The sequence below is a fragment of the endosymbiont GvMRE of Glomus versiforme genome, from assembly GCF_003546845.1.
In genome coordinates this window covers 115,343-173,013 of the sequence record NZ_NWVA01000003.1, presented here as the reverse complement: position 1 = coordinate 173,013, position 57,671 = coordinate 115,343, and the positions used below count along the sequence as shown (strand labels likewise).

Annotated in this window: 68 protein-coding genes and 4 tRNA genes (2 of these 72 running past the window's edge); 29 read left to right on the top strand and 43 right to left on the bottom strand. The window is 31.5% G+C overall.

Annotation, left to right across the window (positions count from 1 at the left end; genetic code table 4):
* Positions 1-366, top strand: partial view of a hypothetical protein gene (locus tag GvMRE_RS07850; RefSeq protein WP_147410660.1) — the end only. The gene continues 576 nt to the left of window position 1, outside the view; only the last 366 of its 942 coding nucleotides appear in the window; its start codon lies off the left edge, out of view; its stop codon occupies positions 364-366.
* A gap of 92 nt (positions 367-458) precedes the next feature.
* Here GvMRE_RS07850 and GvMRE_RS07845 read toward each other — a convergent pair whose 3' ends face one another.
* The 6 genes from GvMRE_RS07845 to GvMRE_RS07820 all read right to left on the bottom strand — a co-directional run bounded on the left by GvMRE_RS07845 (position 459) and on the right by GvMRE_RS07820 (position 3,679).
* On the bottom strand, positions 459-1,565 hold the full coding sequence (locus GvMRE_RS07845) for a hypothetical protein (protein WP_147410659.1): 1,107 nt from the start codon (positions 1,563-1,565) through the stop codon (positions 459-461).
* Positions 1,558-2,001, bottom strand: a complete 444-nt coding sequence (locus GvMRE_RS07840) for a hypothetical protein (protein ID WP_147409380.1) — start codon at positions 1,999-2,001, stop codon at positions 1,558-1,560. The genes GvMRE_RS07845 and GvMRE_RS07840 overlap by 8 nt, the downstream gene beginning before the upstream one ends.
* Positions 1,994-2,221 (bottom strand): hypothetical protein, encoded by a 228-nt coding sequence (locus tag GvMRE_RS07835; RefSeq protein ID WP_147409674.1) that lies wholly within the window; start codon positions 2,219-2,221, stop codon positions 1,994-1,996. The genes GvMRE_RS07840 and GvMRE_RS07835 overlap by 8 nt, the downstream gene beginning before the upstream one ends.
* Positions 2,222-2,226: 5 nt before the next feature.
* The gene (locus GvMRE_RS07830) at positions 2,227-2,670 is read right to left on the bottom strand and encodes a hypothetical protein (protein ID WP_147409675.1); all 444 of its coding nucleotides are present in this window, start codon (positions 2,668-2,670) and stop codon (positions 2,227-2,229) included.
* Between the two features lie 268 nt (positions 2,671-2,938).
* Positions 2,939-3,457: a DNA methyltransferase gene (locus GvMRE_RS07825; RefSeq protein ID WP_172575323.1), complete on the bottom strand. Its 519-nt coding sequence runs from the start codon at positions 3,455-3,457 to the stop codon at positions 2,939-2,941.
* 33 nt (positions 3,458-3,490) lie between these two features.
* Positions 3,491-3,679 (bottom strand): hypothetical protein, encoded by a 189-nt coding sequence (locus GvMRE_RS07820; RefSeq protein ID WP_147410657.1) that lies wholly within the window; start codon positions 3,677-3,679, stop codon positions 3,491-3,493.
* Between the two features lie 94 nt (positions 3,680-3,773).
* Between GvMRE_RS07820 and GvMRE_RS07815 the strand changes: the two genes are divergently transcribed.
* The 4 genes from GvMRE_RS07815 to GvMRE_RS07800 all read left to right on the top strand — a co-directional run bounded on the left by GvMRE_RS07815 (position 3,774) and on the right by GvMRE_RS07800 (position 8,738).
* Complete coding sequence (locus GvMRE_RS07815) at positions 3,774-5,429, top strand: leucine-rich repeat domain-containing protein (RefSeq protein WP_147410656.1); 1,656 nt, start codon at positions 3,774-3,776, stop codon at positions 5,427-5,429.
* A 90-nt stretch (positions 5,430-5,519) separates the two neighbouring features.
* Positions 5,520-6,797 (top strand): protein kinase domain-containing protein, encoded by a 1,278-nt coding sequence (locus GvMRE_RS07810; protein ID WP_147410655.1) that lies wholly within the window; start codon positions 5,520-5,522, stop codon positions 6,795-6,797.
* Complete coding sequence (locus GvMRE_RS07805) at positions 6,797-8,056, top strand: coiled-coil domain-containing protein (RefSeq protein ID WP_147410654.1); 1,260 nt, start codon at positions 6,797-6,799, stop codon at positions 8,054-8,056. Before GvMRE_RS07810 ends, GvMRE_RS07805 begins: the two co-directional genes overlap by 1 nt.
* Positions 8,049-8,738: a hypothetical protein gene (locus GvMRE_RS07800; protein ID WP_147410653.1), complete on the top strand. Its 690-nt coding sequence runs from the start codon at positions 8,049-8,051 to the stop codon at positions 8,736-8,738. Before GvMRE_RS07805 ends, GvMRE_RS07800 begins: the two co-directional genes overlap by 8 nt.
* Before the next feature lie 25 nt (positions 8,739-8,763).
* On the opposite strand, the gene GvMRE_RS07795 is transcribed toward GvMRE_RS07800, so the two are convergent.
* The 5 genes from GvMRE_RS07795 to GvMRE_RS07780 all read right to left on the bottom strand — a co-directional run bounded on the left by GvMRE_RS07795 (position 8,764) and on the right by GvMRE_RS07780 (position 16,706).
* Complete coding sequence (locus GvMRE_RS07795; RefSeq protein WP_147410652.1) at positions 8,764-9,117, bottom strand: hypothetical protein; 354 nt, start codon at positions 9,115-9,117, stop codon at positions 8,764-8,766.
* Positions 9,118-9,119: 2 nt separating this feature from the next.
* Positions 9,120-11,930, bottom strand: coding sequence for a hypothetical protein (locus tag GvMRE_RS07790; protein WP_147410651.1), 2,811 nt, complete (start codon positions 11,928-11,930; stop codon positions 9,120-9,122).
* A 180-nt stretch (positions 11,931-12,110) separates the two neighbouring features.
* Entirely contained in the window at positions 12,111-15,398 is a 3,288-nt protein-coding gene (locus GvMRE_RS07785; RefSeq protein WP_147410650.1) for a coiled-coil domain-containing protein, read from the bottom strand.
* Between the two features lie 598 nt (positions 15,399-15,996).
* Entirely contained in the window at positions 15,997-16,170 is a 174-nt protein-coding gene (locus tag GvMRE_RS13740) for a hypothetical protein (protein ID WP_172575322.1), read from the bottom strand.
* Positions 16,171-16,307: 137 nt separating this feature from the next.
* Positions 16,308-16,706, bottom strand: a complete 399-nt coding sequence (locus tag GvMRE_RS07780; protein ID WP_147410649.1) for a hypothetical protein — start codon at positions 16,704-16,706, stop codon at positions 16,308-16,310.
* 160 nt (positions 16,707-16,866) lie between these two features.
* On the opposite strand from GvMRE_RS07780, the gene GvMRE_RS13735 reads away from it, so the two are divergent.
* Entirely contained in the window at positions 16,867-17,043 is a 177-nt protein-coding gene (locus GvMRE_RS13735) for a hypothetical protein (RefSeq protein WP_172575321.1), read from the top strand.
* A 37-nt stretch (positions 17,044-17,080) separates the two neighbouring features.
* Here GvMRE_RS13735 and GvMRE_RS07775 read toward each other — a convergent pair whose 3' ends face one another.
* The 7 genes from GvMRE_RS07775 to GvMRE_RS07745 are packed head-to-tail and all read right to left on the bottom strand — an operon-like array spanning position 17,081 to position 20,054.
* A complete protein-coding gene (locus GvMRE_RS07775; protein ID WP_147410649.1) occupies positions 17,081-17,479 on the bottom strand; it encodes a hypothetical protein in 399 nt (132 codons plus the stop codon).
* Positions 17,445-17,822, bottom strand: coding sequence for a hypothetical protein (locus GvMRE_RS07770; protein WP_147410648.1), 378 nt, complete (start codon positions 17,820-17,822; stop codon positions 17,445-17,447). Before GvMRE_RS07770 ends, GvMRE_RS07775 begins: the two co-directional genes overlap by 35 nt.
* Before the next feature lie 12 nt (positions 17,823-17,834).
* Positions 17,835-18,110, bottom strand: a complete 276-nt coding sequence (locus tag GvMRE_RS07765) for a hypothetical protein (protein WP_147410647.1) — start codon at positions 18,108-18,110, stop codon at positions 17,835-17,837.
* A gap of 6 nt (positions 18,111-18,116) precedes the next feature.
* The gene (locus GvMRE_RS07760) at positions 18,117-18,515 is read right to left on the bottom strand and encodes a hypothetical protein (protein WP_147410646.1); all 399 of its coding nucleotides are present in this window, start codon (positions 18,513-18,515) and stop codon (positions 18,117-18,119) included.
* A gap of 3 nt (positions 18,516-18,518) precedes the next feature.
* Positions 18,519-18,770 (bottom strand): hypothetical protein, encoded by a 252-nt coding sequence (locus GvMRE_RS07755; protein ID WP_147410645.1) that lies wholly within the window; start codon positions 18,768-18,770, stop codon positions 18,519-18,521.
* Between the two features lie 47 nt (positions 18,771-18,817).
* Entirely contained in the window at positions 18,818-19,405 is a 588-nt protein-coding gene (locus tag GvMRE_RS07750; RefSeq protein ID WP_147410644.1) for a hypothetical protein, read from the bottom strand.
* A gap of 1 nt (position 19,406) precedes the next feature.
* The gene (locus GvMRE_RS07745) at positions 19,407-20,054 is read right to left on the bottom strand and encodes a hypothetical protein (protein WP_147410643.1); all 648 of its coding nucleotides are present in this window, start codon (positions 20,052-20,054) and stop codon (positions 19,407-19,409) included.
* 227 nt (positions 20,055-20,281) lie between these two features.
* On the opposite strand from GvMRE_RS07745, the gene GvMRE_RS07740 reads away from it, so the two are divergent.
* The 3 genes from GvMRE_RS07740 (at position 20,282) to GvMRE_RS07730 (ending at position 21,638) form a co-directional block, all read left to right on the top strand.
* Positions 20,282-20,593, top strand: a complete 312-nt coding sequence (locus GvMRE_RS07740) for a hypothetical protein (protein ID WP_147410642.1) — start codon at positions 20,282-20,284, stop codon at positions 20,591-20,593.
* Entirely contained in the window at positions 20,593-20,973 is a 381-nt protein-coding gene (locus GvMRE_RS07735) for a hypothetical protein (protein WP_147410641.1), read from the top strand. Before GvMRE_RS07740 ends, GvMRE_RS07735 begins: the two co-directional genes overlap by 1 nt.
* Positions 20,974-21,095: 122 nt before the next feature.
* Positions 21,096-21,638, top strand: a complete 543-nt coding sequence (locus GvMRE_RS07730; RefSeq protein WP_147410640.1) for a hypothetical protein — start codon at positions 21,096-21,098, stop codon at positions 21,636-21,638.
* A gap of 1 nt (position 21,639) precedes the next feature.
* Here the strand turns inward: GvMRE_RS07730 and GvMRE_RS07725 are convergent, their stop codons facing one another.
* Positions 21,640-22,038 carry a transcription antitermination factor NusB gene (locus GvMRE_RS07725; protein WP_147410639.1) on the bottom strand — a complete coding sequence of 133 codons (399 nt, stop codon included), beginning with the start codon at positions 22,036-22,038 and terminating at the stop codon, positions 21,640-21,642.
* A gap of 161 nt (positions 22,039-22,199) precedes the next feature.
* Here GvMRE_RS07725 and GvMRE_RS07720 point away from each other — a divergent pair.
* Together GvMRE_RS07720 and rplT are read left to right on the top strand one after the other, a co-directional pair.
* Positions 22,200-22,290 (top strand) — tRNA-Ser (locus GvMRE_RS07720).
* Between the two features lie 142 nt (positions 22,291-22,432).
* Positions 22,433-22,780, top strand: a complete 348-nt coding sequence (gene rplT, locus GvMRE_RS07715; protein ID WP_147410638.1) for a 50S ribosomal protein L20 — start codon at positions 22,433-22,435, stop codon at positions 22,778-22,780.
* A gap of 180 nt (positions 22,781-22,960) precedes the next feature.
* Here rplT and GvMRE_RS07710 read toward each other — a convergent pair whose 3' ends face one another.
* The 6 genes from GvMRE_RS07710 to GvMRE_RS13725 form a co-directional block, all read right to left on the bottom strand.
* Positions 22,961-23,941, bottom strand: a complete 981-nt coding sequence (locus tag GvMRE_RS07710) for a hypothetical protein (protein WP_147410637.1) — start codon at positions 23,939-23,941, stop codon at positions 22,961-22,963.
* Between the two features lie 5 nt (positions 23,942-23,946).
* A complete protein-coding gene (locus GvMRE_RS13730) occupies positions 23,947-24,105 on the bottom strand; it encodes a hypothetical protein (RefSeq protein ID WP_172575320.1) in 159 nt (52 codons plus the stop codon).
* Between the two features lies 1 nt (position 24,106).
* On the bottom strand, positions 24,107-24,433 hold the full coding sequence (locus GvMRE_RS07705) for a hypothetical protein (RefSeq protein ID WP_147410636.1): 327 nt from the start codon (positions 24,431-24,433) through the stop codon (positions 24,107-24,109).
* Positions 24,394-25,101, bottom strand: coding sequence for a hypothetical protein (locus GvMRE_RS07700; protein WP_147410635.1), 708 nt, complete (start codon positions 25,099-25,101; stop codon positions 24,394-24,396). The genes GvMRE_RS07705 and GvMRE_RS07700 overlap by 40 nt, the downstream gene beginning before the upstream one ends.
* A gap of 1 nt (position 25,102) precedes the next feature.
* On the bottom strand, positions 25,103-25,606 hold the full coding sequence (locus GvMRE_RS07695; RefSeq protein ID WP_147409729.1) for a hypothetical protein: 504 nt from the start codon (positions 25,604-25,606) through the stop codon (positions 25,103-25,105).
* A gap of 148 nt (positions 25,607-25,754) precedes the next feature.
* Positions 25,755-25,919, bottom strand: coding sequence for a hypothetical protein (locus GvMRE_RS13725; protein WP_172575319.1), 165 nt, complete (start codon positions 25,917-25,919; stop codon positions 25,755-25,757).
* A 442-nt stretch (positions 25,920-26,361) separates the two neighbouring features.
* Between GvMRE_RS13725 and GvMRE_RS07690 the strand changes: the two genes are divergently transcribed.
* The gene (locus GvMRE_RS07690; RefSeq protein ID WP_147410634.1) at positions 26,362-26,862 is read left to right on the top strand and encodes an inorganic diphosphatase; all 501 of its coding nucleotides are present in this window, start codon (positions 26,362-26,364) and stop codon (positions 26,860-26,862) included.
* Positions 26,863-26,916: 54 nt separating this feature from the next.
* Here GvMRE_RS07690 and GvMRE_RS07685 read toward each other — a convergent pair.
* Both GvMRE_RS07685 and rdgB read right to left on the bottom strand, forming a co-directional pair.
* Positions 26,917-26,990, bottom strand: a tRNA-Pro gene (locus GvMRE_RS07685).
* Positions 26,991-26,997: 7 nt separating this feature from the next.
* Positions 26,998-27,600 (bottom strand): RdgB/HAM1 family non-canonical purine NTP pyrophosphatase, encoded by a 603-nt coding sequence (gene rdgB / locus GvMRE_RS07680; RefSeq protein WP_147410633.1) that lies wholly within the window; start codon positions 27,598-27,600, stop codon positions 26,998-27,000.
* A 66-nt stretch (positions 27,601-27,666) separates the two neighbouring features.
* Between rdgB and GvMRE_RS07675 the strand changes: the two genes are divergently transcribed.
* Positions 27,667-28,434 (top strand): hypothetical protein, encoded by a 768-nt coding sequence (locus GvMRE_RS07675; RefSeq protein ID WP_147410632.1) that lies wholly within the window; start codon positions 27,667-27,669, stop codon positions 28,432-28,434.
* 55 nt (positions 28,435-28,489) lie between these two features.
* Here the strand turns inward: GvMRE_RS07675 and GvMRE_RS07670 are convergent, their stop codons facing one another.
* From GvMRE_RS07670 to GvMRE_RS07660, 4 genes are read right to left on the bottom strand one after another with little or no spacing between them, the layout of a single operon-like run.
* Entirely contained in the window at positions 28,490-28,723 is a 234-nt protein-coding gene (locus tag GvMRE_RS07670; RefSeq protein WP_147410631.1) for a 50S ribosomal protein L31, read from the bottom strand.
* A 4-nt stretch (positions 28,724-28,727) separates the two neighbouring features.
* Positions 28,728-31,184 carry a GumC domain-containing protein gene (locus tag GvMRE_RS07665; RefSeq protein WP_147410630.1) on the bottom strand — a complete coding sequence of 819 codons (2,457 nt, stop codon included), beginning with the start codon at positions 31,182-31,184 and terminating at the stop codon, positions 28,728-28,730.
* A gap of 1 nt (position 31,185) precedes the next feature.
* Complete coding sequence (locus GvMRE_RS13720) at positions 31,186-31,338, bottom strand: hypothetical protein (protein ID WP_172575318.1); 153 nt, start codon at positions 31,336-31,338, stop codon at positions 31,186-31,188.
* Between the two features lie 43 nt (positions 31,339-31,381).
* Entirely contained in the window at positions 31,382-31,846 is a 465-nt protein-coding gene (locus GvMRE_RS07660; RefSeq protein WP_147410629.1) for an iron-sulfur cluster assembly scaffold protein, read from the bottom strand.
* Between the two features lie 64 nt (positions 31,847-31,910).
* Between GvMRE_RS07660 and GvMRE_RS07655 the strand changes: the two genes are divergently transcribed.
* A complete protein-coding gene (locus GvMRE_RS07655) occupies positions 31,911-32,504 on the top strand; it encodes a hypothetical protein (protein ID WP_147410628.1) in 594 nt (197 codons plus the stop codon).
* A gap of 103 nt (positions 32,505-32,607) precedes the next feature.
* On the opposite strand, the gene mutM is transcribed toward GvMRE_RS07655, so the two are convergent.
* The gene (gene mutM / locus GvMRE_RS07650; protein WP_147410627.1) at positions 32,608-33,576 is read right to left on the bottom strand and encodes a bifunctional DNA-formamidopyrimidine glycosylase/DNA-(apurinic or apyrimidinic site) lyase; all 969 of its coding nucleotides are present in this window, start codon (positions 33,574-33,576) and stop codon (positions 32,608-32,610) included.
* A gap of 99 nt (positions 33,577-33,675) precedes the next feature.
* Positions 33,676-33,752 (bottom strand) — tRNA-Ile (locus GvMRE_RS07645).
* A gap of 158 nt (positions 33,753-33,910) precedes the next feature.
* Here GvMRE_RS07645 and GvMRE_RS07640 point away from each other — a divergent pair.
* From GvMRE_RS07640 to GvMRE_RS07630, 3 genes are read left to right on the top strand one after another with little or no spacing between them, the layout of a single operon-like run.
* Positions 33,911-34,942, top strand: a complete 1,032-nt coding sequence (locus GvMRE_RS07640) for a recombinase RecA (protein ID WP_147410626.1) — start codon at positions 33,911-33,913, stop codon at positions 34,940-34,942.
* Positions 34,943-34,974: 32 nt separating this feature from the next.
* Positions 34,975-36,525: an ATP-binding cassette domain-containing protein gene (locus GvMRE_RS07635; RefSeq protein WP_147410625.1), complete on the top strand. Its 1,551-nt coding sequence runs from the start codon at positions 34,975-34,977 to the stop codon at positions 36,523-36,525.
* A 13-nt stretch (positions 36,526-36,538) separates the two neighbouring features.
* Positions 36,539-36,751 carry a bL35 family ribosomal protein gene (locus GvMRE_RS07630; RefSeq protein ID WP_147410624.1) on the top strand — a complete coding sequence of 71 codons (213 nt, stop codon included), beginning with the start codon at positions 36,539-36,541 and terminating at the stop codon, positions 36,749-36,751.
* A 38-nt stretch (positions 36,752-36,789) separates the two neighbouring features.
* Here the strand turns inward: GvMRE_RS07630 and GvMRE_RS07625 are convergent, their stop codons facing one another.
* The 3 genes from GvMRE_RS07625 to GvMRE_RS07615 form a co-directional block, all read right to left on the bottom strand.
* Entirely contained in the window at positions 36,790-37,032 is a 243-nt protein-coding gene (locus GvMRE_RS07625) for a hypothetical protein (RefSeq protein WP_147410623.1), read from the bottom strand.
* Between the two features lie 539 nt (positions 37,033-37,571).
* Positions 37,572-37,868, bottom strand: coding sequence for a hypothetical protein (locus GvMRE_RS07620; protein WP_147410622.1), 297 nt, complete (start codon positions 37,866-37,868; stop codon positions 37,572-37,574).
* A 66-nt stretch (positions 37,869-37,934) separates the two neighbouring features.
* Positions 37,935-39,452: a M17 family metallopeptidase gene (locus tag GvMRE_RS07615; protein WP_216361632.1), complete on the bottom strand. Its 1,518-nt coding sequence runs from the start codon at positions 39,450-39,452 to the stop codon at positions 37,935-37,937.
* A 113-nt stretch (positions 39,453-39,565) separates the two neighbouring features.
* On the opposite strand from GvMRE_RS07615, the gene GvMRE_RS07610 reads away from it, so the two are divergent.
* The gene (locus GvMRE_RS07610) at positions 39,566-40,657 is read left to right on the top strand and encodes a helix-hairpin-helix domain-containing protein (protein ID WP_147410621.1); all 1,092 of its coding nucleotides are present in this window, start codon (positions 39,566-39,568) and stop codon (positions 40,655-40,657) included.
* A 58-nt stretch (positions 40,658-40,715) separates the two neighbouring features.
* On the opposite strand, the gene GvMRE_RS07605 is transcribed toward GvMRE_RS07610, so the two are convergent.
* From GvMRE_RS07605 to trpS, 3 genes are all read right to left on the bottom strand, one after another.
* On the bottom strand, positions 40,716-41,165 hold the full coding sequence (locus tag GvMRE_RS07605) for a hypothetical protein (RefSeq protein WP_147410620.1): 450 nt from the start codon (positions 41,163-41,165) through the stop codon (positions 40,716-40,718).
* A gap of 361 nt (positions 41,166-41,526) precedes the next feature.
* Positions 41,527-41,655 carry a hypothetical protein gene (locus GvMRE_RS14395; protein WP_281267963.1) on the bottom strand — a complete coding sequence of 43 codons (129 nt, stop codon included), beginning with the start codon at positions 41,653-41,655 and terminating at the stop codon, positions 41,527-41,529.
* Positions 41,656-41,711: 56 nt separating this feature from the next.
* A complete protein-coding gene (gene trpS, locus GvMRE_RS07600; protein ID WP_147410619.1) occupies positions 41,712-42,725 on the bottom strand; it encodes a tryptophan--tRNA ligase in 1,014 nt (337 codons plus the stop codon).
* Positions 42,726-42,890: 165 nt separating this feature from the next.
* On the opposite strand from trpS, the gene GvMRE_RS07595 reads away from it, so the two are divergent.
* From GvMRE_RS07595 to GvMRE_RS07580, 4 genes are all read left to right on the top strand, one after another.
* Positions 42,891-43,961: a phenylalanine--tRNA ligase subunit beta-related protein gene (locus GvMRE_RS07595; RefSeq protein ID WP_147410618.1), complete on the top strand. Its 1,071-nt coding sequence runs from the start codon at positions 42,891-42,893 to the stop codon at positions 43,959-43,961.
* 120 nt (positions 43,962-44,081) lie between these two features.
* The gene (gene asnS / locus GvMRE_RS07590) at positions 44,082-45,797 is read left to right on the top strand and encodes an asparagine--tRNA ligase (RefSeq protein ID WP_147410617.1); all 1,716 of its coding nucleotides are present in this window, start codon (positions 44,082-44,084) and stop codon (positions 45,795-45,797) included.
* A gap of 261 nt (positions 45,798-46,058) precedes the next feature.
* Complete coding sequence (locus tag GvMRE_RS07585) at positions 46,059-46,763, top strand: hypothetical protein (RefSeq protein ID WP_147410616.1); 705 nt, start codon at positions 46,059-46,061, stop codon at positions 46,761-46,763.
* Positions 46,764-47,042: 279 nt separating this feature from the next.
* Positions 47,043-47,243 (top strand): hypothetical protein, encoded by a 201-nt coding sequence (locus GvMRE_RS07580; RefSeq protein WP_147410615.1) that lies wholly within the window; start codon positions 47,043-47,045, stop codon positions 47,241-47,243.
* A gap of 42 nt (positions 47,244-47,285) precedes the next feature.
* Here the strand turns inward: GvMRE_RS07580 and GvMRE_RS07575 are convergent, their stop codons facing one another.
* Entirely contained in the window at positions 47,286-48,488 is a 1,203-nt protein-coding gene (locus GvMRE_RS07575) for a helix-hairpin-helix domain-containing protein (RefSeq protein WP_147410614.1), read from the bottom strand.
* 140 nt (positions 48,489-48,628) lie between these two features.
* Positions 48,629-51,208 carry a class I tRNA ligase family protein gene (locus GvMRE_RS07570; RefSeq protein ID WP_147410613.1) on the bottom strand — a complete coding sequence of 860 codons (2,580 nt, stop codon included), beginning with the start codon at positions 51,206-51,208 and terminating at the stop codon, positions 48,629-48,631.
* 149 nt (positions 51,209-51,357) lie between these two features.
* Between GvMRE_RS07570 and GvMRE_RS07565 the strand changes: the two genes are divergently transcribed.
* The 6 genes from GvMRE_RS07565 (at position 51,358) to GvMRE_RS07540 (ending at position 56,666) form a co-directional block, all read left to right on the top strand.
* Positions 51,358-51,433, top strand: a tRNA-Asn gene (locus GvMRE_RS07565).
* Between the two features lie 15 nt (positions 51,434-51,448).
* Complete coding sequence (locus tag GvMRE_RS07560) at positions 51,449-52,123, top strand: hypothetical protein (RefSeq protein WP_147410612.1); 675 nt, start codon at positions 51,449-51,451, stop codon at positions 52,121-52,123.
* 55 nt (positions 52,124-52,178) lie between these two features.
* Positions 52,179-53,051, top strand: a complete 873-nt coding sequence (locus tag GvMRE_RS07555; RefSeq protein WP_147410611.1) for a hypothetical protein — start codon at positions 52,179-52,181, stop codon at positions 53,049-53,051.
* 171 nt (positions 53,052-53,222) lie between these two features.
* On the top strand, positions 53,223-53,657 hold the full coding sequence (locus tag GvMRE_RS07550) for a DNA methyltransferase (protein ID WP_147410610.1): 435 nt from the start codon (positions 53,223-53,225) through the stop codon (positions 53,655-53,657).
* A 43-nt stretch (positions 53,658-53,700) separates the two neighbouring features.
* Positions 53,701-56,166, top strand: coding sequence for an N-6 DNA methylase (locus GvMRE_RS07545; RefSeq protein WP_147410609.1), 2,466 nt, complete (start codon positions 53,701-53,703; stop codon positions 56,164-56,166).
* Between the two features lie 131 nt (positions 56,167-56,297).
* Positions 56,298-56,666, top strand: a complete 369-nt coding sequence (locus tag GvMRE_RS07540; RefSeq protein WP_147410608.1) for a hypothetical protein — start codon at positions 56,298-56,300, stop codon at positions 56,664-56,666.
* A gap of 171 nt (positions 56,667-56,837) precedes the next feature.
* On the opposite strand, the gene GvMRE_RS07535 is transcribed toward GvMRE_RS07540, so the two are convergent.
* Positions 56,838-57,134, bottom strand: a complete 297-nt coding sequence (locus GvMRE_RS07535) for a hypothetical protein (RefSeq protein WP_147410607.1) — start codon at positions 57,132-57,134, stop codon at positions 56,838-56,840.
* Between the two features lie 61 nt (positions 57,135-57,195).
* Here GvMRE_RS07535 and GvMRE_RS07530 point away from each other — a divergent pair, with 61 nt between their 5' ends.
* Positions 57,196-57,543, top strand: a complete 348-nt coding sequence (locus GvMRE_RS07530) for a DEAD/DEAH box helicase family protein (RefSeq protein WP_172575317.1) — start codon at positions 57,196-57,198, stop codon at positions 57,541-57,543.
* Between the two features lie 29 nt (positions 57,544-57,572).
* Here GvMRE_RS07530 and GvMRE_RS13715 read toward each other — a convergent pair whose 3' ends face one another.
* Positions 57,573-57,671: the 3' portion of a phosphotransferase-like protein gene (locus GvMRE_RS13715; RefSeq protein ID WP_172575316.1), read on the bottom strand. The gene runs 522 nt beyond the window's last position; only the last 99 of its 621 coding nucleotides appear in the window; its start codon lies off the right edge, out of view; its stop codon occupies positions 57,573-57,575.

Sequence of the window (57,671 nt, the reverse complement as noted above, 5' to 3'; positions counted from 1 at the left end):
GTTTTTTTTAATTTCTTTCCTAACGAGAAAGGAATAATAGAAGTAGATGAAGATGATCGAATCATAGACTTTCCCCAAAAACTCCAAGCCTACAAACAAAAAATAGCTAAGGAAAAAGCCCGTGAACTCTTGAAAGAAGAACTCCAAGAAAAAGACCAACAAATTCAAGAATTAAAAATCCAACTAGAACAAACACAAAAAGAAAATAAAGAACTCAAACAACAATTAACCATTACTCAAACTGAAAATCAAAGCCTCCTCAATCTCTACAATAATCTTTGAGAACAGATAAATAATTCAGAAATTATCCAAGAAGCAAAAATCCTCCAACCCACTTACGGCACTCCTGGACCATCTAAAAAATAACAATTCCTTTACAATTTCACTCAATTTTCCTTGCTCCTAATAATTCCACTCACCAACTTAATTTTTCCTTATAATTTTGCTTGTTTTTCCCTTTAGGTTTTATTCACCTTCCCCTGAACTCCCTTAATCAATCCAAGAAATCAATCTCTCCCCCGATAATCTCTAAATCTCAACATTCCTTCTTTAAGCAGTTTCACTCATTTCTTAACAATCTCTTCTTTTTTCCTTAACCTACAATTCTTTAACTTACTTTTAGCTACTTCCTCTCAATCAAAGCAAAAGTTAATAAGAGTGCTATCAGTCTGCTTAGTGTTTTTGGTGAAATGCAGCAAAGCATATTTCTTGTGGACTTTCCTTTCTCCTAATTCACAAAAAAAGAAGTCTTGGATGGAGTAAACTATCCGATACTTTTTCATTTGGTCTTCATCAATCATAAAATCATCTCAATTAACTGTGCTAGGGTTGATTTTCTCTTCTAAGGCTCGGGAGTGAGCATCATATTCACCTTCAATTAAGTTGAGATATAACAATCATTCTACTCCTTGCTCGTCTTTGGCAATCTCTAATACTCCGGAGTTATCATTCTTGCTCTTTTTCTCTTCTGCCAACTTCCGTAACTTATGAATATTCTTAAAAACATCTAAAAACCAAGCACTAAATAAATAAGGATTAGCCAGAAAAGTGATTTTAGTTTGAAGTGGCAAGGCTTTGCCATCCTTGCCCTTCCTGCCCTTCAAACTATCAATTAAGTCCTTAAACATTCACTGTTCAGTTCGACCCCCGACATAGAGGAATTCTTGGTCAATCGGAATAGCTTCTTCAAAGACGATTTCTTGGTAAACAGTTCGGGCAATGGCTCCTCGGGCTCTTTGGTAAGAAAAGAGGTCGTAAAAATCTATTCTTTTAGTTCCTTGGTAGAATAGTCCTCGTTCTTTGATTTCGAAGTGATTACGGTTGAGATTAGGATACTCTTCACAAAACTTGGCTACTAAGTCTTCAAAAAAAGGTTTGGTGGAAAGGAGACTGTCATGTCAACGACGACGAATTCAAGCAAAACGGGAAGTGTTGTTAGGTTTGATTATTTCCTCTAAAAAGAACCAGCCCTTAGTGTCAGACTTTCCTCTTTTACGGCTTGTAAAGTAGATGTGAAAGAGTGGAGAGAGTTTGTAAATTCCTTTCCAGTTAATTAACTTACTCATATTCCCTCCCTAATCAGTAAACTAACCAAGCATCTAGTTCATGGATACTAATTCTCTGGTTCTTTCAACTTCACCCTTTACCTCGGCCTTTCTTAAACTCTAAGCCTGCTATGGTTTTGGTTCCACTAAGTAGTTTGGTTTTTAAGGCTTTCACCTGATTAACTGGCACACTCTTCACCTTCTCCACCGGCAATACTTCTAGGGTTCCCAGCAACTTTAATAAACTGGTCATGTCCTTGCCTTTGGTGTTAATAAAATTCGTGTGTTCGTAAAGCAAAACAGTGGGCTGATAGGTTTTGACTAAAGAAACAATAAAATCATAGTGTTTTTGCCACTCTTTTCCTTGATAGTGATTAAACTTCTCTTGTTTGCCATTCTTAAAATAAATTCCTGTGGTTCCTGTCCCTGAGGGGTCAATACTTAATATTCTATTCATTTTCTTTACCTCCTAAATATTTTTCCCGTATACATAAGGGCCAACAAGGCCAGCGGGGGAAGGATTTGCTGACGCTGAAGTCAGGATTTATCCTTACCCCGCTGGGTAAGTGATATCTCACAGACAACCAGCCAGTCAGCATCTCCGTCCCGCTAGTGCCTTGGGTGGGTTTATTTTTTTTTAATTTACAAAGTAAATTATTTTTTCTTGGATAGTTCATAATGCTTACTTTTTGCCTTGGGGATAGAAGTCTAAAACTTGTTTGTTGGTGATTCATTTTCGATACTTGAAAACTAAATTCTGGCCTAAGATGGCTAATTTAGTGATTTGGTTTCATTTCTCTTGGGTGAGGTTTTCTTTTCGGGCTTGGAGAGTTTCTTTAGTGTTTCCTCCTCCGAGTTTGAGGACATAATAAGTTTGACCTTTGTTTTTGCCTTCTTTATATTTCTTTTCTGAGATTTCAGTGATGGAGCCAAAGAGGGAGTAGGTGGTGTAGTTTTGGGGTTCTTCAGAGGTGAAGTAGTAAGAGACTATTTTCTTTAAGATTTCTCCGTAAAGGTTGGTTTGGATTTCGGTTTTGGGAGAGCCAAGTTTAGTCAGTAAATATTTCTCAGTTGCTTCTTTGTTGGCTAGTTGTTGGTTTTCAAGTTGGGTTCAAAAGTTATTCATAATAAGGGTTTTAGCCTACTAAATAGACTAGCAAGTTAAGGATTATTTTAATATATCACTAACACACGAAAGCATATGAAAGTGATATATTAGTGGTATATAAAAAACTAAGAAAATGCTAAAATATTATATATAGATTGAACGGAAAAACTAATCATGGTTAATTCTAGATAAATTGTGATTATTTAGTTGAAAAGGATTGTAAGTATATTTTATGGTATACCAAAAAAATCTATATATAGTTTGTGGGGAAGTTATATATAGAAAACTAAATAAACTCCAAGCAATTTAAACAAACTTTATTTGAAGTCTGGAAAGTGGGCTTTTTAATTTTAGAGATAAACTCTTCCATCTCTCCATAAGTTAAATCACAGCCTATAAATTCCCGGTTAGTTTCCTGACAAGCCTCTAAAACAATGAAACTGCCAGCACAAGGGTCAATAATTAAATCACCCTCATTAGTAGTGGCTTCAATCAAAGCCTTAATTAACTCTTTGGGCTTTTGATGAGGGTGGTTTCTCTGACTAGTGGACAAACTGTTTTCAGTTCAGACATTACCAAAGCTTCGGTTCTTAAATAATTTGCTATTAGTAGGCTGCTTTTGGAGTAAAAAAGCAAATTCAGTTTGATTCCGAAAATAAGCACCAAAGCCAAAATAAGGTTTGGCTCAGATAAGCAAATCAACTATTTTTAACTGAGATGCTTGGAGTAATCAATTTGGCACTCGGTCAGTGCCGAGAATAGTTTTGTTTACTCACAGCAGACAAAAGCCGCTGGTCTTCAACACTCGCTCAATTTCTTTTAAGATGTGGCTAATTTGTTAGTCAGATTGGAAGTGTAGAGGGTAATTTAACTTTAAAACAGTACTAACTTTCTCGTATTGAGGGTCAAGAAAAACCAAACTAGCACTACTTTCCGGCAAAGAAGTTAATAACTCTAAGGCTTCTCCTTGCTGGGGAGTGTTAAATTGGTATCTACTCTCTCTCTCTCTCTCTCTGGAATTGGACATATTGATTTTATTTTTAGGGAAAATTAAGTTTAGTAATTTGGAAACAAGGAAGTTTTTTGGTGGTATACTAAAATAATTATATTATGGATAATTTATGAAAAGAACAAATAGACGATACAGAGAAGGGAGAGAGAGAGAGAGAGAGAGAGTTGAAAAAGAAACAATAAATCTTCAACAATGATTAGATCAGCAATATCAGGCTAAAGAAGATAAGGGAAGAATTAAAGAAATAATCATTGGCGAGCGTGATAGATTTAAATCCAATTTAACACTAACTAAAGAACAAGCTAAAGAACTAGAAGGAGGAAACCTAAATTTAAGCGAATACCCTAACTTAGAAAAATTATGAATTTGAGGAAATTACCTAAAGACTCCTTTAACTAAATTAGAATTAGGAAAAAAACCTAAACTTACTCTTTTACAATGTTCCCTTAACCAACTATCTACTTTAGATTTAAATAACTGTCTTAATTTAAAGGAAGTTCATTGCTGAAAAAATGAATTAACTGAATTAAAAGTAGATAAGTTAAAAAAACTTGCTGAATTAAGTTGTAGTGATAACCAATTAAAAAGCATAAGTTATCCAACAAATCCAGAAAAATTAACTTATTTAAGTATAGAAAATAATAATCTAGATGAACATGACATATCAACTTTTAGCAAGTTTACTAATTTACAAGAATTGTTTATTGGTAATGACGATGGAAAAAAAATTGAAGAAAACAAATATAACCGTTTCCTTGGTAACCTAGAAACCTTGGAAGGTTTAACTGAGTTAGAAAAGCTTCACATTAGTAATACTAATATCAGTGGAAGCATTAAATGCTTACCAAAAAGCATCAAAATGATCTATTGCTCTAGCCGAGAAATACCTAAAAGCCAAGTGCAGAAGATTGAAGAGAAGTTAAAGGCAAACAAGATTTTCTCTATTGTTAGTGAGGGTATGTATAAAAGAATTTGAACTGATATTCATGATAATTTTGCTAAAAAAGATTTAAATGACAAAATTTATCAACGATATTGAGAAGAAGCAGACCTAACTTATCAAGAAGCTAAAAAATGAATTAAAGTTGGATTTGAACCAAAAGATTATAAAGAAGTTAAACTCTGAAAAAACCATAATTTCACCTCCCAAGAAGTTAAATCTTGACTAGATATTGGTTTAGATAAAAATGATGCTGTATTTGCTGCTTATTTTAGATACAAAGGATATCAGCCCAGTTCAGAATTGAAACAAGAGTTAGAACAATTAAAAAAAGATGGCATACCTGCTCAAGAATATTTAGATTGAAGGTATCCTGAAGAGATAAGAAATGAAGTCAAATACTTGAATATTTCCGAACAATATCTTGGTGGTCTTTTAAAATTAGAAGAATTTGTCAATCTAAAAGTACTAAATTGTTCCAAAAACAAACTTACTTCCCTCCAACTTAATTGTCCGCAGTTAAAGGATCTTAATGTGAGTGATAATGAACATTTAGCTGGTTCTTTAAAGCCTTTTAAAGAGATGAAAAGGTTAAAACGATTAGACATCAGCAATACTAATATTAGTTTTAACATGTGAGAATATTTGTGATTTTCAACTAAAACTGCGTTTCGTTGCACTACAAAACTCGAAGAAATTATTAACCAATTAAATTCGCTTACTAATTACAGTAGTCAAGCAATAAACTATTGGAAACATTATTGAGAAGGATCATATTTTTTTGCAAAAGTTAACTTAATGAAACTTTTAATTAAAAACAGCTAACTCGAAGTTGAAACAATTGGAAAAATAAAAAACTTTAATCATTCATGCTTATTAACTCCTGAACAAAAAGAAGTGTTAATTGGAAAGTTAATGCTTGATAAAGAACTAAGAGAAGCATGCAAAGAGTTTGGACTGTGTAGTAAGTGTCATCAACCTAATATCGGAAAAGACTGATGTAAGTCTTGCACAAGAGGTAATCCTGAAGTTGATCAATTCATTCAAAAGCAACAAACACTAAAGTGAATACCTTATAAAAATTTTATCAATACCAAACACTTAGCAGACGGTGGATTTAGCACTGTGTACAAAGCCAAATTGAATGGTGAAAAGGTAGTTCTAAAAAAGTTGAATGGCTCTCAAAATACGACAAAGGATTTTCTGCAAGAAGTTGCTTGTCATAAGTTATTATTTAAAAAAGGAACTGAATTTATTGTGGAATGCTGTGGAATCTCAGAATATCCAGATACTAAAGAATATATCATGGTAATGAAGTATATTTCGGGTGGCAATCTGCGACAATATTTGCAAGATAATTATAATAAGCCAAACTTTGAGGAAAAAATTAATTTTTTACTGTGGAGCATAGCATCTGGACTGAATACAATTCACCAACAAAAATTAATTCATAAAGATTTTCACTCAGGAAATATTATTATGCTAGATAATTTTAGTTATATTACTGATTTAGGTTTATGTAAACCAGCAAACGAAGCAAGCAAAGAAAATAAAATATTCGGAGTGATGCCTTATGTTGCTCCAGAAATATTGCTAGAAAAGCCTTATACCCAAGCTAGTGATATTTATTCTTTTGGGATAATTGCTTATGAAGTGTTATCAGGATTACCTCCTTATTATGATAGAGAGCATGATATTCATCTAGCAGTAGAAGTATGTAAAGGTCTACGACCCCAGTTTCAAATCAAAATACCTCAATTGTTAGAAGATTTAATTAAAAGATGCTGAGATGTTGATCCTGCCCAAAGACCAACTGCCCAAGAAATAAAAAGAACTTTACAAAAGTGAGAGGAAGAAATCAGCAAAAAAGAGAGTACTGAATTCACTCAACAACTCCAAGAAGCCGAAGAACACAATAAAACCTTACCTGATGAAATCAAGTATCCTGATACAACAAAGAAAAAGAACCCAGGAGCAGTTTATACTAGTAGACTTTTACCAACAGGAGAAATTAGCAGACTATTGCAAAAGTTCCAGAGTAGTGAGCAGTATAAAGTTTCAAAAGAATTTGATATCAATAACCTTAATTTAGATGAACTTAACTTCCAAGAGCAAGAACAAACTTCTCAAGAAGCAAAAATCATCCAACCCACTTACGGAACCCCTGGTTCCAGCAAAGGAGGCAATCACTAATGAACACCCCTAATTATGGAGAGAGAGAGAGAGAGAGCAAATCTAAAAAACACTTAATTTGAGTAATTATTGCCTTAGTTTTCTTAGCAATTATTGGTGGTTTAGTATATTTTCTTACCAGACCTAAGGAAACTAAGCAAAATAACTCTCTTGCCACCACTAAAACTACTGCTAACCAGCCAAATACTCAATTCTTCCAAAATCAACTAACCAAAATTAAAAAAGCCAAACAAGAGTTAAATCAAGCTATTCTTCAACACGAAAATATCTTAAAAGAAAGACAAAAAGAAGCCACTAGTCTTAAACAAACTGAATCTGAAATCCAAGACATTCAAAGATTAGAAAACTTTCTCACCAACTTAAAAACTAAAAAGCAAAAAATAGAAAGCATTTTACCTAAACTAGAAGAGCAAATAAATAATCTTGCCCAAGAAATTGAATTAAAGGAAGAAATCATCCAACAAATCAGAAAAGAAATCAAAGAACTCAATCAAGAATTAGAAATACCTGAAGAGCCCAAGAAAGTTCCAACTAATCCGCAAAAAACTAACCCTAACCCAATTTCACCTAAAACAGCAAATAACCCTGCTAATCCAAACAACAAAGACGACAAAAACAATTCTCCTGCTCAAATCTTCCAAAATCTTCGGCAACAAAGCCAAGAATTGACTACTTTACTAGACGAAATAATTGAGAATTATGAAAAGAAATTAAAAGATTTTGATGCTGCTGAAAAGCAAGCTAAAGAAGCTGGTGCTGAAGATTTTTGACAAGAAACTATGGGCAAATTTATAGAATTCTTGAAGTTTCATCTAGATATGTCGAAAAGACAAAAAGAAAACTTATTAGAACACTATGCTTCAGAGAAAAACTACAACGAATTTCTTAAACAGGGTTCAGAGAGTCAACAAACTCATGTTTCTATGTTCGAAGATACTTTAAATCATGTTCTAGATGAAAGCAGGATAAGATTGAAAGAACTTATTCGCGACCATTATCTTGGTAATTTTATTAAGATGGGTAATGAAATGCTTGACGGTTTAAAAGAAGCGAAAAAGAACGGTTTAGAAGTTGACCAAGCAGAAGTAAATAAATTAGAAAAGCAACTTAAAGAAATCCAAGAGGTATGAGAAAACATTCGTGATAAATTAGAAGACTTTGAAAACAAAAACATAGTTGAAAAAGTTCAACTTGTTAAAGAAGCATGGAAAACTGCTCTAGAATTAGAACAAAAGACGCAAGGAGGCAACCATGAATAAAGCCTGCGTTAACTGCCAAAAACAATCCTCAATTTGGCACTATATCTACGACCCTGATACTAAAAAAATAGAAGTCACTTTAGCCGACACAGAACCCCAAGGGAACCAACTAGTCTTTTGCAGTAAAGATTGCTATGAAGAAAAATTCTTTCCTGAAAAGAAAAAAGAGCAACATAAACTCTCTCACTATGCCGTTTGTGATAAGAAATCCTTAGTTTACCACTACATTTGAGACAAACGCACCAAAGTCTTAGAAGAAAGCACTAGTAACGCTACTAATCCTGAGCATCAATGAGTATTTTGCACCGAAAAACATTTTAAACAGTGAGAAAGCCAAAGAAAACAAGAAGCCGAAAAAGAATTAAACTTAACTTGAAATAAACTAAACTCAGAAAAAGGAAATTTAGAAGTTCCTAATTTTCCTACTTTAGAAGAATTGCGACAAAAGCAAGAAAAGGAAGAATTAGAAAGTTATATTAAGCAAATCTTACAAGAAATTCAGCAAGTTAAACAGAATCAAGCCAATGTTTCCTCTAAAGCAGGCAATGCTGATAACAAAGAGAATAAATCTTTCTTTGAAAAGAATAAAGTGCTTGTTATCATAGGAGGAGTAGTAATCTTGGCAGTAATAGCAGGGTTAGTTTTTTGAATAGTGAAGTTGAAAAAGGGCAAAGAGAATTAAGTCAAAGTAATTTGCTTAACTTTCTCTAATAATCATTCCCTAGTACACTATCTACAATAGAAATTATCTCTCTTATAATGTCTACAACTCTATCTTTGGATATTGATGCCATACTAGGAAGTGATGTCATAGTATTAAGAAGTCCAGGAATACGAGTGCTTCGTTGTTTAACTTTATCAAGGGCTCCTCTTAAATCCATTATTTTCCTGATGAATTCATACTTTTCATTAGTTTCTTTCCTTAACTCTGCTTTAATTTCAGTGTTTTCTTTGCTAATTTCTTTTGTTGTTTCACCTAACTTCTTCACTTTCTCTTTCAATAAAGCAAACTCTTTTCTCCTCTGTCTTAATTCCTCTTTTAATCTCTCTAATTCATTCATAATTAACTAAAAAAATTGGGGTCACTAATACTCTTAATCTTGGCTTCCAAAGCTGCTTTGCTATAAGAGCCACTACCTAAACACTTATTAATTAGAGTAGTCAACTCTTTCGCATTTCAGTAATAAAACTTGGCTCCGGTAGTCATGCTTACTTTCTCGCCACTTTCTCCGCCGCTCATTACTTTGGAATTAAAGATATTTAACCTCATTTCGGGGTGTTGGTTAAATAAACTTCGCACACTTGGTAAAGCGGAGCCACTAGGGGTGGTATGGCTGATATTATTGCAACTTGCAATCTCATCATCATCTAAATAATACTCATAAACAGCAGCGAAAGCTTTCTTATGAACTTCTCCTGCTGCCATCTTCTGTTCTCGGGCTTTGCTGGTAGTTTCACCTAGTTTTGAGGAAGCTTCTTTTTCTTCGGCAATTTTGCTTTGCATTTCTTGGTAAGCAGTCTCAGCTAAATTAGCTTCTTTTCGTAAGTGTTCGATTTGAGCATCCTTTTCTTGCTTTTCTTTCTCTAATTCTTGCTCTTTAAGCATTAAGTCTCGTTCATTCTTGCGTTTTAATTCTAAGATTTCTCTTTCTAATTGGGCTTTTCTTTCTTGGCATTCTTTTTCAATTCTTTGGCGAGATTCTTGGTCTTCTAAAGCAATTTGGGCTAATTGTTTTTGCATTTCTTCTTCAATTAATCGGGCTCGAGTTGCTAATCTTTCTTGCTCTTGTTGGTTTTCTTTTTCTAAGCGGTCAATTTCGGCTCGTTTTCTTTGTTCGGCTAATTCAGCTTCTTTTTGCTTGATAGCAAGGGCTTCTTCAGCCATTTTTTTCTTAGTTTCAATTTGTTCGGCTTGACTAGTTAAGCGTTTTTCTTCTTGCTCTTTTAACTCTTTTTGACGAGCTTCAAAGGCTTGTTGACGAGCTTTTAGTTCTTGTTCTTCTAGTTCTCTTTCTCTCTGGCGGCGTTCTTCTTCGGATTTTAATTTTTGTTGTTTAGTGTCTAAGTTTTGCTCACGACGATTGAATTCAAGGTTATCGAGTTTCTTGCGGGCTTCTTCGCGGGATTGTTTTTTCTTTTGCCTTTCGGCTTCTTCTTGGCTTAGGTTAGAAAATAAGTCATCATAACGAGAGCCTTGATTAGAAGATTGCGATTGCTGAGAAGTTTGTTCTTGCTCAGCATCAGTTTCTTTTCAAGTAGTTTGCGAGGAACTATAAGCCGGTAAGTGAGAAATGCTGGCTTGAATTTTATCCTCTACATACTTGGCTAAACTAGGGACTAATTCTTCTAAATTTACTTGCTTTTCTTCTATTTCTTGACCTATTTCACCTCTTTTGGCTAACTCTTCACAGTTTTTAGTTCATTGGGCTTGAAGCTTTTCCGCTTGGAAAGTTAGATAGTTTTCTCAGATTTCCTGTAATCAGGAGTGTCCCGATAAGAATTGTTTTCAATCTAGTTGCTCTGCATTAGGAGGATTATTTTGGCGATATTCTTGGAATTGCTCTTTTAAGTCTTCTAAAACAATAGTTTCATCGTTTAAAACTTGTTCTGGGGCTAACTCAATGTTATCTCTTAAATAAGCATAAAAAGCTGGCTCTTGAATAGCTTGATTTTGGTCAGTAGGAGCATGGATATTTATTCAGTCTTGGCATTGTTCATAAGAAAAACCATAACTAATCCATTCTTCTACTAACTTTTGGGTGAAATTAAGGCTAATATTTCGTCATCTTTCTCAATTAGTTTCTCTTTCCGGATTAATATTTCCTCAAGCAAAAGTTAAAAGGTCAAAAAAACTATATTTTTTCAGTGACTTAAAGCCATTAACTGCTAAAAGAGTGGCATGGTTTTGGTCGATGGCTTGTCAAGAGGTTCAAGTTTCCTCTTGGTTTTCAATTCCTAACATAATTCCTCTTTGGTCTTCGTGGTAAGTTATTCTTTCCCGATAAATAGGTAATTCTAGTTTAGCAGCTGATTCAGGGTTATTCTGAGCGAAATTTAACAAAGAAGGCAATAAACTAGCTCTAATTTGTTGGTTTCTTTGTCTAGTTTTTTCTTTTTCGGCTTCTTGTTGTTCTTTAAATAACTTCTTTTGTTCTTTTTCTAAAACTTGCTTCTTTAAGGCTTTATAAGGGTCTTTTGGCTTGCCAAACTGAGTATTTAAATCAGGAAGAACTTGCTGTTGATTAAAGAAGCTGAGACTTTCATATTTAAGTTTAAGTGCTTGGATATTTCTAAGTAAATTGGTTGAATGCTTATACTCTTTGCGTAAAGGAGCCAGGGTTTTAAGGATATTCTCGTTTTGAGAAGAAAGTTTAACTTTTGACTTAGCAAGATTTTGTTTTTCTTCTTCATTAAGTTTAATCTTTTCTAAGCCTATTCTTAGTAAGGTTTGCCGGTGCTCTTCAGTAGTTTTTCAGTTAGAAGCATTAAAAAGAGTTATTCCTAAATTTTCTAGTTTGCTTTGCTGCTCAGTGCTTAGGGAAAGAGCAGTAACAAAGAATCTTAAAGTGTTCTCTTTTTCTTCATGAGTTAAATCAAAGTTTTGTTGTTCAGTAAGGAATTGCTGACGGACATTCGTTAAATTTTGCTTGTCTTCCAGGGATTTTAAGCCCAAGGCTTCTAAGCCGGCATTAAGCAATTTAAGTTTTTGTTTAGCGGTTAGTTTAGAGAAAGTTTGGCGGAGTTCTAGTTCATGATTTTTAATTTTTTTATTTTGGAGAGCAATAACTAGAATCTGTTCCTCATTTAAATATAGTTTGCTTAAGATTTTACTTTCTTCGCTAGTAAGTTTAATCTCTTCAATAACTTTAAGCAAATTATCCTTTTGAGTGCTAGGAAGAATTGATTTAAACCAAGTTTTTACTCGTTCAAATTCAGTTTGGAAACCAGGAAAATGTTCTTCTAAACCTTCGGTGTTGATAGCACTAGCATCAATGGAAGCTTTATGTGCTTCGGCTAAGGTTTGTTGAACTTTTTCTTGCTGTGCTTTTAATTCTTATGCTACTTGCTCTTGTTCTTGGGCGATTTGTTCTTGTTGTTGGACGTATTCGGCTTGTTGTTTTTCTTCTTTGATGGTTTGGACGGCTTGGAATAACTCTTGACGAAGTTGAGCGGTTTGTTCTAAGGGTTTATCTTGAATTTTTTCTTCTCAGTTATAAAGTTTAGCGGGAAGTTCTTTTTCCGCAATTTGGTTTTTGGTTAGTTCTTTTTTTATTTCTAGTTGGGCGACTTTCTTTTGAGCAGTTTCTTGTTTTTGATTGATTTGGTGTTTTTTTCACTGAGTATAGCCTCAAATAGCCAGAATTATGGCATTGTATCCAACCACAGCGGGTCACTTATGTTCGGGTTTTTCTACGCAGTTATAAGTTAAGACATTACCCATGATATAGCCTATTATTAGAACGTATTTATCTCATAAATCAACATATTGCATTAAAGTGTCTTTGTGGTAATAAGCAATGGCTAAGCAGATGTTCAGGATAACTAAACCAGGTAAACCATTACGCTTATAGACAATGTATTCTAGCAAGAAGATAATCAAGTAAAGCATAAACAAAGTCATTTGGTTTTGCGTAGCCGCAGCGGCTTCTTCTAATTCTTTTACTTCTTGTTCCGCTTCGGCTTGTTCTTGAGCTTCTTCCGCTTGTTCGTCCGGAGGTGATTCTTCACTTTCTTTTTGTTCTTCAAGCACTTGCTCTTGGGCTTGACTGATTTGTTGTCATTGTTGTTCTAAGATTTCTTGTTGTAGTTGAGCGGCTTCGGCTTGTTGTTGCTCAATTTCTTCTTGGAGTTCTTGTTTAGATTGAGAGGAAGCAGAAGCTGAGCTTTGTTGTTGGACTTCTTGGATTTCTTTTTGTAGTTCCTCGATTTGTTTTTCTTTTTGGCTAGTTTGTTGCTGTTGCTGATTAAGTTGCTCTTGTTTTTGCTCTAATTGCTTTTGAAGTTTATCTACTTTCTCTTGACTTTCTGCTTGGGCTTGCTTGGTGGCTTTTCTTTGTTTAGCCGTAAAAGCTTCAGCGGCTGCTTCTTTAGCTTTCTCTAACTTTTTCTTTTCTTTGGTTAGGGCTGATTTGAGTTGAGTGACTTCTTTTTGAGAAGTTGCTTGTTGTTTTTGCTGACGAGTGAGCTGAGCTTTAGCTTTGGCTCGGACAGTGCGGAGTTCTTTTTCTTTTTGTTCGTTTAGTTGCGTAGGGTCTTGATCCTCGTTTTCAGTATCAGAGGCTTCTGATTGCTGGTCTTGTTCTAGAGGAGTAAGATTTTCATTTACTTGGGCTTGGATTTCTTTGATTTGGGAGAGAATTTGGCTTTTAGCACTTTCTACTTGTTCTTTAAGAACTTGATTGGTTTGGTCGGTTTCAGGAGCAGTTTGTTCTTGATTAGTTTGCGAAGGAATGGCAGTTTCTTCTTTTCGACGGTCAGGAGTAGTTAAAGGAGCTGATTCGTGTTCGTTTTTAATGCGAATATCTCAGCCTCATTCTCGTAATTCTTCCTCGGTGTATTCCTGGGCTCAATGAGAGTTAGGATTTAAGGGCATTCCTTCCGGTCGAGGCATTTCTTTAACTTTTCCTTCTTTAACGCCAACCTTTCATTCTCTTTCTGCCGGCTTTTCGGGGATTAATTTCTTAGTTTCTTGGAGAATATTTAACTGAGCTAATAGTTTGGTTTCTTCGGCTTTGAGTTGGAGAGATTTTTGGATTTTAGCAAAAGCTAGTTTTTCTTTACTGAAATCAGTTAATTGTTGGGCTTTAATTAAATTGTCTAAGCGTTCATTAGCTCGCTGGGCTTCTTGCTTAGCTTCTTTGGTTTCTTGCTTGTTTTTTTGCGTTTGTTCTTCTAAGTTTTTAATTCTTTTGCGTTCTTTTTGGAGGTTTTCGGTAAGTTGGTTGACATCACGAGTGGCTTTGCGAGCCATAGATAAGGCTTCTTCGGCTTGTTCTTCAATGTCAAAAATAGTGTTTTCTAAGTTATCCATGCGGCGGTTAGTTTCTTCGGCAATTTCGCCCATTTGCTCGGCTACTAAGTCTAGTTTGCGAGTTTGTTGATGGATAAGTTCAAATTGCTCTTCGACATCGTCAGTTAATTCTTGGAATTCAACGTTTAAGCGTTTTTGGTCGTGTTTAATGTTTTCCACTTCTTCTTCGTATTCTTCTAAGATTTCTTGGGTTTGGTTTATTTTAGTGTTGATTAGGTTATTGGCTCGTTCGAATTCGTCGCGAGTTTCTTCTATTTCCATTTGAATTTTAGTTTCTTGGATTTTTAATTGGTGGGTGAATTCTTCTTGAGTATTCTCTATTTCTTGGTGGACTTCTTCTAGTTTGCGGTCGGTTTTAGTTTGGTAGCGTTGGAAATCTTCTTTAAGCTCTTCTTGTTCTTCTTTTAAGTTATTTAGTTGGATTTTATTGGCTTTGATTTTATCGCGAAGTTCATTATCTATGGCTTCTCTTTCGAGCTTTTCTTCTAAGATATCCCGGGCGTTTTTGGTGATTTTTACTTCAGCGGAATCTACTCTTTCGTTAACTTCTTCGAATTGAGTTTGAACTTCGGCTTTAAATTCGGAGTGAGCTTGAGAGAGGTTGTTAATGGAGGATTCTAAGCGTTGTCCTTGGGATTTAAGGTTGCCGATTTCTTCGCCTTGGGAAGAAAGTTTGCCTTCTAATTCGGCTTTCATTCCTTTCATGCCTTCACCAAGCTTGTTAAGGTTTTCGGTTAGTTTTTTGCCTTGGGAGTTGATTTTGCTGTTAAGTCGGGATTGACCGTCCTTTATGTCTCCTATTTCAGCACCAAGTTTACTGAATGCACCACTAATCATTAAGTCTTTTGTGTGGTCGATAGCACCTTCCAATGCAGCGAGAGGAACAGCTAAAAGGCTAGCTATTTGTGGTCCACCATAACCCATAATACTTATACCTTGTAAAGCCGGAAGGCCTATTCTCCTAACCGCTTTGGCTGCTGCATCAATCATACCAAGACCAAAAGTTCCAGCTCCACTTGCTTGAATTTCTTCAAGAGACATGTCTGGATTAATTTCTGGTATAGTGATATCGATATTTTTTCCAGAAAGAAAACTTGCGGCTTTTCCTATGGAAGCATTATAAGTTTTTATCGCAGCATTAAGTGCCGTGACAGCTCCTCTCGCTACTGATTCTGTTAAACCTCGTTTTTTGTTTTTAAGTTCATCACGATTCTTGGTTGATTCTTCTCATTCAAGATCATATTCTTTGGTGTCAAAAGTGAAGTTGTTGTTTTCATTATTGTTATTTTTTTTATTTTCGTTGTTAGTCATAGTTTTTTAGTTTGTAAAGTTTGTGATTAGTGGTTAATTAGTGCTAGTTTCAAGGCAAGATTATTAAAATTATTCATTATGGTTAATGATGAAATAGATAGCGATAGAAATTTAAAGTTAAGATTAAGGATACAAGAAGCAAAGCAAACAATACAGGAGAGAGAGAGAGAGAGAGAGAGAGATTAAATAAAGCAAAGTGATATCATTATTTATGGGGTTTTATAATCGGGATTTCTTTATTTCCTCTAGTTGGTTATTTTGAAACAACGGGCTTTCTTATTTGGCTTGCTTTTGCAATTGGCACGTTTATAATCATTGGCATTTATCAAATGTATAGTGAAGAAGGAAAAAGAAAAAGTCAAATAGAACAAGAAATAGAAAAACTTAAAAGGGAAATTAAAGACTTGGAGAACTCAATAAGATAATAAGAGATGGCTTAGAAAAGGACAAGTTAAAGGATAGCAAAGCAATAAAGGAAAGGGCTAAATAAGGGCATTTATTTTTGTGAAAGGGAAAAGCGACTATTTATTTTTTTTGTCTTTATCACTTTTAAATATTTTTTTAAATAATCAGCTTATTGTCGCACCAATTATTCCAATTATCCAACTATTCAAGGAGTTCAGTTTATCTTTTTGGCAGCTTCTACCGCAGCAGTGCGGTAGTATTTCTCCGCACAAACTTTGCTACAAAACTTTTTACCGTCATTTTTGTCAGGGTTAAAGACAAATTTGTCCCCTATTATTGGCTTCAGGCATTCATCACAAAGAACCATTATTCTTTACCTCCTTCTAGAAGCAAATAATTTGTGTTATGATTCTTATGTCTGTTTGTGTGTGTGTGTGTGAATGATTTTGTAAAAGGGTTGGTTTCAATGCTTATCATATTTAATATTTTTCTTTAATTTATTTTTTAATTGTCTTTATCAAATCTACTTTGCCGATAACAATCCATGATACCTAAAATATGTGGTTCATTATCAGCGACACATCAAACTAATCGGTAAGCTTTAACTCCTCAATAAACTCTAAAAGAATAGTAAGTTCAGTAGTAATATCTGCCTTCTGAATCTACTTTTTCTCCATCTAATTTTTGTGCTAATTTTCTAATTAAGTCATCTGTGATTAACTTTTCGGTTAATTTAGGAGTCAATTTAATTCCTCTTTTCCTTAAAGCTTCTAGATATTCTTGGTTATGTTTTTCATAATAAGGACTAACTTCTAGTTTAGTAAACCATCGTTTATTAATTATCGCACTATAGGAATAAGGTCTTAAATTAGTGGGCTTTTGAGGCAATTTCTTTTTGAGCATAAGGAATATTAATTCTTAATTGGCAAGGAACATGTAAGATATTAGCATAATCTGCTAACTCTTCCAAAGCAAACTTATCAATATGAGAATATAAAATTGCTTCGGTTCTAGCAACAGTTAATCNGTTGAACTTATATTTTTCAAATGACTTTTTAGTGATATGTTTGAAGAATATCCAACAGCAAGTAAGTGGTTTAATGGTTTTTTTATAACAATTGGAGTGATTTGTGTGCTAGGTGTTATTCTTTGTATTATTTATCATCCAAAGTTTTGCCGAGAAGCAGAAGAGTTAAGAGCCAAAGAAAAGCAACTAGAACAAGAAATAGAAAGGCAATAAAGGAAAGGGCTAAATAAGGGCAGGGATATAGATTATTTTAATTGTCTTTATCAAATCTACTTTGCCGATAACAATCCATGATACCTAAAATATGTGGTTCATTATCAGCGACACATCAAACTAATCGGTAAGCTTTAACTCCTCAATAAACTCTAAAAGAATAGTAAGTTCAGTAGTAATATCTGCCTTCTGAATCTACTTTTTCTCCATCTAATTTTTGTGCTAATTTTCTAATTAAGTCATCTGTGATTAACTTTTCGGTTAATTTAGGAGTCAATTTAATTCCTCTTTTCCTTAAAGCTTCTAGATATTCTTGGTTATGTTTTTCATAATAAGGACTAACTTCTAGTTTAGTAAACCATCGTTTATTAATTATCGCACTATAGGAATAAGGTCTTAAATTAGTGGGCTTTTGAGGCAATTTCTTTTTGAGCATAAGGAATATTAATTCTTAATTGGCAAGGAACATGTAAGATATTAGCATAATCTGCTAACTCTTCCAAAGCAAACTTATCAATATGAGAATATAAAATTGCTTCGGTTCTAGCAACAGTTAATCCTAGTTGCTTAGCAATATCTTTGGTGGTTAATTCGTTATCTTGCTTGTAGCCAAGGATAGTTTTGCAGAGTTTATACTTCGCTTTCTCTACCGGAGTAGCATTAGAAGCTAAGCCGATATTAGTTCTTCTCTCGCTGCGTGCTATTCTTTTTACTACTCGCTCAAATTCTTCCTTGGGAGGAAAAACAAATCTTTTAGAGCTATTTTTATTTATTGGCATAATACATTAATTTTAAGGCGGAGGGATTATAATTGGGTTAAGTTTATCTAATAAATTGTTTAATTTGTGCCTGACAAAGTAATTTAATTTATTCTTTAATTTCACAAGAGCAACTTGGAATGCTTCTAAAATCTGTTTTTCTTGCTGAACTTTACTGGCTAAATTAGCATTAGTGATAATATTTCCACAACTGCACTTGAAGAGAATGCTTCGAAGTGCTTCGTTTTCTTGTTCAGCTTTTTCGACTTTTTCTTTAAGTGCATTGATTTTTTGTTTGACTTTATCCATATTTCTTTAATCTACCTCCTCAACAATAATAGGATGATCTCCTTCCAGGATTTCATAAATATCTTCTCTGTTGTTATCAATTTGTTTAACTAATAAAAAATTTGGAATATTATCAAGTGGAGCATCTCTTAACACTTGTTGTGCTTTTTCCCAATTTACAATTCTATACTTAATTTCATTAGTTTCCCTTACATCTTTCAAGACTTCTTCAAAACTAACTTCATGGGGAATGACAATATTTCCTCTATAAGAAACACCAGCCTCATAAATTCTAGCTAATCGGAATTCATGTTCTTTATTCATTTCTATACAATTTCGACAAATTCGTTTTACTTTCTCCTTAATTCCCTGAAACTCTTCCTTTCTCAGGCTTAATTCTTGTTTTAATTTCTGTAATTCAATCATAATCTAACTCCCACTAATAATTCACAAAATAAGCAATAGGGCCAAGGCAATTCAGAACAATCCTCGATAAAAAGGTTCTTGTTCTCGGTAATAGTTAAATGGTTTAGCGGCTTGTTCTTGGGCTTTACCACTGTATTCATTTCATTTCTGGCTAGCTTGGTTTTCTAATTCTTCAGTTTTTTTAGCAATAGGGTCTTTTACATAATAGTTTCATTGCTCAGAAGCTCATTCTTTTACTGTGTCTTTAATTCCCATAATTCTCTCCTTTGATTTGTTGTTTAATGTTTAAAAATTTTTTCATATTAATTATTGGTATTTGGGCTGGTTTGAATGGCTGGACTTGAACTAGAAGAGCCGGCTATAAAATCACTAATTATGTCAATTTTTTTGCCATAAATTACTCTTATTTCATCATGAACAACCCTTTTTGATAAATAAGAAAAAACTTTGTCTTTTCAAGAGTATGCTAATAAATAGGGACTAGAAAAATTACTGAATTGAACAACATCTTCTGAATTGACATTTAATAACTTTATTTTAATATTACGTTTTTCTTTTCTAAATAATTTCATTGATATGTCTAGATTACGCCAAAACACAATAAAATCGTTCTTAGTTTGCTGTAAATCTCAGACGAGTTCTTCATCGACAGGTCAATCACTTAAATCAATAAATAGGAGTTTTTTAAATTGTCTTAAACTAAGGCTTCTAAGTTCTTCTTGGTTGCTTACTTTAATCCATAAACAAGGAGCAAGTTCAACAAGATTATTTAATCAGTCTATTTCAGTGAGTAATTGGCTTATTTTAGTTCTTAGTGAACTTGATTTATTTCTAATCCTTTCAAATTCATTTCTTCTAGTTTGTAATTCTTGTCTTAGTTGTTCTAACATGTTATTTATTCTTGCGGCTTATTAACCAAATTCCTCCTCCCGCTACTAAAAGAATTGTTCCTAGTAATCAAGGATTAATTGGTTCTTTATTAGTAGTGGTTGCTTTTCCTGGTTCTGGTTCACTTTCCGGTTTAACTTTACCACTTTTCAAAGCTTTTTGGTATTCACCTTTTCAGAACTCTACTTTTTTATTAGTTTTAGTTAATTCTTCAGCGTGGCTTTGGTGCGTTTGCTGATAAGAAGTGATTTCTTTTTTAGCAGTGGTTAATTCTGTTTCTAACTTCTTTTTTAGACTAGTAAGATTTCAAGACTTATTAGTATCTATTCCTTGCTCTTGGGCTCATTGAGCTACTTGATTTCATTGCTGGGTTAAGAGGGAAATTTGCTTATCACTTAAATTAATTTGGGTCTGGGCAGATTTAAGGTCAGGTTTAGACTGGGCTTGCTCTAATTTAGTTTCTAATTCTTTAATCCGATTCTGGGCTTTCTGAGTTAATTCAGTGTTCTTTTGTTGGGCTAGGGCTAAGTTTTCATTAGTTTTTTTTAAATCATTGCGAGTTTGGCTCAGTTCAGTGCTTAATTTGGTTTTTTCTTGACTGATTTGTTGTAATTGTTTGGCTTGTTGGTCTAGTTCTTGCTTAACTTTCACAATTTTTCTAGCAAAGATAGCGAAGCAGAAAAAGAACAATTAAAGCGAGAGGATAAAACTGACAAATGGTGTAAATGTTACCAATCTAATAAGAATTACAGCAGCAAAAGTGATTTTCAAAGACCGAGCAAAAATAATTATTTACCCTGAATTTTAAGTGGAATTATAGTATTTATAATGATAGGTTTGTTGATATGGTATTTTACCAAAGGAAAGGAGGATAAATAATGGAAAAATGTAGTAAATGCGGAAAAGAAATGGATGATTTGGAAGTTAAGTTAGAGGGTTGTCATAAGGACGGAAAATTATTTTGTAAAAAATGTTTTGAGGAAAAAACTCCTCCTAAAAAAGATGAAGAAAACGATGATGACGCAATTTCGCCCTCGGGTGAGGATGTTGAAAAAAGAGGGAGATCAAAATCTGATTCGGATCATAGGGATAATCTTCCTAGGTCTTGACCTTGAATAATTTGCGGAATTTTAGGATTAGTGTTAATTGGAGTTATTATTTGATTAGTTAAAAGGAGAAAAAAAGAATAATGTCTGATAATTATGTAGAATGTTTAAGTTGTGGTAATAGAAAAGAGATAAAGAATATTAAAGAATTGTATTTTGGCATAGGTGCTTGCGTTGAATGCGGGAGCAAACATATCAAACTCGAAACAGAAAAATTTAGTTTAATATTGATAGAGTGTAAAAAATGCTTCAAGTTTAAGGATATTAAAATAACAAAAAATCTTATTGGTTATGACGAAAAGTTAGCCAAAGAAACAACAAGGAGAGAATGAATAGAAGAAGGAACTTTGTGCTCTTGTTCTAATTCTCCCCTCTGGTGAATACTAGGAATTGGAGCAGTAGTTATTATCGCCGCCAGTTTAATTGGTTATTTTTGGTGGAAAAAAGCAAAGAAAGATGAATAATATTGTTGACAAATTTAATTTGTTGAAGTAATTTTACTGCTACTTTATGGAATTAAGAGACATTGACAAAACTAAAAAGAAAAGCAATGTGCTAAAATTTTATTATAATAATTAAGAGTAATATGCTTCAATATTTCTATCCTCAATGATTAGGTAAAACTCGCTATCCAAAATATACCATGAACTTTTTTCTTTGGGTTCCTTTAATTATTTTTTTTATTTGCCGATTTTTTTATTTTCGAAAGTTTTATTTTTCTACCAAAAAAGATTTTGCTTTTTCCTTTATTAAGTGAACTTTATCGAGTTATATTTTCTTAACCATAGGATTTTTGTATTTTCCTTTTCATAACATTGATAAATTTCCTAGCGGGAGGAGATATTGGTTAAGAGAAATTTCTCCAAAAATTTATGATTCTATTTCCTACAATCGTGTTCCTTGGCTAACTTATGCTCTTTTTCTTTTATATTTCCTTTGTAAGTGGCAAGCTGGAAAGTATCGCAAAAAAGCAATATTACAGTCCCAAAGCGGAGAAATTAATATGGTAAATATTGAAAAAGATTTAACTAAAATAAAATTAGTTGGTACTGGTTTTTTCTGCTTGTGATTTTGGCTTCTTTACTGTAATACTTGTGTTGGTTGGTATTTTCCTTTTGGTTGACAATAATTTATTGCTTTGATTTGTATATTAAATCTAATACTTTATTAATATATTTGTATTTACCTTCCTCTAAATATCTTTTGCTAAAATCAATAATTTGGTTAATAAAAGCAGGAATAAAAATCTCTTCGGTAAAAAGTATTTCATAAGTAGCATAAATTAACACTGCCTTTTCCAGAGGAAGCAAGCGAGAAAAATTTCAGCCTTCTTTTAATTTACTTTCAATTTGGGTAATTAGATATTTTTCCTTTTCACAGCAAGATAAAAACCAAGCAATTTTGGCTTTTTGCTTTTCAGTTTGGGCTTGACTTTTGGCTGACTCTAATCAACTTAAATCACCCAGAAGGTAATATTTATAAAACAAAGCAATTTTTTGTTTATCAAGAAAAAAAGAAGCGCAAGACATCAAGACCTTATTTTATTTTTTTAAAACAAATACTAAAAATGTTGACAAAAACCACAAAGCGAAGATTCTTTTTTGAGGCGGTTCAGAAAAAATTCAGTTAGTTAATCATAAAAAAAATAACTCTTTTTCTAACTTTAAAAAATATTATAAAACATTACTATGGGGATATGCCTGAGTGTGGTTGAAAGGCACAGTTTCGAAAACTGTTGGGGACGTTGTCCCACGGGGGTTCAAATCCCTCTATCTCCGCCAGATTTTTTTTGTTCATATTTATGTTCTTTTCTGAATCTCCCAAGAAGTTATTACTAAGAAAACGAGAATTTTCGCAGTTATTTTTACCAATAATTCTGCTTCATTAAACGAACTAAGGACATAAAATTATAATTATACAATAATGACGCGAGCCAAAAACACACCAGTCACTAGAGAGAGACGAAAAAAAATCTTAAAACAAGCCAAGGGTTTTTATGGCTCTAAACACAAATTATTCAAAACAGCCAAAGAGCAATTAATGCATGCTTGGGAAGATGCTTATATAGGAAGAAAACAAAGAAAAAGGTTTTTCCATCGCATATGAATTTTGCGCTTGAATATTTTTTGTCGAGCAAGAGGATTAAAATATTCTTCTTTAATACGTTCACTCAAATTAGCAAAAATTGAATTAGATCCTAAGCAATTATCAGAAATGGCTATTCATCAACCAGAATTGCTTAATAAAATAATTGATACCTCAATAAAATAAGAACTAATTCTAGTGAATATGAGAAAAAGCACTTCTCGTAGCAATATTTAAACTTCAATAGAATTAGAGCATTTAAAGCATTTAACTGACAAAGGTCTTTTCAGTTGATTTTTGAGTTTTAGTTTCAATTGACTTTTTGATTTCATATTTATTTTTTTCTTTAGTCTAGTTACTAATTTTTTATTTTATGGCTTCTAAATAATCTTTGACTGAGTTGGTGAGTTTTTTACAATCTGCTTTATCTTTAACAGTAACTATTCAATTGAATTGTTTTTGATAACCACCTTTTTCTTTATTTATCTCTCAAATATTGTTAGTAATTTCTGTTTCTCTTATTCTTTTTAAATATGCTTTTATTTTCTTTTCCTTTATCCGTAAACAAAAAGATAAAAAAGATTTTTTTTCTTTGTGATGATAAGCAAAAAATGTGAATTTGTTTTTTACCGGTTGGCTAGCTTCTCCGATTATTGATTTGTCAAGTGAACAAATGTGACTATCAATTTCTCTAGCCATTTCCTTTGTTTGTTCATCTGCCTTATTTTCTGCTAAAAACTGTTCTAGATTTGGCTTTACATTTTCCTTTTCTCTACTCTCTCCCGCACGCTCGGGTATGTGAGAGAGTGTTTTTTTAGTTTTGATAGTGGCAGGTTTCTGCGACCCTCGCTTAGATTTGCTTCCTATCTTTTTTTCTTTTCATTCTTCTTTTGGAATTTGAATGATCAAACTTTTTGATTTCATTCCTAATAGCCCTTGTCATTTGTCTCGGTTATCTTTATTAAGCAAATCCAAGTAAACAAAATAATTTTCTTGGTCTTCGTATCTTTTAATCTCCAACAAAATAAGGTTTTCTTCTTTTCTTTTGTCAGCATTAGTTTTAAGATTATTGAAGTTATAATAGGTTGTAGTGTCAACTACACAAATAAGTAACATTCTTTTCCAAAAATTTCCTATTGCGTTTCCTTTGCTAGATCAATTATTTTTGTCTTTGGTTATTTTTTTAAACTTGTTTTCCAAATGCTCATAATTATGTTTGTCAAGATTTATTACAGTTTGTTTATAGTCAGTTATTTGCCCTATTGGTTCTCTACTAGAATTCTTGCATTTATACTCTAAAAATACCGCTCGAAGTTCATCATTGTTATCTTTTTTTTTCAGAGCCAAAGCATCTACTCTTTCTTCTCTTTTTTCATGGATGACGCGGGGTTTTCATTCATTTTCAAATGTTTGAGTTTCGAAAAAACTACTTCTAAATACTCAGTGAAAAAGTCTCTTATTTCTTCTTCTATTTCGAAATCTTTCTTTAAAAATGGCTTGATTTTATTCATCCTATCCCTTCTCTCCGCCTTTCTTTTTCCTCATCACTAACCAAATAACTAAGCCAATAATTCCTGCTAAAATAACTCCTCTGCCAATTATTCAAGGTCAATAATTCTTTTTCTCTGATTTGTTTTGAATTAATTCAGTTAATTCTTCAAAAGTTATCTTACTTTTGCCTTGACTTTGTAAATAACTCTTAATTGGTTTTAATTCTTGGTTATTACTTAAAGAATAAGTTTCTTTTTTTCCATCATTGTAAGTTATTAATAAGTCTTCTCCTTTTAATTCAACTTGTTTTATATTATTGTCTTGAAAGAATTGCCGAATTTGTTCCAATTCAGGACTGGATTCTGATTTGCTCTCTCTCTCCTTGTGTTAGGTTGATTGCTACTATTTATTCTTATAATTTCATAATTAGGCTTTTTAGTTTTTAATAGTCGAGTTAGTTCGTTTCAAAAGTTTCTTTGTGTGCCACCCATATCCACGTAACTCACTCCTTTTACTTCACCATCTTTGGTAACTATTCCTATTTCGTCATTTTTGTAGTAAATTCTCTGATATTCCATGCTTTCCATTCATTGTTGAATTAATTCTTCTAAAGTATTAACTAAAGCAGGGTTTTTATTTAATTCTTCATGGGTATCAAAACTAATATTTTGCATACTTACGCACGCAGGATTGTGTCTTAATGCTTCTACGGAAAACGGATCAAATTTCTTGTCGCAAGTTTCTTCTTTACAGGCGGTTCAAATATTACGCATTATAAGTTGGTCGTTGCCAGTTGTCATGCCATCTCTACTCCCAATGTATGTCTCTACTTCTTTAATAGTATCATGTCCTTCTTTTAATTGTTTATAAGTTTCTTGGTTTTTATTTCAACAGTTAGAACAGATTTCTTTGGATCTAACTGCTCCCCCTTGATTTTTAACTAGTCAATAATACTTAAACTTTTGATTGACTGGGAAATCTACTTGACACTCACTACACTCTTTATTTTCACTCATATTATTTCCCTTCTCCTTTCTCTAAACCAAAATTAATACACTTAGTATTAGGGCAAAAGAAAAATCTATCAGTTGCTTCTTGGCTTGCTTTTTCTCTTATTGTTTGAAAATCTTTTTGACAACTTTTACAGCATTTTCTTAAATAAGCGTTTCTTTCTATTTCTTGTAGTTCAGTTAATCTCTCGGCGGAAACTTCACTAAATAAAAGCATGAATTTTTGCTTATGTTCCTTTAAATTCTCCTTAGGTGTCAAAGCCGGCATAAAACTTACTGGAGAAACACAATTAATTTTTCTTATTGTCTTAATTATTAAAGATAAATCAGCATTAATTTCTTGGCTAGTTAGTTTTTGAAAATAACTTGACAAAGTTAATGCTAATGACAATAGCCTTTTTTGTTCTTTTAGGTTCTTTGCTTTATTAGTTGCTATAAACAATTGTCCCACTTGTTCATTATTGCTTTCAATGGTTAGCAATACTAATTCTTTGTTTATGATTTCATTCATACATTATATTTTTAATAATTTTTGATTAAAATTTCATCTGTTTATTCTTTCTATTTTAAACCCTTTACAAGTTCTTTTCAATTTTGTAATTTTTTAGTTCTTTCACTTCATAAAGAGTTCACAGAAAAGCCTCGATATCTTGGGTTAGTTATTGGTGTTCGGTTCCGTGTTCTTGACCGAAATTAAGTTTATAATTAGTCATAAGACAGTGGGCTAATTCGTGGGCGATAGCGTTGATTAACTTCTGAAAACCAAAGAGTTCGGCAAAGTTGGGAATATTACTCTTTAATCCTGCTAAACAGTAAGCAAACAAAATGTTTAAGTGAATTTCTTTGGTGTAAATGATTAAGTTTCCTGTTTCTTTTTCCCTAGTCTAGTTCTGCCGTGTCAGTTATAACTTTTGAAATCCACCGAATTTAACCACCGCGGAGTGCAAGGAGTAAATGTTGCTGTGTTTCTTAATAAGAATATCCTGATAAGCTTGGTAAACAGAATTAATCAGATGTTCGAAATAAGTTTCCATGGCTATTTGCTGGGATTTTGGCTTTTGCTGATATCTTTACCGCTACAAATTACTTCCACGCTAAAACTACCTTTCTCTTCGGGAGTTGTTTCTGCTCTTTCTGTTGTTGGGATGAACTTCCCCAGTTTTTTATTTTCGGCATTTGTTAGCCGTTTGTCCAGTTAAGGACTATCCAGTCTTCTCATCATATCTTTTCTTATACAAATTAAGTAAAACAATTAAAACTTTCAATATGAAAATGATCGTTGAAATACCAAAAGGTAGTTCTGATAAATATGAATATAATCCAATTACCAAGAAATTAGAACTAGATAGAATTTTATCAGTGGCTATGTATTATCCGGAAAAGTATGGTTTTGTTCCCGAAACATTAGCTTTAGATGGAGACGAATTAGATGTTGTTTGTTTAACTGAAAAAACTTCCTCCTCAAAGGATTATGCCAAGATTCAATATGCTGAGGTGCGAGTTATTGGAATTTTAAAAATGATTGACGACGGAGAGCAAGACGATAAATTATTAGCAGTAGATAACAATGAACCTGAATTAGACTATATTCAGAAGTTAGAAGATGTTCCTGAAGAAAGAAAGAAAAAAATTATCCATTTTTTCTCCCACTACAAAGATTTAGAAAATAAAAAAGTAGAAGTAATGGGATTTAAAGGTAAAAAAGAAGCCGAAGAAATTTTAAAAAAATGCCAAAAACTCTATAAGGAAAATAATAAAAACAAATAACAAACTTTATTGTTTCAACTCATTAAAAAAATATTCGCCTTAATTTTAATGTTATGGTCGGAACAGCAGGAATCGAACCTGCACTGCCTGAGCCCAGGTCAGGAGTCTTACCACTCGACTATGTTCCGTCTATATTTAAAATTTATATCAACGCAAAAATTTTCTTAAGCATTGAATACGAGGGCTAATTTTGTTTTTTTCGCATTCTTGAGAAGTAAGTTGAGCGTAAGTTTTCTTTAGTTGTGGAAAATAAAAAATAGGATCAAAGCCAAAATCATTTTTACCCATAAACTTTTTCGAGACCACGCCTTTTGCTGAAGAAACAAAAATTTTTTCAATCTTTTTTTGGAGATCAACATAAGCCAAAACCGAAACAAAAATACATTTGCGGTTTTTCTTCTCTTTCATGGCGGCTAAAATTAATTGGTTAAATTGCTTATTCGTTAAGTTTCCTTTGGCTCGTTTGGTATAAATTCCTGGTCAATTATGAAAAGCAGTTAAACAAAGTCCGCTGTCTTCTCCTAAACAAGGTTGCTTGGTAATTTTGGCTAATGTTCTGGCTTTAATTAAAGCATTTTCGGCAAAAGAATTACCATTTTCAACTATTTCAAATTCTTTTTTTAAGTCACGGAAAGTTTTAACCGTTCAGCCCAGAGGATGAAGGATTTCCTTAAATTCTTGTTCTTTATCTTGATTATTAGTAGCAATTCACAAAATTTTTGGACTGAGTAAATTCATAAATTAATTAATAATTTTAATCGTTTTTGTTGTGTTCTGATAGTAAATGGTGTTAAAATAATTAATATGGAAAAAATGGAAGCAAATAAAGAGTTCATTTTTGATAACTTTCAATCACTACTTAGAGAATGCAAAAGTTTAAAAAGAAAATTAGAAGAAGACAATTACAAAGAAAGAACAAAATTTTATTCTTGGACAAAAAAGAGGAAAAAATTAGAATTAACTGAAGATTATTGTTATGGTATAGAACTCGACCATTTTGATAAAAAAGAATTAAAACAGATAATCCAACTTATTTGTAATGAGATACTGAAATTAATTCGTCCTCCGTGTAAAAGGAAATATGCTCAAAGATTGATTTGTGATTTCAGTTTATCTTCAGACGATTTAACTTGAGAAAAATTAAATTCGGTTTCCAGTTCTCAATCATTACCAATAGAAGAAAAAAATCGATGTGCCACCTGTGCTAAAAAATTTAGTTGGTGAGGGTTTTTTAGTAAAGATATTGATAAGCAAGGCAATCAGTTTTGTTCACGAAGTTGTCGCGAAGAGTTTAATGATTTATTTTGCGATAGTTGTAAAAAAAAAATCTTTGATACTCCTTATTACATAGATAAAGATAAAGAAGAAGGAGTAATCTGCTTTGATTGTGTTAATACTAAATGCTTAGGATGTCGCAAATATATCCCCCGTTCTCCAGATTACTTTCAAAAACTTTTACCTGGCCTCCAAGGAGAAAAAAATAAAAGTGGCGACTCCGCCGGAAATTATCTTCCTCTTTGTAAATCTTGTCAGGCCAAGAAAATTAATCACCAAGCAGAGGAAGAAGAATAAAAGATATCAATTTATATTCTATAACTTTTTAAAATTAAAGAGATTATAACAGTGATTATTTGGCTTTTGCTGCTGCTTTTTCTTGGGCTTTTTTTTGTCTTTGGTGAAATTTTTCTGCTCTTCCTACTCTTATTTTGGCTAAACTTTCTCCTTTGTAAGCAGGATTGCATTCTGCACAAGTGGCAATTTCTTTATTTTTCTGAGAAGTAGACCAATTTTGATATTCTGTTTGGCAAGAAATACAATGATAATTTATTAAATAAAGGGGACTGTGGAGATTTTTCTTCATATTATTATTTTTTCTTCTTTTGGAAAAAAAATATTACTGCTGCGGAGCCTGCTAGCAATAAAACACCAATTCCAGCAGCAGCAATTAGTTTAGAGTTTGGTTTATTATTGTTAGTTGGAGTTGTTGACTTAATTTTTTCAATTTTATTTTGGTTAATTGTTTGAGTTGCTAATTTTTGGACAAAATTGGCTACTTGCTGGGAAGTTTCTAGCTTTTCAAGTTTATTTTCTCAATCTGAACTTAAATTAGCGAAAGTTTTGCTGGTTTTTTGTAATTGCTTTATTTCTTGTTTAACAGTTTCTTTGGCCTTTTTGAGCGGTTGCTTGCTGATTAATTTAGCAATATTTTGAATAAGAACTTCTTCATTAGTCTCTTGATTATCTTTTCAATTTTTTTGTTTATTTATGTCTTCTGAATTAGCATAATCTTTTAATTTTTCAACTACTTCTTGAATTTGTTCAGGATTAGCCTGGTCATTTTCTAGTATTTCCTGACCAGTTTTTACAATATTTTCTAATTCTGGATTATTTTTATCTGAAAAGGAAGCAGGCTTTTCGGGTTTTTCGCTGCTGGAAATTGGTTTATCATCTGGTGATTCGGGAGAAACAGAAGAAGAATCAGTAGAGGCAGAAGAAGTACTAGGATAATAACTTCCACCACCAAAAGAAGAAGATCCTGCTGAACCTCCACTTCCAATGCTAGAACTTGGTGAAGAAGGAGTTTCTGGTGAACTAGAACCAGAACTATTGCTGTTTCCATTTGAAGTAGAATTTTCACTTGTCGTTGAAGAAGATCGAGGAACATCATTTTGTTGTGATGAAGAGGGGGGGGCCTGTGAGGAAGTGTTAGTAAATGAAGCATTAGCACTGGAATAACTTCCTCCACTATTAGATTGATAACTAGAAGAAGAGAAAGAAAAAGGAGGAGTGTGTTGTTGTTGTTGTTGTTGTTGTTGCGTAATTTCCTTATTAATTAATCCGATCAAGACGTTTCGCTGTACTATAACTTCATTACGAGTAGTTTTGTCATGTAAATTAGTTTTTCACGTATAAGGAGGAATTAAGCCTTGATTTAAAACCTGTTCTATGGTTTGGTTGTTGATTTTGCTTGTCAAGGAACCAACTTTAAGAATTCAATAATCTTCAACTTCTTTAATTACCTCATTTTGTAAATCAACAATTTTCTTTTTTTTTTGAAGACTGTCATAAACAGACGAATTTTGAGCCAAATTGTCGTCCCAAGCCTTTTTTTTAGCACTACCAGAAGGAGAACTGCCAAAAGTTTTTAATACATCAATGGCATTTTGAATTTCCTCAGCAGTCTTTAATTTTCCGTTGCTAGCCTCATCGATAATTTTTTTTAATTCTTCTTTGGCTATTCTTTCTTGATTATTATGATATTGATTATTGTTTTTTCATCAATCGTTAACGCATTCCTGGGAACAAAATCTTGCATTCCTTCCTGCTTCTTTTACTGGAATTCGGCTACCAGGTCAGCATTTTTTCGGGCATTGGTGACAAGTAAGAAATTTGCTATGACAATCAAAACAAGCATATTTTTCTTCCCTTCTTTTCTTTCTCATCCTCGTGGGGTCTTTCTTTTGCTGACAAATATAGCAGGTTTTTCACTTAGAACTATCTCCTGAACTTCCTCCTGCTCCACTTGAACTAGATCCAGTTTTTCCATTCACTCTAAGATACTCGTTTAAGCATCTCTCGTGGCAAAAATAAAGATAGCCATTTTTCTTTGCTCGGTCTTTTCAGAGACCAACTCCATTAAGGGGGATTTTTTCATTTGCTTCTGGCTGATGATTAAAACAGGCAACTCTCCCTTTAACACCCATAAAACCATTGTCATATTTTTTTCTTTTTTCATTATCAAATAAAATTTGATAAGCATCCTTGACAAGCCTTAATTCTTCTGTTTTTTCCAAAATTCTTTTATCAGTTAAGTGTTTAGTAGGAATTTTGTTACGTTTTGAATCCAATACAAAATTGCCAAATCTGTCTTTTTCATACTCATAGGAATCAATTCTGATTCTTATTTCTACTTCTTGTTCAACTTCTAAATGGTTAAAATTTTTTCCTTCTTTCTTTCATTCTTCTTTTATTTCTTTTTTTATTAACATGGGAATTATAACTCGAAGTTCATTATCTAATTTTGCAGAAAGTTCCCGTCCTTTTACTAAAATAGTTCTTCTCGGAGAATTTTCTGGCAATCCTAAAATTCCGTAACAATCAATACCAAAATCAATACCATCTAATGAATTTGTGTTAACCAAAGAAATTACTCTTATATTGTTACTATGGCAGTCTTTACACCTTCTCGGCTTAATTCTATTTGTTTCTCGTTCTCTTTCGCCTTCAAAATCAGCATCATAATTTCCTTTTATGAATACTTCATAACTCCGATTACAGTCATTACATTTAACTTCAAATCTAAATTCTTCTTGTCGAAACATATTAATCCCTCCCCTCCTTAAATATTGACAAAATATCCTGCTCCTTTTTGAGTCCTATTTTTTTTGCTATAATAATCTCTCTCTCTCTCTCTCTCTCTCTTGGGCTAAATGTGTTAAATAAAAATTCGTTTTTTGCTCTTTTTTCTATCATCATATTTATTATTTATATTATAAGTTTTATAGTCACCATTATAAATTTAATTAAATAAGCATTTTTTTACTCCTCTTAAAACTAAATTAACACATTCTATTCTTTGGGGAAATTGGGACAAATCGTTAAAAACTTCTATTTGCGAACAGTTATTTAACTGATAATTTTGCTTTTGGAGCATTTTTTCCATATTTTCAATTTCGGTTTTTACTAATTCCATTTTTTTATTTTCCATTCAGTGGCAGAGAATATTAGTTGCTGCGACTGTTAAGCAACAGGCTTGTTGTTCGCTAGCAAAAAAAGCCAGTTCAACAAAATTATTTTTTTGCTGAATAAGTAAATGAATTGTATCTCCGCAACCAGTATTTAAACTAAAAAAAGTGTGAAAAGGAACTTTTAAGTTATTACTAATTTCTTTTAATTTAACCAAAGAAACTTCATGAGTGGGATTGCTAAAATTTTCGAGAATTATCTGACGTTTTTTTTCTTTGTCAAAAGATAAATTAGACATAAGGAATTTTTGCTGGTTTTATTTGCTAATTTATAAGGAAAAAGTTAAAAACAATAATATAAATATGTCAAGCGAAAAAAGAAAAGCCCAATTACAGAAAATCAAGGAAAAGTTAAATAATCCTAATATTTCTTTATTAGAAGCAGGAAATTTAAGTCGTGAATTCTTAATGGTTTACGCTAATAATCCAGCCAAAAGCCAAGATGAGTTTGAAAAAGAAGAATTTTTTTTGCAGGATGAAATTGACACCAAAACTTCAAAAATATATTTTGATTATATTGACCAATGAGAGAAAAAACAAGTTAGTCCTAACGAACAAGAATTAAAGTTTCTTGACCTTCTAATTAAGAGTATTCCTGCTATTCGTGCATTTGCGGAACAAGCAAAAGAAAACATGAATAAGGCTAAACAATTGAGTGAAGAAGAAAAAAAAACGATTATTGAATCAATTAAAAAAAAAGAAGAAAGTTGAAAAAAATACCAACCTATTCTCAGACAACTTATTGAGCAAGCAGAGAGAGAGAGAGTGAAGAGGAGGAAAAAAATCCGACTGATTCTTCAAAAGAAGAGCAAATTTCTCCAACTTCCAAATCCGCTAAAACTTCCTCTACCGGTTCAGATAGCGGAAACGATAAAAACAAAACTCCTTGGCATATAATCATTCCAGTAGGAATATTAGCAATCGGGTTAATCGGTGGTCTGGTAGCATTTTTAATTTGGCGTAAGAAAAGTGATAAAAAGCCAGAAGCAAAAAAATAAATTTAGGCAACTTGACATTGAGGGCAAAAAAAAGTGCTTCTTTCTTTCGGTTTTTTTTTATTTATTTTTTCTTTGTTAATTTCTTTTTGTTCTTTTATTAATTTTCTAATTAAACTTCCACATTTATTAGGACAAGGCTTACCTTTTCGGTTATAGACTTTTAGTTTATTCTGATAAGAACCTTCTTTACCTAAAGGATTAACAAAATCAAACTCTGAAGTTCCTTCTGAATTTAAGGCTTCTTTTAAAATTTTTTGGGCTGAGTGGATTATATTGTCTACCTCTAGTTTAGTAAGTTGGTTAGTTCTTTTTAAAGGGTGAATTTTAGTGTCAAAAAGTATTTCTGAAGCGTAAATATTACCAATTCCGCTAACAATATTTTGTTCTAATAAAGCAGTTTTAATTGGGACTTTGCGTTTTTGATAATATTCAAAAAGCAGTTTAGTATCTACTTTTTCCTCAAGCAAATCAGTTCCAATAATTTTGTAAGGCTCTGATTCCTTATAATCATCAAAAGTTTGTAGAATAAAACCTCCAAATCGGCGGGCATCACAGTAAGTTAATTTCGTTGTTTTTTTACTATCATCTAAGTAAAAAGTTAAGACCCTTGACTCGTCAGTATTGTGCTTCTCAAACAAATCCTTTTGCTCTTGTTTCGAAGCAGGATCAAGTATTTTTTCCTCTATAAAATACTTTCCGGTCATTCCTAAATGACTAACTAACGCGTGGGTTTTAATTTTTTCTTGGTTAGTAAGAATAAAAAATAAATATTTACCTTTTCTGTCTATTTCATGGATAGTTTTACCTATTAATGCATTAATAAATTCTTCTTCACTGATTTTTTTAATCAAACTCTTTCGCTCTTTTGTTTTGTCTTCTGGCTTATAAATTTCTATTTCACGGATAGTTTTTCCAATTATTTCAGTCCTTAATATTTGGCGAACAGTTCCCACTTCGGGTAATTCAGGCATTATTAAATTTTTAGTTTGTTTTCTTTTTCCTGTTTAAATTAATTTTAAATAATTAGAGAAAATGCTAAAAATATTTTCTGATAAGTTTTTATAAATACTTGGTGAATCCTGGGGGATTTGAACCCCCGACCTTCCGTTTATGAGACGGGCGCTCTAACCAACTAAGCTAAGGATTCATTAAGATAATAAAATTTTAACAGTATTTTTCTCGCCAGAAGCAGTTTGCAAAATAAAAAATTTCTGGATTGACAAAGTGGATTTTTCGTCTCAAGTTTAATTCAACAGTAATAACAAATATTTTTTAAAAACAAGGGAAAAACACAAAAATATTAATATGCTTAAAAAAAAATCTTCTGAAGAAAATCCTGAAATTGATATCCAACAGCAAATCCAAAAAATTATTGAAAACACTAAAAAAGAATTCGGTGAAAAATCAGTTAGCACTTTAGAAGAAAGTGGTTTAGGTGGTCGAAAAATCTTGTCAACTGGAAGTCTTTTGTTGGATAAGATAATAGAAGCAGGCGGCTATATCTATGGAACTATTATAGAAATATTCGGTCAGCCTGGCGTGGGAAAATCTACTTTGGCTCTCCATGCGATAAGTGAATGTCAAAAACAAGGAAAAATAGCCGCTTATATAGACTTAGAGAATAAATTAGGAAAAAATAATGAATATGCTGCGAACATTGGTGTAAACGCTAAGGAATTAATTAAATTCAACTCCTTAGGCGGAGAAGAAGTTTTTAGATTCATTAATAAGAACATTGAAGAAGGAGTAAGTTTATTTGTAGTAGATTCAGTAGCAGCTTTGATACCTGAGGCTAATTTAAAAGAGGGTGCTGAATCACAAGGAGTTGCTTCCAAAGCACGGTTAATTTCCGAAAGATTACCAATCACTAATTTAAAAATGCGCGACAAGGACGTAATTTTAATATTCATCAATCAAATAAGAGAAGACTTTTCGAGCAGTTTCTTTGGCCCCAAGTTAACTACTCCAGGCGGTTGAAGTTTAGAACATCATGTTAGTTTGCGGATTATGCTGAGACCCAGAGAAAGAATCCAAAAAGATACCGAGTATATTGGAATAAAAACCCAGGCTAATATAATCAAAAATAGTTTTGGCTCTCTTAAAAAAAAAGCTGCCGACTTGGAAATTATTTTTGGACAAGGCATTCAAAAGGAGCGAGAAATTATTGACTTAGCAGTTGAAAAAGATATAATTCAAAAAAGTGGCAATTGATACTCTTATAAAGAAAAAAAAATAGGTAATGGTCGAGAATCAGTAATCGATTATTTGATTAAAAATCCTCTTGTTTTTTCAGAAATCGAGCAAATGACTTTTCCCTCTCTTTCTGACAATGCTTAAATAAACAATCAAATCCACATTAAACTTTAAAAATGAATAATATAGTAATAAACAAAATGTCCCCGCCAAAAGAAAACCAAAAACAAAAGATTAATTTTTGAACTTTATACGAAAAATTCAAGTTTAAAGTAATTAGGAATTTTCTCCTTGCCACAATTTTAACAGTACTTTCGGTTTTTTTAATGCTAATTATTGATAACCTTGTTTCGAAAAAGAAAATAGTTGATGATAATTATTCCTTATTATTGCCTAAGATACTCCGAGGATGTTTTACTTCCTTGACCAAAGAAAAATTTATTCTTTTAGGGATAATTTTGGTTTTCCTTTATGCTCTCACTTTTTATTTTTCTAGTTTATGAGAAGAAGAATTAAGAGTCCAAGGTGGTCATTATGTCAAAAATCACTTACTAGATAAATTTAGACAATTGCCTTTTGAAGAAAGAGAGAAAAGAAGCAAAGAAATTAATATCCTGGTTGAGTTTGATTCAGGCGAAATTGGCTATACTTGGGAACACTTGCCTAATCATGTTTATCATAGCCTCCTCACTATCATTTTGCTAATTTCACTGCGCTGGGGAAAATTTAGCAAGATGGATAACAAAATGACCTTTTTTTCTTGCTTTTGGCTGCTTTTAATCAATATAGTTAGTTATTTTTTTACCCGCTTAGTTTTAAGAAATGAAAAGAAATATAAAAAAGAGTTAACCAAAGAATGAACCGTAATTAATAAAGAAACCGAAAAAGCTAATTTGATTGAAAGTATGGGCTTAACTCCCCAATACCGAGATAAGCAAATAAAAGTCAGCCATACAAATGAAAAATTAGTGCTTTCTTTTAATCGCACCAAATCATTAAACAAAACTATTCCTGTCCATTGGTTAGCAGAAATGTTTCCTTATCTTTTATTGTTTATAGTCGGAACATTTTCAGAAGCGGGTCAAAATATTTTACCAATGTGATGGATTTTTGAGAATTTCCAGGAAATATTTAAATGTTTTTGGGAATATGGTGAATATGCCTCTTCTTTAAACAGAGTCAATCGTTTTCTCTCTCTCCCAGAAAAAAATGATAACCTTCAAGGAACAATTTTTCCAAAGGAAGTGGTAATCAAAGCAATTAATTTTGAAGAAGTAAGTTTTAAATACCAAGACAGTTCAGAATGAATTCTTGAAAATTATACTCATTCTTTCACCAAAGGAGAAGTTAAGCTCCTGCTTGGAGAAAATGGCATCGGCAAAAGCACCATTCTTTATTTAATTTTAGGAGTAATTAAACCTCAAAAAGGGCAAGTAATGGTTGAATGCCAAGACGGACAAATTTATAATCTCTACCAAGATATTAATTTAAGGCATTGACGAGAAAACAATGTGGCTTATGCTTCTCATGACAACTTAATTGAAACTGGTTCTACCGGACAAAGACAATTGGCTAATATTAATAATCTTTTTATTACTAGAAACCAAGCAGTTGTTTTTCTGTTAGACGAAACTGATAATGCTCTAGACCAAGAAAAGCAAAAAGAGTTTGAAAGAAAACTAAAAGATTTGGCTCGGGATAAATTAGTAATCTATACCAAACATTAAGTAAAATTAATATATGCCGAAGATAAAGATAAAATCAAGAAAAGCCTTCTCTAAAAGATTTGCCAAAAAAACTGCGAATGGCAAATTAAAAAGAGGAAAATCCAATACTTCTCATTTATTTGGCAATAAAACTAGCAGACAAAGAAAAAGTTCTCGAAAAGTTGCTTTTTTAAGTGAAAGCGATTTAAAGCGAGCCCGAAAAATGATTAACCATAAAAGTACTTAAAACTTCGCTCATCATTGGCTAAGTTTCTTTAAAACTTATTATAGAATGCTTGCCCGCTCGAAAAAAAGGATTATAATTAGTTTAACCTTTTTGCTCCACTCATTAGGGATTTTAGTAGCCTTTTTTAAAACTCAAAATAATCTGCCTTTTCACTTGCCTTTCCATCTGCTTCGTTTTTTTACTTGGTGGTCGGTTCATTCTTCCATCTTGGCTCTTTTAGCAATAGTAGCAATTATTTGAGAAGAAAAAAAAAAGACTTCTTCGTGGTTATCCCAGTTCATTCCTTTTTTGTCAGTTATTTTTAATTTAACTACTTTCTTGTTTTGCCTCTTTAATTTATTTTTTGGTGCTTTGGGACGAAAACATTCTTCTTTTCTTTTAAACTTAAATTCAATTCTTTGGCACTTAGTTGCCCCTCCTTTAACTATTTATTGCTTTTATGCGTGAGCCAGAATAGATATTTTGAAAAAAAAGCTAGCCAGAAGTATCTTATGTTCTTTTATTTGGCCTGTTTTTTACTTTATTTATGTTTACTTTCTTTCCCGATTTAATTTTGGTGACGGAAACAAATTAGGTCTTTACCTGAAAAAATATCCTTACCCAATTTTCCAATGACTTGTTAAAAAAAATTCTTTGTTATTTTTTCTTTGATTACCGCTTGCTTTTCTTATTGTTTTGCTCTTTTCTTTTTTAATAATTTGAACAAAATCACTTTTTGAGAAAAAATCTAAAACTGCTTTAAAGTAAATTGCGATTAAAATTTTCTACAATTTCTAATTCTCCTAGTTCTTTAGCAATCTGATAATCAATATCGCGAATTTTAACGCTCACAAATTTTTATTTTTCTTTCGTAGGGATAAATTTTAAACGCTCGAATAATAAGAAGAAACAACAGAATTATTGCCACGGCTCAGAAAATTCATCCCCATACTTTATCCCAAATGCTTTCTTTTTTTATCCATTCGCTACCTATATATGTTATTCCTGTGGTAGCCATCGGTCATAGCCAAGCATTATCTACTAAACTATGATATTGAAAGTAATAATGATTTTTTCTTTTTTCTCAATAACCTTTCTTTTGTAATAATTCAGAAAGTTTTTGTTTGTCAACATACATTCATAAAGAAATTTTTATTGGATGAAAATGACGAGTTGTAAATTCTTTGTTGGCTGCTAGTAAATTTTATTTTTTGCCAGAGTTATTTTTTTCTATTAGCATAAATTCAATTAGAGTTTTTACCATTATTCCAGTTCCTCGTTTAGTTTTAGTTTTTCAGGCTGTTCCGGCAATATCACAGTGAATAAATGGCAATTTTTCTACAAATTCTTGTAAAAAAGCGGCTCCATTGGAAGCACCCATATAGCGGCTACTACTAATATTACTAATGTCCGCAATGGAAGTGTTTTCTTTTAGGGCTTTGGTATTTTCTGGAATTATTGGTAATTCTCAGTATCTTTCTTGCGATTTAGCAAATGCTTGTCGAAATTCTCGATAAAATTTGCGGTCATTAGTCAAAACACCGGTTAAATTTTCTCCTAATGCTGCTACTACTGCTCCAGTCAAGGTAGCCACAGTAATGATTTTGGTGGCTTTTTCTTCACGAATGGCATAAGTAATCCCATCAGCCAAAACTAAACGACCTTCCGCATCAGTATTATTAATTTCCACTGTTTTACCATTCATTGATTTTACTACGGATTCCGTAAGGGTAGCGTGTCCTCCGATAGCATTTTCCGTTAAGCAAGCCACCGCTACCACATTTATTTTTGGGCTTTTTTGAATTAAACCGAAAAAAGAAGCACAAACTGCTGCGGCTCCGGACATATCAAATTTCATGCATTGTAAATGCTGAGAAGACTTTAAATCATAGCCGCCACTATCAAAAGTGATGCCTTTTCCTATTAATCCCAGAACATTTTTTTTATTATTTTTATCACCAAAATAACGCAAAATTACCACTCTTGGTTCGTGATGGCTACCGGCATTGACTGCTAACAACAATCCCATTTTGTTTTTCTCGATTTTTTTTTTATCCAAAATTTCTACTTCAACTTGGTCTAATCGACCAGACAAAATTTTTTGCGTTTCTCGGACTTTTTTGGCAACGGCTAATTTATTTTTGCTTTCTGTGATTTGTATAACTTTTCCGGAAAGTTCTTCGTGGTAAGAAGTGCTAAATATTTTTTTTACCATCTCAGCAAATTCTTTAGCATGTAATTCATTAGGAGGTATATCTTGCAAACCACGAGCAAAATTAACTGCTGCTAACTTAATAAATGAATTCATTCAAATATCTCAGGCTTGCTTGTTAGTAGTTATTAAATGATAATCAACAATTTTTAGTTTTTTTTTATCAGTTTTGTAAGTAGCAGACGAATAACCACCAAATAAAGTTCCTTCAATAATGGCTTGTAAAATTATTTCTTCTTTCAAGTTAGGAGTAACAAAGGACTTGACATCGATATTAAGATTTCTTTCGTTTTCTTGGGAAAAATTGACAAAAAAATTATAGATTTTATGGAAATTATAGTCCTCGGCTTGCTTGTTTAAATAAAGATAATAAGTTTCTTCTTCGGAAATAAGGGTAAGTTTACTATCTTTTTTTTCCACCAGAGAAGGAAATTTTTCTTTTTCTGTAATTGCTTTTAGGGTTAACAAATCTTTTTGTTTCTTATCTTGGATATGTAAAAAACTAGTCATATACATATTTTTATTTGTTTCGCTTTGTTTATATGAAAAAAGTATGAATGAAAACAATCAATTATGAGAAGACAAACAACTAAGAAACGATAAAAAAACTAGTATTATAATTCATGGATAAAAATGACAACAAAAACGCTTCTTTGCTACCTAATGAGGAAGTAGAGAATTTTAAGAAAAATTTTCTCCAACAATGCCAAAAAAAACTTTCCCGAGCAGAAAGTGAAAAATTGTGAGGGCAAATTATCAATAGCAGTGCTTATACTTTTAATAAATCTCATGCCGTGGCTTACAGTTATCTAAGTTATTATTTTGCTTTTCTGAAAGCGAATTATTTTACTTCTTTAATTACCTATTTTCTCAATAGTTATGTAAATTCTTCTGAAAAAACTTTGGCTTATCTTCGAGAAGCCATTTTTTTTGGTTTTGTTCCTCATAGTCCTGATATCAACTTTTCTGAAATTCAATGAAGCCAAAGAGGTAAAATTTTACAGATGGGTTTTGCTAATTTGGAAAACTCTCAGCCGGCTTTTTTTGAAGCAATAATTACTGAAAGAAAAAAAAAAGGAAAGTTTCGCGATTGGGAAGATTTTCTTCATCGCACAAGTAATCACTGAAAAAAAATTGAACTCAATGATTTTCAACGTTGAACTGAAACTGGTCTATTTGCCAGTTTGAAAATAAACACCAGCGACTTGCTTGAAAATAGTGAAACTGTTCTTAGTTACTGTCAACTGAAACAAATTTTCCCAAACACCTCTCGATTTTTGCCAACTTTGGACTGAATTCAAAACAAGCAAGACGACCAAAAAGAACTGACTCAGAGTGTATTCCTAAATAGTGACATAAATAAGAAAGAATGAGAAAATTGAGGCATCTACCTTAACTATTTTTCAGTTTGAAAGGAAAAAAAGAAAACTATGCCAATCCAAGCCTTTGCAGAATTTTCTGCTAATTCTAAAAAGCCAGTCGGTCAAGAAACGATCCAAATTTATGCTATTTTGCAAGAATTACAAAAAAAAGGTAATTTTTTTTCTTTAACTTTATTTGACCTGCGTTCAACTTTTAAGTTATTTATTAACACGGAATTTTACCAAAAAAACAAGGAAATTTTAGTTATTCACCAAGCAATAGTTTTTCATTTAGCAATACGAATTGATAACTACAAAATACAAAATATTAAAGTGGTAAAAGTTGAACTGTAAAAGATAAAATAAAATTATTTTATAACTGTTAAAAGCAATCCAAAAATCAAAAAAAACACTAATTTTTCTTTTTTTTAGTTAAGAAGTAAACTACTATTCCAGTCAAACCCAAAGTTCCAATTCCTCCGAAAATCCAAGGTCAGTAATTTTTCTGATTAGATTGAGGATTTTCCATGCTATTCTTTTCTCTGGCTTCTTCTTTATTCAAGTCTTTTATTATTTGGTTTCTGCTTCTTTTTGTTTTCGTTCGGTCTCTTTGTTTTATTTCGTGAACTTCGTTTAGTTTTTGATTAGCCGTTTTTTTGGTATTTACGCCATTAACTAAATCATTTCAGTATTTTTCTAACTCATTTTTAAAGTTTAAAATATTTTTTTTCAAATCAGCATTTCTTATTTCGTCTTTGTCGGTAGTGATAGTTACGTGAATATCTCTACCCGGAGGATAATCATAATGTTCTAAATATTCTGGTTTATTTGAATGTTTTCCTTTTTCTCCTAAATTCACCACAAAATCTCTTTCGTTTTAGTCTAGTCCTACTCAATTATCAAAATCTTTTTTTTGATCTATTGAACTTTTATGCCGATAATAAAATTTTCTTAAATCGTCTTTAATAGTTTCTCAATTGTTAGTTTCTGAACATTCTCAATAAGTTCATTCGTTTCTTATATTTCCATGCTCTTCAGAATACTTTTTAGTGGGTTCCTCTTTATTAGAAAGTATTTTACTGATTTCTGTTTTTAATTCTTCAAAAAGTTTATCAAATTTTTCCGTGTTTTCGGAATTTTTTGCTTCTTCAATGTGAATATCTATTTCCTCGTTTAATCTTATTCCTATTCCTTCGAGTGGTCCAGTTTTTTCGCTAGTATCTTTATTGTAACTTTCTTTGTGATTTAGGCGATATGTGTCATGGCCTACTCTCTCTCTCTCTCTTGAATTTTAGATGTTTTTTTACCTCGGCTAAAAGTTCGTCCAAGTTATTAACTTTAATTTCTTTCATAATAATTACTTTATAATTATATTTTTAACTTAAATGTTTTCAACTTATATTTCTTGTTAATTTATCAATTTCATTTTACTTTTGATTTTTTTCATTTTTTGCTGAGCCAGTTTTTGACAATAATGCCGATTTTTTTCCAATAAATCAGTAATTTTGGCTTGGTAAATGGAGAATTTTTCTTGAATAGTTTGAAGTTTATCACAAACTAATTCTGACAATTTTTCTTTAAATCTGCGATGGTCTAAATCACTTACTTCTTTTTCTGCTTCTTTTACCGTGAGTTTTTTGAGCAAGGCATAAATAAGTAAAAGATTAGAAGTACCAAGTTTATCCTTATTTTCTGGATCATAATAAATTTTTTTTTCTGAATCTGTCACTGCTTTCTTAATTTTATCTCTGATATCTTTAGGTTCATCAAGTAAGGCCAAATAGTCCTTTTCACTTCCACTTTTTGACATTTTTTTTTCTGGGTTTTGGAGACCCATTATTTTGCTTCCTAATTGAGAAAATTCATTAAATATTGGTAATTTTAGCAAGGCGATGCCTTGTTTTGATGCTTGGTGAAAATTATTGAACTTGCGAAAAATATCAGTGGCTAGTTCATAATGCTGCTGTTGGTCTTGACCAACAATTATTAAGTCTGCATCATAAAGAAAAATATCAGCAGCCATTAAAACAGGATAAGAAAACAAGGCCAAATTTCCGGTTTCTTGTTTTCCTTTTTTTTCTTTATATTGGATCATTTTGCTTAATTCGCTTACAGTTACCAAAGGAGATAAAAGTCAAGCCAGTTCCAGGTGCTCTTTAATTTGGGATTGAATGAATATTTTACAGTCCTCTTTCAGACCACAAGAATATAACAAAGCAGCAATTTCCTTAGCCTTTTCTTGATAATTCATTTCTTTTTGGGGAACAGTTAGAGCATGCAAGTCAGCAATCATGATGATTACTTCATATTCTTCTTGTAATATTAAAATGTGCCTGATTACCCCTAAATAATGCCCTAAATGTAAAGTTCCGGTAGCCTGAATACCAGTAAAAAATCGTGGTTTAGTTTGGTTTGTGGACATATATATAATTTATTTTTTTTACAAGAAAAAGACGAAACAGGATAAGTAAAATAAATTATGAAGTTTAATATCAGATAACATACTAAATGCTTAAATAATGAATGTAAAAATTTATACTTAAAAATAATAATAAAACTTCTTAATAAGTTTGAAAAAAAGTAAAAAATGTATTCTTACTCAGTAATTATTCCCAGTTATCGTCTAGATATTGAAAGCCAAGAAGATTTGGTAGAAGAGATAATTCGTATTTATGGTTATGATAATCTTCCCAGTTCCTTACTTTCTTTTCAACAAAAAAAGTTAATTATTAATAAAAACCAAGTTTGTCGTGAATTAATTCGTCAGAAACTAGTTAACCGGGGTTATCAGGAGATTATTACTTATTCCCTAGTTTCCCAAGAAATTAAAAATGATTTTTCCCCTCCAAAAGAAAATGATTTTTACTGATTGTCGACTCCTAAAAGCGAAAGTCATGTTTATTATCGACAAAGCCTTCTCCCTAGCCATTTAAAAACTATTACTTATAATTTAAATCATCAAAATGAGAATCTTTTTTTTTTCGAAATCAGCAAAATTTACTCTCCCAGTGAAAGTGAAGAAGAGATTTTGACTTTAAGCGGAACCGGAAAAATAATTACTAATTCAGTTCATAAGCTAGAACAAGAATACGACTTTTTTTGGCTCAAAGGAATAATAAAAGAGATTTTTCACATTCTAAACATTATTGACAAAGTTAATTTTGTTCCTTCACAAATAAAAGAGTTACATTCTTATCAAAGTGCTGACATTTTTCTAGAACAGGAAAAAACTGGCTTTTTGGGAAAAATACATCCTCAATTAAGCAAAAAACACCAACTAAAACAGCCAGTTTTTGGAGCGCAAATTTCTTTAAGTAAATTGTTTTCTTTTCTGGCAAAAACTAAGCAAAGGAATTATCAAATTATTTCACCTTTTCCGAAAATTGAACAGGACTTATCACTTATTTTGGAAGAAAATATTCTAGTTGGTGAGGTCACAAAGATTATCAAAAAAAATGATTTTCCTTGATTAAAGAATATAAAAGTTTTTGATGCCTATCAAAGCAAAGAAGACAAAGCAAAAAGACAAAAATCTCTGACCTTTCGGTTAATTTTTCAGAGCCAAGAAAGAACTTTAAGAAAATCAGAAATCGCGGAAATTGTAAAAAAAATTATTTTGCAATTAGAAACTTCTCTAAATGCTAAACTAAAAACATAGTAGTTAGTAAGCAAACTTAAATATATCTAGATTCAAGGAATCGAGTAGAAGCATTATGTTTTCCCCATACTCAACTTTTTGTTCAGAAATGTTAAAAGTATTTGGTAAAAAATTAAAATAATGAAACCAAAAACTTATAAACTTAGGGAAATTTGTGAGATTAAGGCTCACCCAGGAGGATGAAATATAAAAGAAAGTAGCAATCCAATCCATTGAAAAAATGGGACAATTCCTTTTTATCAAATTAAAGATATTCAAGCAGGAAATTTAAATCCTGATAAAAAATTAACTATTGAAGCAGTTAATGAATGAAAATTGCCTCTAACTACCGAAAACTCTTTGCTTTTATCTGCTATTGGCACTATTGGCAAAGTTTTTTACCCGCGAAAAGAAAAATGCGCTTTTGCCAGCACTATTATTTGCTTAGAACCTAATCCCGATTTAGTTGAACCTAATTATTTACATTATTTGCTTCAAAGTCAAGAAAAAGAAATAAAAAATTTAGCAGTGGGAAGCACTATTCCTATGTTAACAAAAACAGTTATTTCGACCTTTCTTCTTCCTCTCCCCCCTCTCTCCCAACAACAAAAAATCCTTCAAAGTTTTCAAATTGTTTATAATTCTATTTACAAAACCGAAGTTCAGTATCAAGATACTCTGTTAAAGATATTACAAAAACATTTAGAGATAGGAGATTTATTATTTTTGAAGTATAGGGATAGTGAAATTAGGATTAAGGATAAGTTTAAGTTAGTAGCAGGGAAAACTCCACCAAGTAGCAGTTCTCCACTCCAAAAAAACAAAGTTCCTTTAGAAGTAGTGCGTGAGTCCCTTCATTTACGTGCTAAAACTAATTATTTTTTAATCATTTTTCGTCTCCGTCATAGTATTAACAAAGCCATTCATGATTTTTTTTACCAAGAAGAATTTTATTATATTTCGACTCCAATTATTACGAGTAATGATACCGAAGGAGCCGGAGAAACTTTTAATATTGCTACTGACAAAAAAGAATTTTTTTTTTCTAAGCCGGCTAAACTAACCGTTAGCGGACAATTACAAGCCGAGGCCTTAGCCCAAGGATTAGGCAGGGTATACACTTTTTCTCCTTGTTTTCGAGCCGAAAATTCTCATACGACCCGACACTTAGCCGAATTCTGAATGGTCGAACCCGAAATGATTTTTGCTGATTTAGAAACAATAATTAACTTAGCAGAGAAAATGATAAAATATGTAATAAATTTTGTTCTTGATAATAACAGTGCTGAATTAGAATATTTAGAAAACTACGATAAGGAAAATAAAAAGGAAATAATTAACAAAATAAAAAAAATTTCCCGGACTAGTTTTAGATTTAAAAAAATTAGTTATAACGAATGTATTAGAATATTAGAAAAAAATAAAAAGACTTTTGCTTTTGACAACATTGAATGAGGAATGGATTTACAATCCGAACACGAGAAATATTTATGTCAACACTTTGACAATAGCCCAGTTTTTATTACTGATTATCCAGCCAGTTTAAAAGCTTTTTACATGAAAAATAACTCGGATGGAAAAACAGTTGCTTGTTTTGATTTATTATTTCCCCGTGTTGGTGAAATGGTTGGAGGCAGCGTTCGTGAAAGTAATCACCAAGTCCTAAAAGATAAAGCCCAAAAAACTGGTTTAGATATAAATAATTTAAGTTGATATTTTGATTTAAGAAAATGTGGCTATGCTCCAAGTGGTGGTTTTGGTTTAGGTTTGGAAAGATTATTAATGTTTTTAACTGACACGGAGAACATTCGCGACGTAATTCCTTTTCCTCGTTATTCTCAACATTTAGAATGCTAGAAAAAGTTGAGAAATTGGAAAGTGAAAGGGTTCTTATACAAGGATATAATTATATTTTTAAAACAACCCACCAATAAACAAAATTATTATTTTTTTTAGCAAAAATTTTTCTTTCTTGGTAAAAATCACACCAAAAAATTCTCACAAATTTTCCCTCTTTCGCGCGCGCATATTCATTATTTAGAAAAAAACCAGTAAATTTATAAATTTGGTTCACCAAATTATTATAAAAAAAATTTTGGGTGTAAAAACTTATATATTATGAAAAACGACAAATTTATATCGGTAACACCGAAGACATATGAAGTAAAATATGTAGAAAATGAAAACAAACAATCAGGTTTATCACCAGCAGCAAGAGCCAAAGTGATTAATCGCAGTGGTAGTAATTATTTAAGTGAGAGAGCAACTGTAAATAATCCTAGTTATGGACCAGGGAATGAGGATGAGATTAAAGGCAAAGGTCAACACTTAATCAATTACCTTAATGATAAATGTGGACATGATGAATTTTTAGTTGAGGAGATGACCGATCTGCTTTCGGAGGAGGTGATGAAATGCATCACGGATATATATAATTACACAACTTCGGCTGGGTCAAGATTCGGAGCAGGTGGCATAATAGCAGATGCGAAATATGATGGTTCAGTATATAAATATGAAGAAGCTGATGGTAGTAATATTAGAATCGCGAATGGTTCACTTGGAGCTGAGGCTGGTGCAGGGTCAGGTGGTGTTACTGCCAAAGCTAGAGCAGGTGTAGATTTGATAAATGCTAGCAAAGAGATAGACGGAGGAAGAGTTAATGCTAGGGTCGGAATTAATGCTGACACAGGCGGGTCAGTTGGTCCTGGTGGTGTAGAAGCTAAATTCCTGGGTTTCGGAGTTAGTGTTGGTAAAAAAACCGGGTTAAGTTCGCCATTTGGAGAAGTATCGGTTGAATCTGATGATTGTGTTATTCAATAATACCATAAAAATCTTTTAGAAATTATAAAGGAGATATGAGCCCATCACTTATATTAGTTAGTATTCTTTTTTCTTTCATCTTTTTCGTTATAATTTTCACTTATTATTACATTTACAAAATACTAACTGCTAAATGTCCTAAATGTTCGCAAAAACCAAAAGTAAGTTTCTGAAAGGTATGAAAATTTGGAGCCATGCCATGGAGTAGAGTAAGTTTATTTTGTAAAAATTGTCATAAAAAGATTAAAATAAAGTAATGAAAAACTGAGAAAAAAATTATTGGGGAATAGTTCTTGGCTTACTTCTATTTCATTAAGTAAAGAAGGAGTAAAATACACTAAAATCGTTAACAACCAAACTACTATTACTTATATTAGCCGTGGAAAAGCCCTCGCTTATTTTATTCCGATTTGGCTTGGTTTTTTTGGTTTAATTTGGTTAATTGCCAAAGCCACCACGGGAGGGTTTTCTAAAAAATAAATCTCTTGTGTTTTGTACCAAAGCATAGGAATTTTATCAATATTACTCGGGCATAAGAGCATTAGAACCACCACTTTCAATAATTAAATGATATCTTTCCAGGTATTCTAATTGCTCTAAATGATTTTTGTTAAGGACGTTTACTAACTCTTCTTTTCAGTTGCTAATTTGCCCTTTTTGCTGTCGGTAATCAATAATTCTACGAGCATAAATTTCTCCAACGCCCGTAATGGCCAAAAAAGGGATTAAAATTTGCCCGTTAATTATTTGAAAATTTTTAGTTTCAGACTTATTAAAATCAAGTCCTAAACGAAAATCTAAGTGTTTTTTTTTCATTTCTAAAATAATTTTCAAAGTGTAAAGTAATTCTTTTTCTTTGGTTGTTAGTTTTCATTCGCGCAAGCCATAACTAGGAATATTTACCTTACCCTTAACTCGCTTTTTTTCTGCTTCATTCAAATTTAAATGTGGCAACGACTTTCCTAAAAGTAGATTTTTACTTTGTTCAGTACAATTCTCTATTTGCGTAATAATTTTTTGCTTAGTAGTTTGGAGAACAGTGCTAATTTCTGCTTTTTTTTGGGCTAAATATTCGTCTTTGTTGGCTTTGTTTCCGTTAATTCCTTTAACTAATTCTTGTAATACTTTAACAATCGAGAGCAATTCCTTTTCACTATTTTTAGCCTTTCCAATGGTTTCTAGAAGTTTTTCTAAGCGAAAATTAATACTTTCTGGGTCAAAAGTCATTAACCAAATGTCGTGAACTGCTACATGATAGGTTAAAAGAACCGAATAAAATTCTTGGGGGTGATAAACTTTGTAATAAGCAGTCCTTCAAGCAGTAGTAGTATAAGCAATAGCGTGGGGTTTAGGAAAAATATATTGAATTTTGCTTAAAATATTGTAATATTTTTCTCCTGAGGTTAATTCTTTACTGGTTTTTTTTGCTTCTTGGATTTCTTTTAATAGCGATTTTGATTTTAATGGTAATAATTTAGTCGCAAAATCAATGGTTTCAATAATTTCCTTTCTCTGCCTAATCAATCGCTCTACTTGGTCAATTTCCTGATTTGGCTCAAAGATCAGTTCTTTGATTTGGTATTTTTGTTCAATTTCTTTTAGCAGTTTTTGTGCCTCGCTGTTTTGGTTATTTTCCTGCAGTGATTGATGAGTTTTTTGGATAATTTTCAACAAATAATTGATTTTTTGTTGATTTTTTTTTTCTATTTCAGAAACTTCTGGCATTAATTAATTTTTCTTTTTTTTTTTTGGTTAGAACCTTTCCTTACATAAATTCCTTGGTAAACATTCAGTCAGTAAATATTTCCTTTAAATTTCTTAGTTTTTGTTTTATTCAAATTAATTCTCTTCTAATTTTTATAAATTTAAACTAATAGTTTTTGTCCGCTAACCTTTTTATAAAGATACTCCGTAACAAAAGGAATAAAAGGATAAAAGTATGCTAATATTTGTTGATAAACATAAAGCAAAGTTTTTTTTGTTGCTAGGCTCCAAGTAGTTATTTTTATTAACTCTAAATAATCATTACTTAATTTTTGTCAAGTAAAATCAATTAATTTTTTGGCTAAAAGGCTGGTTTCTAATTTTTCACTATGTTTAAAGTAGGCTTTTTTTAATTTTTCTAATTCAGTTAAAATTCAAGTGTTAATTATTTTTAATTCTTTATTATTTTCCTTATTTAGTTCAGTTTCTAATTCAGTAATTTCAATTATTTTTAATTCTTTTTCCTCTAATTTCAAAAGTAGAAAATTACCAATGCTTCAAAGTTTTTGAATAAAATTATAAGCACCTTTAATTTTGCTTTCTTCAAAAATTAAGTCAGAGCCAAGAATATTATTTTCTAAAAGAAATAAACGCAAACTATCAGTGCCATATTTTTCAATTATTTCTTCGGGTTCAACACCATTACCCAAAGACTTTGACATTTTGCGTCCTTGACTATCGCGAATTAAACCATGAAGGTAAACATTTTGAAAACTTGGCTGATTAGTGAAATAATAACTTAAAAGTATCATTTTTAAGACTCAAAAAAATAAAATATCATAACCAGTAACTAAATGAGTAATGGGAAAATATTGTGGATTAGGAAAAGGAAATTTTTGTCCTTGGTTAATAATAGTTAGCGGTCATAATCCGCTGGAAAATCAAGTATCCAAGACATCTTTTTCGGGTTCTCATTCATTAACCGACGATGGTGAATTTTCGCCAACATAAATTTCCCCAGTTTTTTTATGATACCAAACGGGTATTTGGTGACCTCACCATAATTGCCGAGAAATACACCATTCGTGAGTTTTTTCTTTTCATTCTTTAATAACTTGTTGAAAACGGGAAGGGTAAAAATTAATTTTGCTTAAAAAATCAGGGTTTTTGGCTTCTATTTTTTTAATTAATTGTGGTAAATCACAAAATCATTGAGTAGAAAGCAGAGGTTCCACTGGAACACCTGTTCGCTGGGAAACTGCTAAATTAGTTTGGTAAGTTTCAACTTTTAAGCAAATATTTTTTTCCTGTAACTCTTTTACTAATTCTTGGCGAATTGATTGAGGTTTTTGTCCTTGTCATTTTCCGGCTAATTCATTTAAATTTCCTTTCTTATCATAGCAACTAATTAAAGGTAAATTATATTTTTTGCCTAATTCATAATCAAAAAAATCGTGTCCGGGGGTGCATTTTAAGACGCCGGTGCCAAAATCAATAATTATTTTTTCATCCGCCAAAACAGGAATAATTTTTTTCGTTACTGGGTGCTGAACTTCCTGACCAATATATTTTTGATATCTTTGGTCTTGGGGATTGACAAACAAAGCCACATCCGCAAAAACAGTCTCGGGACGACTAGTAGCAACTAATAAATAACTATTCTCTGGCTTTTCTTCTTCACCATTTAACATTTTTAAGTAATCTGATTTATTAGAAGAAAAAAATCATCACTGGGCACAAAGTACTGCTCCTTGCGAAGTTTTATCCATGAATTTAATATCCAGTGTTTTTTCAGGTTCTTTAATTTTCACTTCCCCAGAGTATTCGTTAGTTCAATAAGCATATCCTTTTAGTTGTTTAGTTTGCTGTTTAGTTTTTATTCATAGGTCATCAGAGAGAAAAATTCTTTCTTTAACTTTTTTTAATTTTTCAACTACTAAATTAGTTTCTTCAAAAACTTCTCTTTTTGCCGCTTGTAAGGGAGTTTCGCCTTCTTCTATTTTACCTCCCGGAAATATCCAACCTCATTTCTTTTCTTTTAGCATTAATATTTTTCCTTCTTTGTTTTGGATAATTACTCTAACAAAAGAAATTTCATAATTAGTATTTTTTTCTTGATTTGTTTGCGGATTATCATCGCTATTTAGCAGAGGATATTTTAAATAATATAATTTGCTTTCGCTAGGTTTGTGTTCTACTTCAATATCCGAAATAACACTTTTTAATTGGGGGTCTCAATTAACTAGTTTCTTGTCACGATAAATTAAACCATCATTGTATAACTGGATAAAAGCCTGTTTCACTTGGTCTTGAATGTTTGAATCCAAAGTAAATTTAACATTTTCATAATTAACGAATAATCCTAACTTCTCCCACTGTTGAAAAAAGACTTTTTTAGTTTGGGGATATCAAGTATTTAAGGTATAATTTTTTTTTTGTTCGGTAGTTTGAAGGTTAGAAATATTTAAAGATTCAATTTTTTTTTGAGTAGCAATTCCGGCATGGTCTATACCAGAAATTCAATAAATCAGTTGACCCTTTAAGTAAAAATAACGCACTAAAAAATCTTGGGGAATCAAATCTAAACAATGTCCTAAATGTAAATTACCGGTAATATTTGGTGGAGGCATTAAAAGCGAAGCAGAGAAGTTGTTACTTTTAGCAATTATTTCTTTTCAATAACTATAATTTTCTGGTTTTTCTGTGAAATCAAAATGATATTTGGTTGATAATTTATTCATTAGTGAATTTATTTATTTTTTTAGGCAAAAACTATGATTCAACTAGAATATTTACATTTTGCTACAGAAACAAAAATTACTATATGGATAAGAATTAGCAAACTAGCGAAAAACAGAATAGTCAATAAAATTTAATTTTTCTAAAAAATGCCCGCTTGGCTCAGCGGTTAGAGTGTCCGGCTGTTAACCGGAAGGTCGGAGGTTCGAATCCTCCAGTGGGCGCCAATAAAGTTTTTCATTATGAACCAAAATCAACCAAAAAGTAACAAAGTTTTATGGTGAATTATAGGAGGAATATTATTTCTGGTCGTTAGTTTATTGATTATTTACACAGTAATTCAGACCAATAAAGCCAAAGAAACTTCCTTTAATCAAAAACCAACAGAAAGCAACAATAAGCCAGGACAAACAGGCAATTCATCAACCACTTCTAAAGAAGAATTAGAAAAATATTTGCTAGAAAAAAGATTAGATTTGCAAAAATATTTTGTTTTTTGTTTACAAAAAGAAGTAAAGCCAGGTAAAGTGGCAATTACTAACCAAGTTAATGCTAATAACGGGAGAAATATAGTTCCATCATTGTCTAATCATTTAAGTAAATTGATAGGAGAAAGGAAAGATTGAATTATTTTTTCAGGAAAATATACCAATGAAACTTCGGAAGAATGAAATAAAGACAAATTAGACCAGAAAATTAAAAATGGTGAAGAATGGTATATCATATTTGATAAAAGTCAAATTAACAGCGAAACCTGTAATTATTTCTCAAAATTAGCCGGAATAGGCGGGACAACTTTTCCTACTGGTATTGTTCTTGCTGTTGAAGCCGAACCAGAAGTTCAAATTAAAAAAACAAAAAAAGAAACCTTAGATTTTCTTAAAAAAAATGATCCTATTCTCCAAGAGAAGTTTTAAAGTTAAAGTTTATCATTGCTCTGTGGTTCCTGTTAAAAGATTAAAATTTATTTAAATGCCCTCTAAAAAATTCAAGTATTATTCTCTTTTAATTTCTATCTTTTTCTTGCATTTATTTTCCATAATTGTTTGTGGGTTTAATGATGTAGCCAGACAATTAGCCAAGCCGAATGCGAATAAATACTTTGCTAATTTAAAAAGTGTTAGTTATTGAGCCTGGTTTTTTACTTGATGGTCTGCTTGGACTTCCTTAATTACCTTCTTTTGAGTTGTTTATCGATTAATTAAAAAAAATAATGCTTCTTATTGAACTCAATTTTTTGACTTAAATGTAGTAATTCTTAATCTATCCAGCGGAATTGTTTTTACTGCGGGTTGGATTTTAAATATGATTACTGGTGGAAAAAGAAATCTTCTAACTAATATTCCCAAGGGAGGACTAGAAAGTTTGCGAAAAATACCAATCGGACTATTAGGATTAAATGCCAAACAAGGCTGGATAATTTATAATTTGACTTGGCATGTTCTTGCCCCTTGTTTAGTAATTTATTTTTTTTGAAAATTTAGCGCTACCAATTTGTTAAAAGAAAATTTAAAGACTGCTCTTTTTACTTCTCTTTTAAATCCTACTATTTATTTTACTTACATTTTTTTACGCCCGATAATTGATTATCAAAATAGTTATCATTTTAAAGCAAAATCCTATGATTATCCTCATGATTATCCTTTTTCCTTTTTTAATCGCTGTGTCGGAAAGCCTACTTGAAAAGGAGATACTTATCAAAGCACTTTACTAAAACAAATTTTTTGAATAATTTTAGTGCTTGGTGTTATTTATCTTGCTTATTCTTTACTGGTTTACTGTTTAATTAAATGGAAAAGTTCAGCAAAAATAGGAAAATTGACTTTTAACGAAAAGAAAATTTAAAGACAGAATTTTTAATCATAAAAATATTAATGAAAAAATTGATTAATAAAGGTTTTTAATGAGAAGGTGGAGAAGAAAAGTTAATTACTAAATTAGGGAAAGTAAATGCGAAAATTAATAGTATTTACAGGGAAAAAGTTAAATTAGTAGTTTAAAAATAACTTATAAAAAATGACACAAAACGGAAGCAAATTATCAGGCAAATTAGAATTAAATTGAGTTAACAAAAATAAAACTTTAATTGTTAAAGACTATGGCAAAGGTCAATATGAATGAGTAAACCAAAATGATTATCGTGTTTCCGAAGTTAGATTATTTAAAGAAATAGAAAAATTTGGGAAAAACTCCTCTGATAATTTAATAATTTGCGGGGATAGTTTAAATGCTCTAACTAGTTTAAGTAAAATCCCAGAATACAGAAAAAAGTATGTGAATAAAGTCAAGTTAATTTATATTGACCCACCTTTTAATACCGGACAAATGTTTACTAATTATGATGACCAATTAGAGCATTCAGTTTGATTGACTATGATGCGAGATAGAGTGCTAAAAGCCTATGAATTATTAAGTGATGATGGTTCTTTATGAGTTCATTTAAAAATTTAAAAAAATAATTATTTTAGCACTATAATTCTTTTAAAATCTTAATATGGTAAATGAAAGAATTACGGAAGGAATTATAAGAGAACAATTGAGGAAAGCAGGCTACTTCAAATCAGTTTACAATGATATTTCTGACATTGAAATTTACGAACAAAAAACTAGTGAGGGAATATTAGAAAATCTGCTCGACAAAGCCAGCAAAAACAAGATGGGAAAAGACAAGGGCTATCCTGACTTTATTGTTTTTTTACGACAATACGACATTGTTATTATTATTGAGTGTAAAGCCGATAGAAGAAAACATTACAGCCAGAATTTAGATAAAGCAAAGGAATATGCTGTTGATGGAGCAATCTGATATTCCCAGTTTTTTTCTGTTAGATATAATACAATTGCTATTGGTGTTTCGGGCCAAAATCAAGAAGAATTAAGGATCACAAAATATTTCTACAAAAAAGAAAAATCGCTAGCAAAAAAAGAATCTGATGAATCTGATGAAGAAAAAACGAACAATAAAGAAAAACAAAGCAAAATACCCACTCCTTTTAAAATTAGGGGACAAGATAAAGAAATAGAATCGCCCAAGGAAGTTTATCAATATTGATTATATGAAGAGAAACTAGAAAAAATTGATGATTTTGAGAAAATATCAAGTAATTTACATAAACAGTTACATGCGGCGAATGTTTCTCAATACCAAAAATCAATAATCATAGCAGTTATTTTGTTAAGTCTAACAGATAGAGATTTTCGACAAACCTATCAAGGCATTTCCTCAGAAGAAACAATTGCTACTTCTTTGTTTAATTCGATGGTTAAAGTATTAGAAGAAGCCGAGGTGCCAACCAAAAATGTTAAGACAATAGAAAATAATTCTTTATTTTTGCTCGACCACGCCATTGTTAAAAAAAATTCTCCTTATAAGTTGTCCTATTTTATCAAGCAATTAGATGAAAAAGTTTTTAAATACATGAAGGGCGATTATAAGGAAATTTATACCGATGAACTAGGTTATTTCTATAACGAATTTTTAAAATATACAGGCGGGGGAGATGGTCGCGGACTTGGTATAGTATTAACTCCCTTTCATATTTGTGAATTATTCGCAGAATTGGCCGGTGTAAACAAAAAAAGCCGAGTGATTGACATTTGTGCGGGCACCGGCGGCTTTTTAGTCGCCGCTTTAAAAAAAATGCTTAGTTTTCTTCCTTTACAAAAAGAAGTTCAGTCAATTAAGAAGAACAACATTATTGGTTTCGAGTTGAGTCCTAGTATATATCCTTTGCTTATCGCTAATATGATTATTAGAAATGATGGAAAAAGTAATTGTTTAAATACCGACTGTTTTTCCTTCACTAGTCAAGAAATATACGAAAAATATAAACCTAACACCGGACTGCTTAATCCCCCTTACGCAGTAAGAAAAAAAGAGTTAGAATTTGTTCTCCATATGTTGGATTCCTTAGAACCACGAGGAATAGGAATTGCAATTGTTAATGTTTCTTGTTGCAAAGATGAAAATGATTTAGATTTAAGAAAAGAAGTGTTATCCCGTCATCAATTATTAGGAGTTATGTCAATGAAAAATAATTTATTTAGAAGAAGTTCGGGGGTTAATACTAATATACTGATTTTTAGAGCCCATTCTAAACATAAAGAAAAAACATTTATGGCTTTATGAAAAGACGATGGATTAATCGATAAAAAGGGTTCAGTAGGTTGAAAAGACGAAGAAGGCAGTTGAGAAGAAATAAAGAAAAAATGAGTGGACCAATTTAATAATAAAGAAATAATTTCGGGAAAAAGTAATCTTGTCTACTTAAAAGAAAATGACATATGGATTGCGGAAAATCATATGATTAACAACTTTGATAGTTTTACTCCTAATTTATTAGCAAAACATATTTATTCAACCATTAAGCAAATCTTCAAATCTGAGGGAAAAATTAATTTTAACCAACTTAAAGAAATTCCTCACCGAGAGATAGAAGACAAATTTCCTTTTGACATTAAAAAAGAATGAAAAGAAGTGAGAATTAGTAACCTTTTTGAATTTTACCATTTTAATTCCATACCAAAAAAAATAAGGAAGAGTGGAAAGATACCTTTCATTGGAGCCAGCAAAAATAATAACGGCATAAGTGAATATATTCTTCCCGTAAAAGGATACAACATTATTGATTATAAGTGTATTACTTTTGGAGCACAAGGAAATGTAGGAGTAGCAAATAGTTTTTATCAAGTGAATCCTTTCATACCTTCTTCAACTATTTGAGTATTAAAGCCTAAATTCGAGATTAATAATCATAATGGTTCGTTTCTAGCAGCAATGTTGGAGACTGAAAAATTTAGGTATAATTTTGGAAACAGTGTTAAGTTAGAAAATTTGAAATCTACTTCTATTTTCCTTCCTTTCAACGGAAAAAATAAGAGTGTTGACTGACAAAAAATAGAAGAAATAGTCAAAAAAATAGATAAAGCGGAATTACTCAATATTAAAGTTACTAATTAAAACGAGCAACAAAAATTATTTACAAAACTACTATAGAGTTAAGAAAACCGGATATTTTTAGTTTAGAATTCAATATTTTTTTTATTAAGGCTTTTTTCAAATGAGAAAAGAGCAAAGAAAAATTGGAGAATTTGGAAAAAAAAGAAAGAGAATTAAGAAAAAGGCTGGAAGCAAAAAATAAAGAAGCAAATTGTTTGAAAAAAGATGTTGAAGAATTTTTAGAATTATTGAAAAAAATTGATAAACAAAGAGACGAGGTTCTTTTTTTAGCAAAAGATTTCAAGGAAATAGCCCATGATTTTCATAAGGCACACAAAGAAATTTACGAACTCTACTTAAATACTAAAACTCAACATAGGGAATATATAGAAAGAATGATAAAAAGTTTCAAAAAATTTTGGGAAACTTGTTGCGAAATTGTTTGTAATGATTGTTTAACTAAATTTGAATTTATTTTAAAAAATAGGGAACATTTAGGCGAAACAAAAAAATTAACTTAAAAACACTTATAAATTCTTAATTCTCTTATACTCGGCATAAGCATAAAGAAAGAACAAAATCAAAATAATAGATAAAACTTGATTAAAATATCTTCAAAACCTCTCTCAAAATCTATTATTTTTTTCTTCTTTTTCTTTAAGGTCTATCGAAGCAATTTCTATTGACGCATTTTATCCTCTACTTTCACTAAACAAATGACAAATTCGCTTCATATAGTTAAAACTTCTTCGCTTCCTTTTCCCAATGCTGGTATTGATGCTGCTTTTAATTTTAACAGAGTCTAGACGAATAAGAATATTTTTTTGTAAGCCATGTCAAGCAATTTCCCTTTGTTGACAAGTTTTTTTGTCAGGTCAAACAGTTTTAGTTTTTCGATTTCTTTTATCTTCTTTCTTTTCTTGTAGTTCTAATTTACGAATTTTTTGAATAATTTCTTCTAAATATTTGGAAAGTTGCTCTAACTCCATAAATTTTAATTTTTAACAATTTATTAGGATGTGAGCGTATATTTTAAAAAATCTTTTTATAATGTTAAACCAAAATATCCTAGACAACATTTCCAAAAAACTAGAACTACGCCAACCAAACAAAGAAGCAGTTCAAACACTTTTAAACCATTATTATAAACCTGAAAAATTATCTGAATATATTCTCTCGGTAGCTACGGGAGTAGGAAAAACTTATATAATTGCGGCTATTTTAAACTATTTAGCCGAAGCGGAAAAGATAACTAATTTTTTGATAGTGGCTCCGGGAAAAATAATTCGAGAAAAGACCATTAATAATTTTTCTCTAAATAAACCTAATTCTTTGGCTGACAAACTAACCTCTATTAAGCCACCATATTATTGATATCAAAAATTTTCATACTGTTAAAACTACTGACAAAAATTCAGTTAAATTATTTATTTTCACAGTTCAATCTTTAACTTAGAAAAATTAGTTTTTTTGATGAAATTTAAAATTATTTTTGCATTTTCGCTTGGTAAAATAGAGGTTGTGTC